The 57,671-nt window shown below is 70.1% G+C and carries 51 protein-coding genes (2 of these 51 cut by a window edge); 32 read left to right on the top strand and 19 right to left on the bottom strand.

The annotated features are described in order from the left end of the window. Both QBE02_RS00740 and QBE02_RS00735 read left to right on the top strand, forming a co-directional pair. Window positions 1–356 carry the 3' end of a glycosyltransferase family 4 protein gene (locus tag QBE02_RS00740; protein ID WP_279366724.1) on the top strand. The gene continues 721 nt to the left of window position 1, outside the view, so 356 of the gene's 1,077 nt are visible here — the last part of the coding sequence; its start codon lies off the left edge, out of view; the stop codon is at window positions 354–356. 13 nt (window positions 357–369) lie between these two features. Continuing rightward, entirely contained in the window at window positions 370–1,347 is a 978-nt protein-coding gene (locus QBE02_RS00735; protein WP_279366723.1) for a glycosyltransferase family 2 protein, read from the top strand. A 75-nt stretch (window positions 1,348–1,422) separates the two neighbouring features. On the opposite strand, the gene QBE02_RS00730 is transcribed toward QBE02_RS00735, so the two are convergent. Next, window positions 1,423–2,235 (bottom strand): CPBP family intramembrane glutamic endopeptidase, encoded by an 813-nt coding sequence (locus QBE02_RS00730; RefSeq protein WP_279366722.1) that lies wholly within the window; start codon window positions 2,233–2,235, stop codon window positions 1,423–1,425. An 82-nt stretch (window positions 2,236–2,317) separates the two neighbouring features. Between QBE02_RS00730 and QBE02_RS00725 the strand changes: the two genes are divergently transcribed. The 7 genes from QBE02_RS00725 to QBE02_RS00695 all read left to right on the top strand — a co-directional run bounded on the left by QBE02_RS00725 (window position 2,318) and on the right by QBE02_RS00695 (window position 9,467). Next, window positions 2,318–2,899 (top strand): low molecular weight phosphatase family protein, encoded by a 582-nt coding sequence (locus QBE02_RS00725; protein ID WP_279367835.1) that lies wholly within the window; start codon window positions 2,318–2,320, stop codon window positions 2,897–2,899. A gap of 184 nt (window positions 2,900–3,083) precedes the next feature. Beyond that, window positions 3,084–4,589, top strand: a complete 1,506-nt coding sequence (locus QBE02_RS00720; protein WP_279366721.1) for a polysaccharide biosynthesis tyrosine autokinase — start codon at window positions 3,084–3,086, stop codon at window positions 4,587–4,589. Window positions 4,590–4,644: 55 nt separating this feature from the next. Then, window positions 4,645–6,486, top strand: a complete 1,842-nt coding sequence (locus QBE02_RS00715; protein WP_279366720.1) for a DUF4012 domain-containing protein — start codon at window positions 4,645–4,647, stop codon at window positions 6,484–6,486. Window positions 6,487–6,704: 218 nt separating this feature from the next. Beyond that, window positions 6,705–7,226 (top strand): LPXTG cell wall anchor domain-containing protein, encoded by a 522-nt coding sequence (locus QBE02_RS00710; protein WP_279366719.1) that lies wholly within the window; start codon window positions 6,705–6,707, stop codon window positions 7,224–7,226. Window positions 7,227–7,370: 144 nt separating this feature from the next. Continuing rightward, window positions 7,371–7,859 carry a hypothetical protein gene (locus QBE02_RS00705; RefSeq protein ID WP_279366718.1) on the top strand — a complete coding sequence of 163 codons (489 nt, stop codon included), beginning with the start codon at window positions 7,371–7,373 and terminating at the stop codon, window positions 7,857–7,859. A gap of 49 nt (window positions 7,860–7,908) precedes the next feature. After that, window positions 7,909–8,829 (top strand): SMP-30/gluconolactonase/LRE family protein, encoded by a 921-nt coding sequence (locus tag QBE02_RS00700; protein WP_279366717.1) that lies wholly within the window; start codon window positions 7,909–7,911, stop codon window positions 8,827–8,829. Beyond that, the gene (locus QBE02_RS00695; RefSeq protein ID WP_279366716.1) at window positions 8,826–9,467 is read left to right on the top strand and encodes a formylglycine-generating enzyme family protein; all 642 of its coding nucleotides are present in this window, start codon (window positions 8,826–8,828) and stop codon (window positions 9,465–9,467) included. The genes QBE02_RS00700 and QBE02_RS00695 overlap by 4 nt, the downstream gene beginning before the upstream one ends. Window positions 9,468–9,495: 28 nt before the next feature. Here QBE02_RS00695 and QBE02_RS00690 read toward each other — a convergent pair whose 3' ends face one another. Then, window positions 9,496–9,864, bottom strand: coding sequence for a MarR family winged helix-turn-helix transcriptional regulator (locus QBE02_RS00690; RefSeq protein WP_279366715.1), 369 nt, complete (start codon window positions 9,862–9,864; stop codon window positions 9,496–9,498). 174 nt (window positions 9,865–10,038) lie between these two features. Between QBE02_RS00690 and idi the strand changes: the two genes are divergently transcribed. Genes idi through QBE02_RS00655 form a run of 7 tightly spaced genes read left to right on the top strand, consistent with a single transcriptional unit; the run spans window position 10,039 to window position 15,632 of the window. Beyond that, the gene (idi, locus tag QBE02_RS00685; RefSeq protein WP_141377314.1) at window positions 10,039–10,590 is read left to right on the top strand and encodes an isopentenyl-diphosphate Delta-isomerase; all 552 of its coding nucleotides are present in this window, start codon (window positions 10,039–10,041) and stop codon (window positions 10,588–10,590) included. Continuing rightward, on the top strand, window positions 10,587–11,654 hold the full coding sequence (locus tag QBE02_RS00680) for a polyprenyl synthetase family protein (protein ID WP_141377316.1): 1,068 nt from the start codon (window positions 10,587–10,589) through the stop codon (window positions 11,652–11,654). The genes idi and QBE02_RS00680 overlap by 4 nt, the downstream gene beginning before the upstream one ends. Then, window positions 11,651–12,520, top strand: coding sequence for a phytoene/squalene synthase family protein (locus QBE02_RS00675; RefSeq protein WP_074696957.1), 870 nt, complete (start codon window positions 11,651–11,653; stop codon window positions 12,518–12,520). The genes QBE02_RS00680 and QBE02_RS00675 overlap by 4 nt, the downstream gene beginning before the upstream one ends. Then, the gene (gene crtI, locus QBE02_RS00670) at window positions 12,517–14,073 is read left to right on the top strand and encodes a phytoene desaturase family protein (RefSeq protein WP_141377320.1); all 1,557 of its coding nucleotides are present in this window, start codon (window positions 12,517–12,519) and stop codon (window positions 14,071–14,073) included. The genes QBE02_RS00675 and crtI overlap by 4 nt, the downstream gene beginning before the upstream one ends. Window position 14,074: 1 nt before the next feature. After that, window positions 14,075–14,431 carry a lycopene cyclase domain-containing protein gene (locus QBE02_RS00665; RefSeq protein WP_141377322.1) on the top strand — a complete coding sequence of 119 codons (357 nt, stop codon included), beginning with the start codon at window positions 14,075–14,077 and terminating at the stop codon, window positions 14,429–14,431. Continuing rightward, on the top strand, window positions 14,428–14,742 hold the full coding sequence (locus tag QBE02_RS00660; protein ID WP_279366714.1) for a lycopene cyclase domain-containing protein: 315 nt from the start codon (window positions 14,428–14,430) through the stop codon (window positions 14,740–14,742). Before QBE02_RS00665 ends, QBE02_RS00660 begins: the two co-directional genes overlap by 4 nt. Next, complete coding sequence (locus QBE02_RS00655) at window positions 14,739–15,632, top strand: prenyltransferase (RefSeq protein ID WP_279366713.1); 894 nt, start codon at window positions 14,739–14,741, stop codon at window positions 15,630–15,632. The genes QBE02_RS00660 and QBE02_RS00655 overlap by 4 nt, the downstream gene beginning before the upstream one ends. A 285-nt stretch (window positions 15,633–15,917) precedes the next feature. Here the strand turns inward: QBE02_RS00655 and QBE02_RS00650 are convergent, their stop codons facing one another. Both QBE02_RS00650 and QBE02_RS00645 read right to left on the bottom strand, forming a co-directional pair. Beyond that, a complete protein-coding gene (locus QBE02_RS00650; protein WP_279366712.1) occupies window positions 15,918–18,863 on the bottom strand; it encodes a UPF0182 family membrane protein in 2,946 nt (981 codons plus the stop codon). 48 nt (window positions 18,864–18,911) lie between these two features. Further along, a complete protein-coding gene (locus tag QBE02_RS00645; RefSeq protein ID WP_279366711.1) occupies window positions 18,912–20,033 on the bottom strand; it encodes a YlbL family protein in 1,122 nt (373 codons plus the stop codon). A gap of 183 nt (window positions 20,034–20,216) precedes the next feature. On the opposite strand from QBE02_RS00645, the gene QBE02_RS00640 reads away from it, so the two are divergent. Continuing rightward, on the top strand, window positions 20,217–21,668 hold the full coding sequence (locus tag QBE02_RS00640; RefSeq protein WP_279367834.1) for a zinc-dependent metalloprotease: 1,452 nt from the start codon (window positions 20,217–20,219) through the stop codon (window positions 21,666–21,668). Window positions 21,669–22,520: 852 nt separating this feature from the next. On the opposite strand, the gene QBE02_RS00635 is transcribed toward QBE02_RS00640, so the two are convergent. Both QBE02_RS00635 and nudC read right to left on the bottom strand, forming a co-directional pair. Further along, complete coding sequence (locus tag QBE02_RS00635) at window positions 22,521–24,272, bottom strand: ATP-dependent helicase (RefSeq protein WP_279366710.1); 1,752 nt, start codon at window positions 24,270–24,272, stop codon at window positions 22,521–22,523. Then, complete coding sequence (nudC, locus tag QBE02_RS00630) at window positions 24,269–25,186, bottom strand: NAD(+) diphosphatase (protein WP_279366709.1); 918 nt, start codon at window positions 25,184–25,186, stop codon at window positions 24,269–24,271. The genes QBE02_RS00635 and nudC overlap by 4 nt, the downstream gene beginning before the upstream one ends. Window positions 25,187–25,293: 107 nt before the next feature. Here nudC and QBE02_RS00625 point away from each other — a divergent pair, with 107 nt between their 5' ends. Then, complete coding sequence (locus QBE02_RS00625; protein ID WP_279366708.1) at window positions 25,294–26,790, top strand: phosphotransferase; 1,497 nt, start codon at window positions 25,294–25,296, stop codon at window positions 26,788–26,790. A gap of 257 nt (window positions 26,791–27,047) precedes the next feature. Here the strand turns inward: QBE02_RS00625 and QBE02_RS00620 are convergent, their stop codons facing one another. Beyond that, window positions 27,048–30,335 (bottom strand): ATP-dependent DNA helicase, encoded by a 3,288-nt coding sequence (locus QBE02_RS00620; RefSeq protein ID WP_279366707.1) that lies wholly within the window; start codon window positions 30,333–30,335, stop codon window positions 27,048–27,050. A gap of 52 nt (window positions 30,336–30,387) precedes the next feature. Continuing rightward, window positions 30,388–33,534: an ATP-dependent helicase gene (locus tag QBE02_RS00615; protein WP_279366706.1), complete on the bottom strand. Its 3,147-nt coding sequence runs from the start codon at window positions 33,532–33,534 to the stop codon at window positions 30,388–30,390. A gap of 257 nt (window positions 33,535–33,791) precedes the next feature. Between QBE02_RS00615 and QBE02_RS00610 the strand changes: the two genes are divergently transcribed. Continuing rightward, complete coding sequence (locus tag QBE02_RS00610) at window positions 33,792–34,016, top strand: DUF3107 domain-containing protein (protein WP_056230491.1); 225 nt, start codon at window positions 33,792–33,794, stop codon at window positions 34,014–34,016. Window positions 34,017–34,026: 10 nt separating this feature from the next. Beyond that, the gene (locus QBE02_RS00605) at window positions 34,027–34,314 is read left to right on the top strand and encodes a hypothetical protein (protein WP_279366705.1); all 288 of its coding nucleotides are present in this window, start codon (window positions 34,027–34,029) and stop codon (window positions 34,312–34,314) included. A gap of 87 nt (window positions 34,315–34,401) precedes the next feature. Here the strand turns inward: QBE02_RS00605 and QBE02_RS00600 are convergent, their stop codons facing one another. After that, window positions 34,402–35,118 (bottom strand): ferritin-like fold-containing protein, encoded by a 717-nt coding sequence (locus tag QBE02_RS00600; RefSeq protein ID WP_279366704.1) that lies wholly within the window; start codon window positions 35,116–35,118, stop codon window positions 34,402–34,404. 149 nt (window positions 35,119–35,267) lie between these two features. On the opposite strand from QBE02_RS00600, the gene QBE02_RS00595 reads away from it, so the two are divergent. Continuing rightward, window positions 35,268–36,725, top strand: coding sequence for a DEAD/DEAH box helicase (locus QBE02_RS00595; RefSeq protein WP_279366703.1), 1,458 nt, complete (start codon window positions 35,268–35,270; stop codon window positions 36,723–36,725). A 329-nt stretch (window positions 36,726–37,054) separates the two neighbouring features. Here the strand turns inward: QBE02_RS00595 and QBE02_RS00590 are convergent, their stop codons facing one another. After that, complete coding sequence (locus tag QBE02_RS00590; protein WP_279366702.1) at window positions 37,055–37,915, bottom strand: PHP domain-containing protein; 861 nt, start codon at window positions 37,913–37,915, stop codon at window positions 37,055–37,057. An 86-nt stretch (window positions 37,916–38,001) separates the two neighbouring features. Between QBE02_RS00590 and QBE02_RS00585 the strand changes: the two genes are divergently transcribed. The 3 genes from QBE02_RS00585 (at window position 38,002) to QBE02_RS00575 (ending at window position 42,482) form a co-directional block, all read left to right on the top strand. After that, window positions 38,002–39,033, top strand: a complete 1,032-nt coding sequence (locus QBE02_RS00585; RefSeq protein WP_074696981.1) for an endonuclease/exonuclease/phosphatase family protein — start codon at window positions 38,002–38,004, stop codon at window positions 39,031–39,033. A gap of 123 nt (window positions 39,034–39,156) precedes the next feature. Next, window positions 39,157–40,590: an aminopeptidase P family protein gene (locus QBE02_RS00580; RefSeq protein WP_279366701.1), complete on the top strand. Its 1,434-nt coding sequence runs from the start codon at window positions 39,157–39,159 to the stop codon at window positions 40,588–40,590. Beyond that, window positions 40,587–42,482 carry a gamma-glutamyltransferase family protein gene (locus QBE02_RS00575; RefSeq protein ID WP_279366700.1) on the top strand — a complete coding sequence of 632 codons (1,896 nt, stop codon included), beginning with the start codon at window positions 40,587–40,589 and terminating at the stop codon, window positions 42,480–42,482. The genes QBE02_RS00580 and QBE02_RS00575 overlap by 4 nt, the downstream gene beginning before the upstream one ends. Window positions 42,483–43,020: 538 nt before the next feature. On the opposite strand, the gene QBE02_RS00570 is transcribed toward QBE02_RS00575, so the two are convergent. Both QBE02_RS00570 and QBE02_RS00565 read right to left on the bottom strand, forming a co-directional pair. Continuing rightward, window positions 43,021–43,689 carry an alpha/beta hydrolase family protein gene (locus QBE02_RS00570; RefSeq protein WP_279366699.1) on the bottom strand — a complete coding sequence of 223 codons (669 nt, stop codon included), beginning with the start codon at window positions 43,687–43,689 and terminating at the stop codon, window positions 43,021–43,023. Continuing rightward, window positions 43,686–44,432 carry a general stress protein gene (locus QBE02_RS00565; RefSeq protein ID WP_279366698.1) on the bottom strand — a complete coding sequence of 249 codons (747 nt, stop codon included), beginning with the start codon at window positions 44,430–44,432 and terminating at the stop codon, window positions 43,686–43,688. The genes QBE02_RS00570 and QBE02_RS00565 overlap by 4 nt, the downstream gene beginning before the upstream one ends. Before the next feature lie 71 nt (window positions 44,433–44,503). Between QBE02_RS00565 and QBE02_RS00560 the strand changes: the two genes are divergently transcribed. From QBE02_RS00560 to QBE02_RS00550, 3 genes are read left to right on the top strand one after another with little or no spacing between them, the layout of a single operon-like run. Next, entirely contained in the window at window positions 44,504–45,823 is a 1,320-nt protein-coding gene (locus QBE02_RS00560) for a magnesium transporter MgtE N-terminal domain-containing protein (RefSeq protein ID WP_056230475.1), read from the top strand. After that, the gene (locus QBE02_RS00555; protein WP_279366697.1) at window positions 45,823–46,419 is read left to right on the top strand and encodes a DUF1003 domain-containing protein; all 597 of its coding nucleotides are present in this window, start codon (window positions 45,823–45,825) and stop codon (window positions 46,417–46,419) included. The genes QBE02_RS00560 and QBE02_RS00555 overlap by 1 nt, the downstream gene beginning before the upstream one ends. Next, a complete protein-coding gene (locus tag QBE02_RS00550; protein ID WP_279366696.1) occupies window positions 46,416–47,564 on the top strand; it encodes an Mrp/NBP35 family ATP-binding protein in 1,149 nt (382 codons plus the stop codon). The genes QBE02_RS00555 and QBE02_RS00550 overlap by 4 nt, the downstream gene beginning before the upstream one ends. Window positions 47,565–47,607: 43 nt before the next feature. Here the strand turns inward: QBE02_RS00550 and QBE02_RS00545 are convergent, their stop codons facing one another. After that, window positions 47,608–47,979: a hypothetical protein gene (locus tag QBE02_RS00545; RefSeq protein ID WP_056230469.1), complete on the bottom strand. Its 372-nt coding sequence runs from the start codon at window positions 47,977–47,979 to the stop codon at window positions 47,608–47,610. A 72-nt stretch (window positions 47,980–48,051) separates the two neighbouring features. Between QBE02_RS00545 and QBE02_RS00540 the strand changes: the two genes are divergently transcribed. Further along, entirely contained in the window at window positions 48,052–48,690 is a 639-nt protein-coding gene (locus QBE02_RS00540; RefSeq protein ID WP_056230467.1) for an O-methyltransferase, read from the top strand. A gap of 76 nt (window positions 48,691–48,766) precedes the next feature. Here QBE02_RS00540 and QBE02_RS00535 read toward each other — a convergent pair whose 3' ends face one another. The 3 genes from QBE02_RS00535 to dapE all read right to left on the bottom strand — a co-directional run bounded on the left by QBE02_RS00535 (window position 48,767) and on the right by dapE (window position 51,327). Then, the gene (locus tag QBE02_RS00535) at window positions 48,767–48,937 is read right to left on the bottom strand and encodes a DUF3117 domain-containing protein (protein WP_074615842.1); all 171 of its coding nucleotides are present in this window, start codon (window positions 48,935–48,937) and stop codon (window positions 48,767–48,769) included. A gap of 93 nt (window positions 48,938–49,030) precedes the next feature. Further along, on the bottom strand, window positions 49,031–50,254 hold the full coding sequence (locus QBE02_RS00530; RefSeq protein ID WP_279366695.1) for a hypothetical protein: 1,224 nt from the start codon (window positions 50,252–50,254) through the stop codon (window positions 49,031–49,033). Continuing rightward, window positions 50,251–51,327, bottom strand: a complete 1,077-nt coding sequence (dapE, locus tag QBE02_RS00525) for a succinyl-diaminopimelate desuccinylase (RefSeq protein ID WP_279366694.1) — start codon at window positions 51,325–51,327, stop codon at window positions 50,251–50,253. Before dapE ends, QBE02_RS00530 begins: the two co-directional genes overlap by 4 nt. 42 nt (window positions 51,328–51,369) lie before the next feature. Here dapE and dapD point away from each other — a divergent pair, with 42 nt between their 5' ends. Continuing rightward, entirely contained in the window at window positions 51,370–52,290 is a 921-nt protein-coding gene (gene dapD / locus QBE02_RS00520) for a 2,3,4,5-tetrahydropyridine-2,6-dicarboxylate N-succinyltransferase (RefSeq protein WP_279366693.1), read from the top strand. 64 nt (window positions 52,291–52,354) lie between these two features. Here dapD and ddaH read toward each other — a convergent pair whose 3' ends face one another. From ddaH to QBE02_RS00505, 3 genes are all read right to left on the bottom strand, one after another. Next, on the bottom strand, window positions 52,355–53,116 hold the full coding sequence (gene ddaH, locus QBE02_RS00515; protein WP_279366692.1) for a dimethylargininase: 762 nt from the start codon (window positions 53,114–53,116) through the stop codon (window positions 52,355–52,357). Window positions 53,117–53,336: 220 nt separating this feature from the next. Then, window positions 53,337–54,677 (bottom strand): purine-cytosine permease family protein, encoded by a 1,341-nt coding sequence (locus tag QBE02_RS00510; RefSeq protein WP_279366691.1) that lies wholly within the window; start codon window positions 54,675–54,677, stop codon window positions 53,337–53,339. A gap of 200 nt (window positions 54,678–54,877) precedes the next feature. Further along, window positions 54,878–56,323 (bottom strand): PucR family transcriptional regulator, encoded by a 1,446-nt coding sequence (locus tag QBE02_RS00505; protein ID WP_279366690.1) that lies wholly within the window; start codon window positions 56,321–56,323, stop codon window positions 54,878–54,880. Between the two features lie 117 nt (window positions 56,324–56,440). Between QBE02_RS00505 and pxpA the strand changes: the two genes are divergently transcribed. The 3 genes in view from pxpA to QBE02_RS00490 are tightly spaced (at most 2 nt apart) and all read left to right on the top strand, a layout consistent with a single transcriptional unit that may run on beyond the window. Further along, window positions 56,441–57,202, top strand: a complete 762-nt coding sequence (pxpA, locus tag QBE02_RS00500; RefSeq protein WP_279366689.1) for a 5-oxoprolinase subunit PxpA — start codon at window positions 56,441–56,443, stop codon at window positions 57,200–57,202. After that, window positions 57,199–57,438 (top strand): acetyl-CoA carboxylase, encoded by a 240-nt coding sequence (locus tag QBE02_RS00495; protein WP_279366688.1) that lies wholly within the window; start codon window positions 57,199–57,201, stop codon window positions 57,436–57,438. The genes pxpA and QBE02_RS00495 overlap by 4 nt, the downstream gene beginning before the upstream one ends. A gap of 2 nt (window positions 57,439–57,440) precedes the next feature. Then, on the top strand, window positions 57,441–57,671 hold the 5' portion of the coding sequence (locus tag QBE02_RS00490) for an acetyl-CoA carboxylase biotin carboxylase subunit (protein ID WP_279366687.1). It continues 1,116 nt past the right edge of the window; 231 of the gene's 1,347 nt are visible here — the first part of the coding sequence; the start codon lies at window positions 57,441–57,443; its stop codon lies off the right edge, out of view.

The raw sequence follows: 57,671 nt of genomic DNA, 5'->3' as shown, positions 1-57,671 counted from the left end.
TAGGGCACGTTATATTCGCTGGACGAGTTTCGGATGGAGAACTCAGATGGCTCTACACCAACGCCAGTTGTCTGATATTCATGTCGCGCGATGAGGGTTATGGCTTGCCGCCCGCCGAGGCTCGTTTCTTCGGTACGCCGGTCGTGGTCTCCGACATACCCGTTATGCGGGAGCTTGTTCCAGATGCCCATGCGTTCGTCGATCCAGACGCACCGTCAGCCTTGGCCACCGTCCTCGCAAGCGTGCCGCAAAGGCGCGCCACCGCGGGCCCCGTCGACAGGTTGCGAGACGCCAAGTCCGATTGGGAAGACATCGCTTCTCGGATACGGTACGCATCCATGGCACCGCGAGAATGAAAGAGACGACAAGGTGATCGAAACGGATGAACCGGCCGCCCCCGTCCCGCTCGTGACAGTACTCATTGTCACGTACAACAGTCGGTCCACTATTCGAGCGGCGATCGATGGACTCGTGGGCAACTGCGAGATCGTCCTGGTCGACAACGCTTCGCTCGATGGCACCGCAGATTTTATCGAGAGTGCCTACGGCTCGCGAGTTATCTTGATCAGGTCAGGGGAGAACCTCGGCTTCGCGAAGGCAGTGAACCGCGCGGCGGAGAACGCCAGCGGAAAATTCCTGCTCCTCCTCAATCCCGACGCTTCGATGGACTACGAGAACATCGGTCTTCTGACTGTAGCTATGAGCGCTTACCCGGAAGTCGGCGTTGCAGCCCCAGACGTCATCGAGGGTGCTGGGGAATTCCGCACCATGGCTGCGGGGTACGAGCCCTCGGTTAGGCGCATGTTCCTGCATTCATCCGGCCTGTCGCGCCTGGGGAGGCACACAGCCCGACTGCGTGGGCACTATCTTCTGCGGGATCAAATCCGGCCGAATCGGCCGGAATTCTTGAAGTGGGTGTCCGGCGGCTGCATGCTCGTTGAACGGACCGTCTGGCAAAACTTGGGGGGACTCTCAGAGCGGTGGTTCATGTACGCCGAGGACGTGGAATTCTGTCTCCGCGCAAGTAGCGCAGGCTGGAAGGTAGCTGTCTTCCCTTGGGCCTTCGCGCACCACAGCGTCGGAGGTAGCAGTGACGATTCTTCCGGGCCGGTGAGGACTGTGTGGCTTGAGAACCTGTATGACCTCTTCGTTCTCCGTTATCACCCGAGCACTTTCCGCGCAGCATCGTGGCGAGGCGTCGTCGCTGTCGGCTTCGCCGCTCGCTCCAGTGTCTTCGCTCTACTCACATCGGTTCGTCCGGCTTATCGCAGCGATGCGAGGCGGTTTGCCGCCTACGCTCGCGCGGCATGGACCTTACCGTCGCCCAGGCCCGTGCCGAGCGCCTAGGAGACCGCCCGACGCTTGACTCGTCCATCCACGCGAGCGAGACCTCACCGCGGTGTGGAGATGAAGTTCGTCGCACTACGCACCCGCGGTACCGACCCCCACAAGTACGAGGTACATCGCGTTGTAGACGACATGCAGGATAACTGCAGACCAAGCCCGGCCCGTGAGCAGTACAAGCAGGGAACAGACGCCGCCGACCAGGAACAGTTGCAACCCACTTGAGAGGGAGAGCGGGGCATACGCCCCGTGCAGGCACACGAAAGCGCCGGCAGACACGAGTAGAGCAGTAGCACCCGCCGTGAATGCACCCAAAGACCTGCGCAGCATCTGGAAGATGACGACGATAAGAACGGAACGAAAAAAGATCTCTTCAACGAAAGGCCCGATAAGGGCGGCAGCCAGGGCGATCGCTGTCAGCGAGCTCGTCGCGAGATCAAGCGAGAGGGATGTGGCAGTAGGAAACGATGCGGCATTCGCATCACTAAAGCTCCCCTGCAGGAGGCGAAGCCCCACACCCAAACCGACTCCCCAAAGCACATCGAGGAGTCTCAGGCGGAACAGGCCCGCCGGGCGTCCCCGGAGCACTGCGTAGGCCACCGGCACAAACAGGCCAATCCACAACGCGGGTAGCGACAATGCGGCGACCCCGGCTGCGCTCGAATGGGCGAGGACAACGCTGGCGAGGATTCCGGCTCCTGCCCCGAGAAGCGCGCACACAAGGACCCTCAGGTCCCATTTGCTGACCTCTTGTCCGCCCATCCGCCAGTCGGTGCGCCTACGCCTCCGGATCCGAGACGAGTCGGAGATTGCGCGATGGGCGCCGGCGTCGAATTCGGCCGTTGTGCCGGCCCCGTTCGCAACGGCGGTCTGATTATGCTGATCACGCACGGGCTCAACCTACTCGGAGTTTGGACGTGCGGGCATCCCCAGATCGGCACCTCGAAGGAGCAGCTTGCTGAACATTCTCGCCGTGTGCACAGGCAATGTGTGCCGATCACCCCTGGCCGAACAGCTTCTCACCAATCTCGTGTCCGGGTTTGACGTGAGCGTCAGCAGCGCCGGCACGCGGGCACGAAGCGGGGTGCCGATGACGGCCGAGACTGCCCAGATTGCGGTCACCAACGGATGTGATCCCGTACGAGTCAATAGTCACCGAGCTAGATCCCTCAGCGCCGAGCACCTTCGTCCGGCACATCTTGCGCTTGCGATGGCTCGGGAACATCGCCGTGAGATCGTCGAGACGAGCCCGTCAGTTGTGCGCCGAACCTTCACTGTTCGGGAGCTCAGCCGCCTACTCGCTGACGTCAGCGACGATCAGCTGCGAGAAGAGTCCACACGAACATCAAGCCCCTTGACGCCTGAGAACAGGTTCTCTGCGATGCTGCTGTTCGCTGCGAATCGTCGAGGAGTCGTACTTCCCCCGACGGTGGCCGAGGACGACGACATTGTCGATCCATACCGTCGATCCGGGCGAACCTATGCATTGTCTACAGAACAACTCATGTCGGCGCTGCCCGTAGTCCCCCGCATGGTCCGTCTTGCTCACGATTGAGCCGCCACACTACCCAGGGTCGCGCCGCCGGGGTGATGACTGGCTCTGGAGTCAGCAGCCGCTGAGGGCCGACCCGGGCTATTTACGCCCTCGCTAAAACTAACCGGAAACAATCCATATGACAGACTGACGTCATTCCCCCCAGTGCCGCACGACGTGTGCCGGCGACACCTCGAGAGGCCTCATGGAGCTCAGCGACTACATCCGAATCCTTCGGAAGAATTGGCTCGTGATCGTGGTCCTCACGACCGTCGCGCTTGCTGCTGCCACCGTCTTCACGCTGACTCGCACACCAACGTACGAGTCTTCCAGCACGGTCTTCGTCTCGACGCAGGGAGGCGGCACGACGGCCGAGCTGCAGCAGGGGTCCAATTTCACCCAGGCAAGAATCAATACGTACGTGGGTTTGGCCGCCACACCCACGGTACTCGATCCCGTCATAAGTGACCTTGGGCTTGCAACCACGGCCGATATGCTCGCGAAAGACGTCAAAGCGTCTGCTGCGCTCAATTCCACACTCATCACCATTGCAGCCACAGATTCTGACCCGGCGACCGCCTCCGCGATCGCGAACGCCGTCGCGGGAAGCCTTTCGACCGTAGTACCGGCGCTTGAGCCGGCAGTGGACGGCGGTGCCAGCCCTGTTCGGCTCACTCGGGTCACAGACGCCCAACCAGCGTTGAACCCCACGTCGCCGAATGTCGCGCTCAACTTGGCTCTTGGCCTGCTCGCTGGGCTAGCGATCGGTATTGGAGTCGCGGTACTGCGCACTGCCTTGGACACCCGAGTGCGGACTCCTCGAGATGCAGAGCAGATTACGGACGCCCCCTCCATTGGTGCCATCGCCTACGACGCCAAGGCGAAGGAGCGGCCGCTCATTGTCCACGCGGATCCGCTGAGTCCGCGAGCGGAATCGTTCCGTGCGCTCCGCACGAACCTTCAGTTCCTCGACATGGGCGGGCGTTCGAGCTTTGTCGTGACCAGCTCGATCCCGAGTGAGGGCAAGTCGACGACAACTATCAACCTGGCGATCGCACTGGCGGACGCCGGCAAGCGGGTGGCACTGCTCGACACCGACCTGCGCAAGCCCAAGGTTGCGGAGTACCTCAGCATTGAGGGTGGCGCAGGCCTGACGGACGTTCTCATCGGGCGGGCCAAAGTCAACGAGGTCATGCTTCCCTGGGGCGGCCGCAGCCTTTACGTGCTACCTGCGGGAAAGATCCCGCCCAACCCCAGTGAGCTGTTGGGATCGCAGCAGATGACAGTCCTGCTCGAAATGCTCGAGCGCGATTTCGATGTCGTGCTGTGCGACGCTCCCCCATTGCTGCCCGTCACCGACGCCGCGATCCTCGCTCGGGCCACGAGCGGCGCACTCATGGTCGTTTCGGCGGGCAAGACCACCAAGCATCAGCTGACAGGTGCCACGGAGGCGCTCAACACTGTCGGGGCCAAGCTCGCCGGTTTCATCATGTCGATGGTGCCAACCCGAGGGCCGGACTCGTACTACGCCGCATACGGATACGGATACGGATACGGATACGGATATCGCGAGCTGCCTGCGAAGACCAGCCGTTTCTCGCGGAAAAAGGAGAAGAGCAGCGCCGACGCGGACGCCTCGGAAGAGGTTTCTTTGGACGAACTGGGTTTCTCGCCGCGCCGTACGTCGCGCGAATCGCAGCGCGAAGTCTGACCCACAGACTTATCTCGGGTCGGCGGGGGTCTCGCGCCAGCGAACGGAGACCGCCGTGACCACGAAACCGAAGGGCACCAGCGTGAGCTCCTCACCTCTCCCCCCGGCCATGCTCAGGGCCGGTCGCGTTGTGGCCTGGGCCGTCGGCGCATTCCTCGTTTTTGCCGTCGTCGTCGCCGCCTGGGTCGGTGTGCGGGGGTGGATGGCCTATCAGCATTTATCGCGCGTAGAGGCGGGCATTAGCGAGGCGTCCTCGGCACTCGCGTCTGACCCCGGCGCCGCGGGCGCAATCGTCGCCCGCTTGGCAACCGACGCCTCAGACGCGCACGACCTCACCTCCGACCCGGTGTGGCACCTCGCGGAGGGGGCTCCGTGGGTCGGTCCACAGCTGGAGGCCTTCGGCACGGTGGCGTCCGCGGGCGACGCTCTCCTTAGCGATGCACTTTTGCCCCTCGTCACGGCAGCCCAAGACACCTCTTTTGACGCATTGAAGCCGGTCAACGGCCGTATTGATACCACCGGCCTAGCTGTTCTCGCACAACCTGCCCAACTCGCGGCATCCGCCGCCGCAGGTGCATCCGATCAACTGCAGGGTCTGAATCGGACGCCCCTCGTGGGAGTCCTCGCGCGCGCAGTCGACAAGTCGTCCACGGTTTTCGAACAAGCCGCGACGAGTCTCGACGCGCTTTCGCGGGCGACACGCCTACTCCCCGACGTCCTGGGCCAGAACGGTGAACGCAACTACCTGCTGCTTGTTCAAAACAACGCCGAGTGGAGGTCGTTGGGCGGCATCGCCGGCACGGCAATTCTCCTCAAGACCAACCAGGGTGCGATCAGCCTCGCAAACACCGAATCCGGCACCTCGCTGTCGAGCGGCATCAAGAGTCCGGTCGTCGATTTACCCGCCGACGTGCAGAACATCTACGAGACCAGACCTGCACGCTTCTTCCAGAACCTGACGCAGGTTCCCGATTTCACCTTCGATGGCCCGCTCGCCCGAGAAATGTACAAGCAGCGAACGGGTGTGTCCGTAGACGGCGTCATCGCCCTGGATCCGGTGGTGCTGTCCTACCTTCTGCGCGCAACCGGACCGGTAGCACTGCCCGACGGCTCGACGCTGTCTGCCGAGAACGCCGTCAAAACGCTGCTCAGCGACGTCTATCAGCGATACCCCGATCCGTCAGCGCAGGATGCATTCTTCGCCGCCTCGACCGGAGCTGTTTTCAACGCCTTCCTCGAGGGACGCGGGTCGACGGTGAGCTTGCTGACAAATCTCGCGACTGCGGCCGACCAGCGACGCGTTCTCATGTGGAGTGCCGATCCCGACGAACAGGCCATTCTGGAGGGGTCGTCGGTTGCCGGTGAGCTGCCGCAAACGGACGACGACACGGCCCGGTTCGGGGTGTATCTCAACGACGGCGGCGGTTCGAAGATGAGCTACTACGTCAAGCCTGACGTGAGTCTGGCGTGGGACCAGTGCGCCCCCGACGGGCGGAACGGCCCGCGTCAGTTAACCCTGCGGATGAGGCTCACCAATACCGCGCCCACCGACGCCGAGACGTCGCTTCCGCGTTACGTCACTGCCAACGGCGCATTCGGTACGGCGCCGGGAACGGCGACGGTCGTGAACAACGTCTACCTGCCCGAGGGGTTCGAACTCGTGTCGGCCGAGACCGCGACGGGGACAGGTCCCTCGACCGGGACGTTCGAGGGACACCAGGTGCTGACCTTCGGGTTCCAACTTCTTCCCCAGGCGTCGGCCGACCTGACCGTGACCGTGCGCGCAACGACGACGGCGTCAAAAGCGGAGGCATTCGTGACCCCGACGGCCGACGCGGGAATCGACCCGACGGTCAAAGCAACCTGCGAAGCAACCGGAATCGCAACCCTGCAGTGAATAATGCGACTGCGTAAATGCGCCTCCGACTGCGCGTCAGCGTAAATTTACGTAGTCGAAACCTTGACAATTTGCAATCCAGGGAAAACCTAGGCAATACTCAGAAAGGGTCTAGCACCACCCACCGCTTCATTGTTGTCCTTCCCCTTGCAGCTCCATCGGGATAGCACGATGCGGACCACCACCTCCCGGTAGCCCGGATTCGAAAGCAGGCACTCATGAAGCTCAACCTCAAGAAGGCTGGCGTCACCGCGGCCCTCGCCGGCGCGCTGCTCTTCGCAGCTCCCGCCGTGGCTCAGGCGTACGTCCCCACCGCTCCCGGCACGCAGACCGTGACGATCACCAACAACGGCCCGGTCACGTTCAACGTGGCTCCCGGCGCCACCGTGAACTTCGTCCTCGTCGGCTACAACGCCAACCAGGCCGGCCTCGCCACGGCGAACCTGCCCGTCAGCTCCAAGTCGATTACGAAGGTCGCCGACGCCTCCGGCAACGCGACTGCGGTTGTCACGCTCCCCGCTGACGCCCGTGGCACCTACACGCTCTCGGCCACGCCCGCGGGCGGCACCGCTGGCGGCTCGAGCAACAACGCTGGCGGCTCCACCGGCCTCCCCGCGACCGGCTTCGACGCCAACTCGATGCTCGGTCTGTGGGTCGGCGGCGGCGCTCTCGCGCTCGCCGGTGGCACGATCGCCGTGGCCACCACGGTTCGTCGCAACCGCGCCCAGGGCAAAGCCTGACACACCACGCGTTCCTGAAGGGGCGCCGTCGACTTCGGTCGGCGGCGCCCCTTGCTCGTTCGTAGGCGACTGCACCGGCACGTGGCATCCATCCCCCTCCGTCAACCCTGCGCTCCCCCGGGCTCGGCGCGGTTGACTCGAGCCATGGACACGACCACCACCGCTCCCCTCGACAACGACGGGCGCGACGCCGACGCCCCGCCGACGCTGCCGTTCGTCCACATGTGGACCGGACTCGATGGCAAGAGCCGGCTCGACGAATCCGTCCTACGGGGATTCGGGATGCAGAGCGTCGGCGGCGGAGCCGACCCGCAGTGGATGCGGCCGTTCCCCGGCGAGGTGTCGGCCGTGCTCTTCGCGGCGTTGCCGGTCAGGTGGGTGGGGCAGTGGCATCCGTCCCCTCATCCTCAGTGGGTGATCCCGCTGCGGGGGCGCTGGTTCCTCGAGACGCAAGACGGCTCGCGCGTCGAGATGGGACCCGGCGACATCCACTTCGGGCAGGACACCGACACCACCGAGGTCGACGGCAAGGCCGGACACCTCTCGGGCACCGTCGGCGACGAGCCCTGCCTGCAGGTGCTCATCCAGTTCGCCACGTCGCCGGCCGGGCCCACCGCCCACCCGTTCGGCTGAGCGCGTCAACCCGCCCCACCCGGCGCCCCCCGCACGTTTGACTGGAGACATGCCCCGCATTCCCCTCGACGGTCAGATCCTGCAGAGCGCCCGCTCCCCCGAGGCGGTCGACGTCGCCCCTCCCCGCGTGTGGGACGAACGCCTGAGCGCCGTCCTGCCGCCCGCCTCGCGCCTGCTGTCGCTCTACGGTGACGCGACCTGGGCCGAGGGACCGGTCTGGTGGCCCGAAGAGCGCTCCCTCGTGTTCAGCGACGTGATCGGCCGGCGGACGCTGGCGTGGCGCGAAGACGGCTCGATCGTCACGGTGCGCGACCGCTCTAACTTCGCCAACGGAAACGCGATGGATGCCGAAGGCCGCCTCGTCCAAGCCGAACACGGGCGCCGCGGCGTCAGCCGCACCGACGAGAACGGCACCGAGCTACTCGTCGACGCCTTCGAGGGCGAGCCGCTGAACTCCCCGAACGACCTGGTCGTGGCCTCCGACGGCTGGATCTGGTTCACCGACCCCACGTACGGCATCTCGGATCCGCGCGAGGGATACCCCGCCGACCCCGCACTCCCCCACCAGAGCGTCTACCGCTGGCGCGACGGCGACGGGCTGCAGCGCATGATCGACCTCGACCAGCCCAACGGACTGGCCTTCAGCCGCGACGAGAGCACACTCTACGTCGCCGAGTCCAACGCCGAGCGGCTCCCCCGCGTCGTCGCGTGCAGCTGGGACGGCGAGACCCTCGGCGCCCCGCGCACCTTCGCGACGGTGGATGCCGGCATCCCCGACGGGTTCGTCGTCGACAGCCGCGACTGGCTCTGGATTTCGAGCGAAGCGGGCGTCGTCATCGTCGACGAGACCGGCGCCCGTCTGGGCGTCATCCCGACCCCGCACGTCGTCAGCAACTGCACCTTCGACGCCGACGAGAAGCGCCTGTTCATCACCGGCGACAGAGACCTCTGGATGGTGGAACTCGCGTGACCGACGTCGAGATGGCGCGCATCCCCGCCGGCCGCGTGCTGCGCGGAGACCTGCGGGGCGCCGAACGACGCGAGATCGTCGTCGACAGCTTCGAGATCGGTGTCTACGCCATCACCGAAGAACAGATCGCGGAGCTGCTCGGCATCCCGTCCCGCCATCCGCGACGCCCCGCGACGCAACTGAGTTGGCTGCGCGCGATTCGCCTGTGCAACGCGCTGAGCGAATGGGAAGGCCTCGACCCCGTCTACTCGTTCGACGGAGAGGTCGTCACGGGCGACCCCGACTCGGACGGCTTCCGCCTGCCCACCGAAGACGAGTGGGAGTACGCGTGCCGCGCGGGCTCGACGTCATCGGCCTACGGACCGGTCCGCGAGGTGGCCTGGACGGCCGCCGACGGCCTGACCGCCCCGGCGGAAGTCGGAGGACGGATGCCGAACCTCCACGGACTCTTCGACACTCTCGGCAACGTGTGGGAGTGGTGCGCCGACCTGTATGACCCCGATGGTGAAAGCGACGCGCGCGTGTTCCGCGGCGGCGGATGGTCGGACGCCCCCGCGCAGGTGCGGGCGACCGCGCGGCGGGGCGGGCGTCAGCGGGACGCGTTCGACGACGTGGGTGTGCGGGTCGCGCGGGGGTGACGCCCGGGGGGCCTCACGGCTTGGCCGGTCAATCTTCGGTGGTGATGGACTCCGTGAGCGAATCCATGAACGCCACGATCGTGTCGAGCTCGCCGTCGTCGAAGCGCTCGGCGACATCGCGCATGGCGCCCAGGTGCACGCCGAAGTGCTGGAAGAACTCGCGGCGCGACTTGTCGGTCAGCACGACCACGCGGGCCCGGCCGTCGGAGGGGTGCGGCAGACGCTCGAGGTGGCCCGAGGCGACGAGGCGGTCGATGAGCTTGGTGGTCGACGCGGTCGAGATGCGCAGATGGGTCGCCACGTCGTGCGGACTGACCATCTGACCGCGGTACTCGCGGATGGTGAGCATGCGCAGCGTCGCGAGGTCGCTGGCATTCATGTCCATCTCGCCCTTCATGCCCGAATGCATTCTGTCGAGGGCGTCGCTGAGGGTCTGGACGGCGCGTAGGGTATGGCCCACGGCTGGCCTCGTACCAGAGGCCGACACGGCTTTCGTCACGGTGGACACCCCCTTTCGGCGTCGGTATAGTCAAGGCTACATCGCTAGCTAAACTAGCAAACGGGAGGCACGATGAGCGAGACCGAATATGTCGTCCTCCTGGACGACTTCGGCAACGAGATCGGCACGGCGCCCAAGGCTACCGTGCACGACACAGAAACACCTCTGCACCTGGCATTCTCGTGCCACGTGGTCAACTCGGCGGGCGAAGTGCTCGTCACGCGTCGCGCCCTGCACAAAAAGACGTGGCCCGGCGTCTGGACGAACTCGTTCTGCGGCCACCCCGGTCCCTCCGAAGCCTCGCTCTCGGCGGTGCACCGCCGCGCCGAGCACGAGGTCGGCCTGGTCATCCGCGACCTCGAGCTGGCCCTGCCGAACTTCCGCTACCGCGCCGTCGACGCCAGCGGCATCGTCGAACACGAGATCTGCCCCGTGTACATCGCCCGCGCCGACGTCGACCCCGAGCCCAACCCCGACGAGGTCGCCGAGTACCGCTGGGTCGACCCGCTCGAGCTCGCCGCATCTCTCGAGTCGACGCCGTGGGCGTTCAGCCCCTGGCTCGTCCTGCAGGCGCAGCAGCTGCACCTCTTCCAGACCCCTCACACCGTGAGGCGCGCCTCATGATCAGTCTCGAATCCACCCCCGTCGCCCGTCAGGGCATCGACCGCGAGATCGACGGGGCGCTCTCGCGCCTTCAGCGGCGCGCCACCACCCTGGGCGACGGCGCCCGGTACCTGGCATCCGCCATCCGTCGGGCGACCGAAGGCGGAAAACGCTTCCGTCCCCTGCTCGTCGTCTCGGCATTCGAGACGCTCTACGGCGACGACGAACACCGCATCGGCGTGTACCAGGTCGCCGCGGCCTTCGAACTGCTGCACACGGCGTTCGTCATCCACGACGACGTGATCGACCACGACACCGAACGCCGCGGCGTGCCCAACATCGGCGGAGAGTTCCGCCAGCGGGGGCTCCTGAAGGGGGCGGATGCCGACGGCTCGGCCCTGCTCGGAGACGCTGCCGCGATCCTCGCCGGTGACCTGCTGCTGCACGAGGCCGGACGCATGATCGCCCTCGCGCAGCTCCCCGACCGCATGCGCCAGCCGCTGCTCGAGATGCTCGACGACGCCGTGCTCATCTCGGCGATGGGCGAGCTCTCGGACGTCGAGCACGCCGTCTCGTCGGGCGAGATCGACTCCGAGGCGGTGCTGCGCACCACGCGCGACAAGACCGCCGCCTACTCGTTCTCGGCACCGCTGCAGGCCGGAGCCCTCATCGCCGGAGCCCCGAGCCCCTCGATCTACGCGCTCGAGCGATTCGGACAGCGCCTCGGACTCGCCTACCAGCTGGTGGACGACCTCATCGGCGCCTTCGGTTCGTCGGCGGTGTCGGGCAAAGAAGAGGGCTGCGACCTGCGCGAGGCGAAGAAGACGCACCTCATCTCGCTCGCCCGCAAGACACCGAAGTGGCCCGAGGTCAGCGAAGCGCTCGCCCAGGCCCACACCGGTCCGATCGCCGTGCGCGCCGCCCAAGAGGCCCTCTCCGAGTCGGGCGCCCGCGCCGAACTCGAATGCCTCATCCTCGACACGCTCGAAGAGGCCCTCATCATCGTCGACTCCTCGACGGTGCCGGCCGCGTGCCAGGAGATGCTGCGCGACCTCGTGAAAGCCGTGCAGGAGCGCATTCCGTGAGTCATGCGCCCACGGGCCTCGAGCTGTACTCCCAGACCGCGGATGACGCCGCCGCCGCGGTGATCAACCGCTACTCCACTTCGTTCGGTATCGCCGCGCGCCTGCTCGGGCCCCGCCCGCGCCCGCACGTGCGCAATATCTACGCCCTCGTGCGGGTGGCCGACGAGATCGTCGACGGACCCGCCCACGACGCGGGGCTCAGTCCCGAGCGGGAACGCGCGGTGCTCGACGGCCTCGAGAACGAGGTTCGGGATGCCATCGCCACCGGCTTCAGCGCCAACCTCGTCGTCCACGCCTTCGCCCGGACGGCGCGCGAGTGCGGCATCACCGAAGAACTCATCGCCCCGTTCTTCGCGTCGATGCGCACCGACCTCGACACCGCCGAGCACGACGACCTCTCGCACGACGCCTATGTCTACGGCTCGGCCGAGGTCGTCGGGCTCATGTGCCTGCAGGTGTTCCTCAACGCCGGGATGTCGGCGCCCGCCCGACCCGCCGCCGACCTCGTCGACGGCGCACGGCGCCTGGGCGCGGCGTTCCAAGACGTGAACTTCCTGCGCGACCTCGCCGACGACGCCGACCGCCTCGGCCGCGACTACCTCGACGGCGCGGCCGACGACGAACGCCGAGTGGCCGTTCTCGACCGCATCGACGCCGACCTCGCCGCCGCGGCATCCGTCATCCCCCACCTGCCGCCCGACTGCCGCGCCGCCGTCACCACGGCGCACGACCTGTTCGCGGAACTCTCTCGCCGCCTCCGCTCCTCCCCCGCCGGCGCCCCGCGCGTCCGCGTTCCCGACGGTGTCAAAGCCACCCTCGCCGCCCGCGCCCTTCTGGGCCGCCCCCCGAAAGGTTCACGCTCATGAGCGCCCAGCGCATCGTCGTCGTCGGAGGCGGGATCGCCGGCCTTGGTACCGCAGCCCTGCTGGCCGACCGCGGACACGACGTCCACCTCTTCGAAGCGCGTGACGCCCTCGGTGGGCGCGCGGGATCGTGGGAGAAAGACGGCTTCCGCTTCGACACCGGCCCCAGCTGGTACCTCATGCCCGAGGTGTTCGATCACTTCTTCCGCCTGCTCGGCACGAGCGCCGCCGAACAGCTCGACCTCGTGCGTCTCGACCCCGCGTACCGCGTCTACGGCCCTCCCGGAAAGGGCGAGCCGATCGACATCGTGTCGGGTCGCGAGGCCGTTCGCGCGCTGTTCGAGAAGCACGAGCCCGGCTCGGGCGACAACATCGACGCCTACCTCGACTCCGCGAAAGACGCCTACGAGCTGTCGACGTCGAAGTTCCTCTACGACCCGTACTCGTCGACCAAGGGCCTGCGCGACCCCGCGCTCGTGAAGCGCCTGCCCACGCTCATCCCCCTGCTCACCCGCACGCTGTGGAAGCGCGTCACCACCGACTTCAAAAACACCCGCCTGCAGCAGATCCTCGCCTACCCCGCGGTGTTCCTCGGCGGATCGCCTTTCGAGGTGCCCAGCCTGTACCACCTGATGAGCCACCTCGACCTGGGCGACGGCGTGCTCTACCCCAAGGGCGGAATGACCGAGATCATCACCGCGATCGAGAAGCTCGCGCGCGAGCGCGGCGTCACGATCGAGACCTCGGCACCCGTCGAGGCGATCATCACCGAGTCGGGCACCGCGCGCGGCGTGCGACTCGCCGACGGCCGAATCTTCGCAGCGGATGCCGTGGTCTCGGGCGCCGACCTGCACCACACCGAGAACGAGCTGCTCGAAGAGAAGGATCGCCAGTACCCCGAGAAGTGGTGGAAGGACAAGGTGCCCAGCCCCGGTGCCCTGCTGCTTCTGCTCGGTGTGAAGGGCGAGCTGCCGCAGCTCACCCACCACACGCTGCTGTTCACCGACGACTGGCACACCAACTTCGACGCGATCTTCGGCGAGAACAAGAAGATCCCCGACCCCGCGTCGATCTACATCTGCCGCCCCAGCGCCTCAGACGACTCCGTCGCGCCCGAGGGACACGAGAACCTGTTCGTCCTCGTCCCCGTGCCCGCCGACCCCGACAGCGGCCGCGGAGGCGTCTCGGGCGCCGGCGACGAGCGGATCGAGAAGGCCGCGGATCGCGTCATCGCGCAGATCGGCGAGTGGACCGGCATCCCGGATCTGGCCGAGCGGATCGTCGTGCGCAAGACCATCGCGCCCGAGGACTTCAAAGAAGACCTGCACGCCTGGCACGGCAACTCACTGGGACTTGCGCACACGCTCAATCAGAGCGCGATCTTCCGCCCCAAGAACCGCTCGCGCAAGGTCGACAACCTCTACTACGCCGGCACCTCGGTGCTGCCGGGTATCGGCCTGCCCATGTGCCTCATCTCGGCCGAGCTCGTGGTCAAGCGCCTGACGGGCGACACCACCGCCGGGCCCCTGGCGGAACCCGCGCGCGCGGCGGTCTGAGGTGCCGGGGATCTACCTGGGCGCGATCCTCTTCTCGCTGATCGGCATGATGCTGATCGACGGGAAGTACTCGCTCGCGCTGCGGGTCGCTCCTCTCCGCACCACGATGGCGGTTCTGGGCGGGACGGTGTTCTTCCTCGCGTGGGACCTCGTCGGTATCGCCACGGGCGTGTTCGTGAAGGGCGAGAGCCCGCTGTTCGTGGGCGTGATGCTCGCCCCGCACCTGCCGCTCGAAGAGCTCTTCTTCCTGCTGTTCCTGAGCTACCTCGCCGTCGTGATGTTCGCCGTGTTCGAGCGGCGCGCCGCCGCCCGGGCTCGCCGCACCGACGCCCCGGCGGTCGAGAGGCGGTCCGCGTGACCTACCCGCTCATCGTGCTGCCGTTCGTCGTCGTCACCCTCCTCGTCACCCTCGCGACGCTCCGGAGGCCGCGGTTCCGTCAGCGGATGGCATCCTCTGCTCTCACCGCACTCGTGTTGGTCGGCCTGACGCTCGTGTTCGACAACCTCATGATCGCCGTCGACCTGTTCTCGTATCCTCAAGAGCACCTCAGCGGCCTGAAACTCGGGCTCGCCCCCATCGAAGACTTCGCCTACCCCCTGTGCGCGGCGTTCCTCGTGCCGGCGCTGTTCACCCTCTTCGCTCCCCTGCCCTCGAAGGACACCGCATGACCGCCCCCGCCGCCCTCACCCCCGGCCGCGTGCTGCGGGAGCTCTTCGTGTCGTCGCGACCGGTCAGTTGGATCAACACCGCCTTCCCCTTCGCTGCCGCCTACCTGCTGACCACGCGGACGATCGATGTGCCGCTGATCATCGGCATCCTGTTCTTCCTCGTTCCCTACAACCTCGCGATGTACGGCGTGAACGACGTGTTCGACTACGAGTCCGACCTGCGCAACCCCCGCAAGGGCGGCACGCACGGCGCCGTGCTCGCAAAGCGCATGCACCCCATCACTCTGTGGGCCTCGGCGCTGTCGTGCCTGCCGTTCGTCGTGTACCTCGTGATCATCGGGTCGCCGCTGTCGTGGCTCGTGCTCGCGCTCAGCCTGTTCTTCGTCGTGTTCTACTCCGCGCCGCCGCTGCGGCTCAAGGAGCGGCCGTTCGCCGACTCGATGACGAGCAGCATCCACTTCTTCTCGCCCGCCGTGTACGGGCTCGTGCTCGCGGGCGCCGTGTGGACGCCGCAACTCGTGTTCGTGCTGATCGCGTTCGCGCTCTGGGGCATCGCCTCGCACGCCTTCGGTGCCGTGCAGGACGTCGAAGCCGACCGCGCCGCCGACATCTCGTCGATCGCCACCGCCCGCGGAGCCCGATGGACCGTGCGCTTCGCCCTCGTCGCCTACGCCCTCGCGGGGGTGGCCATGCTGTTCACCGCCTGGCCCGGACCCCTGGCCGCCGTGCTCGTGGTGCCGTACCTCGTCGTGTGCTGGCCGTACCGGAACGTCACCGATGCCGAGAGCGACCGCGCCACCGCGGGCTGGAACCGCTTCTTGTGGCTGAACCAGATCGCCGGCTTCGGCACCACGATGTTGCTGATCTGGTGGTGGTTCCTCAGCGCGTGAGCGCGTGCGGCGCGGGGCGGGCGCTGCGGTGTGGGGCGGGCGTTGCGGTGTGGGGCGCTGTGGCGCGTGAGCGCGGGGGCGCCCGGGCCGGCGAGACTGCAACTCGCTGACGAGAGGGCGTCAGCCTGACGCAGGTTTGTCAGCGAGATGCAGTCTCGCGCGTCTGAGGGGTGCGCGAGCGCGCGGTGGACGCGGGGCGTGAGCGCGTCGTGGACGGCGGTGGGGCGGCGGGAACGACGACGCCGGCGCCCCGCGGGAAGCGGAACGCCGGCGTCGAGGGATCGATCAGCCCGCGGGCGTGGCCGAGGGAGCCGGGGTCGGCGTGGTGCTGGCCGTGCCGCCCTGGCCCTGCGACTCGAGGTCGAGCAGGCGCTGGACGGCCGCGGTGAGGCGGGCATCCTGCGTCGCGAAGCCCGCGAGGTCGCCGCTCGTGAGCGCCGCCTGACGTGCCGTGAGCGCGTCGCGCGCCTCTTGCAGGGCGGCCGCGTAGTCGCCCGTCGGAGCCGGGGTGCCCGACGATCCGCCCGAACCGCTGTTCTGGTCGGTCGGGGTGACGGTCTCGTCGCCCGTATTCGCGCCGGAATCACCGCCGAACAACGTATCGAGCGCCTCGCTGAGCGTGTTCTCGAACGCGATCTTGTTGCCGAAGGCGACCAGCACGCGTCTCAGCTGCGGGAGCTTCGTATCACCCGACGACTGCACGAACACCGGCTGCACATACAACAGACCGCCACCGACAGGGAGGGTCAGCAGGTTGCCGTTGAGCACCTGCGACTGCCCCTGTTTCAGAATGTTGATCTGCGACGAGACGTTCGTATCGGAGTCGAACGTGTTCTGCACCTGGCCGGGTCCGGGCACCGTGGTCGACGAATCGATCACGAGCATTCGGAGCTTGCCGTAGTCGTCGCGTTTCGTCCCCTGCTGATTACCCGCGTTGGAGTCGACGGCGAGATAGCCCGTGAGCACGTTTCTCGCCTGCCCGCCCTGAGACGCCGGGATGAAGCTCGTGAACATCGAGTACGACGGGTCGTCCTGGTTCGGCATCTTCATCGTCAGGTAGTACGGCGGCTGGAAGGTCGCCGGGTCCTGCGGGTCGTTCGGGGTCGTCCAGCGGTTGTCCTGCTGGAAGAACGAACGCGCGTCGTCGACGTGGTAGACGCCGAGCATCGAGCGCTGCACCTTCATCAGGTCGGTCGGGTAGCGCACGTGGCTCATGAGGTCGGAGGACATGTCGGTCCACGGCTTGATGGTCGCGGGGTAGATGTTCTGCCACGCCTTGAGCAGCGGGTCCTGGTCGTCCCACGCGTACAGGCTCACCGAGCCGTCGTAGGCGTCGACCGTGGCCTTGACTGAGTTGCGGATGTAGTTGATGTCATCCAGCGCGTAGGTCGGGGCCGGGTTGTTCGAGTCGGCGATCGCCCGCGAGAGCGACACGCCCGACGAGTACGGGTAGTTCGCGCTCGTGGTGTAGCCGTCGATGACCCACTTGATGCGTCCGTCGACGACCGTGGGGTAAGGATCGCTGTCGAGCGTCAGGTACGGCGCGAGCTTCTGCACGCGCTGCTTGGGGTTGCGGTCGTAGAGGATCTGCGAGTCGGAGTTGACGTAGTCCGAGAAGAGGATCTGCTCCGACTGGAACTTCAGCGCGTAGATGAGGCGGTTGAAAACGTTGCCGACGCTGGGGCCGCCGTTACCCGCGAAGGTCGTGCGCGTCTCGTTGCCGCCGTCGGCGCCGAGCGGGTAGTCGAGCTCGATGTTCTCGCCGCCCTCGGGTCCGCCGACGATCGAGTACGGGGGCGACTGCTCGCCGAAGTAGACCCGCGGCTCGTAGTTGAGGTCGGTCAGGAAGCCGGTGCCGGGGATGGCCTGCTCGAGGAAGACCGGGTCGCCGTCGGCGGTGCGCTCGTTACCGGCGGCCGCGACCATGCCGTAGCCGTGCGTGTAGACGAGGGTCGTGTTCTGCCACGAGGCCGCGTCGCCGAGCTGACCGATGTTCAGCTCGCGCAGCGACACCACGGTGTCCTGCGTCTGGCCGTTGATCGTGTAGCGGTCGACGTCGAGCGGGGTGTTGAACTGGTAGTACGCGCGGTACTGCTCGAGCTGACGGACGGTCGGGCCGATGATCGCGGGGTCCATGATGCGCAGCTGCGCGGTGGACTCGGCGTCGTTGCGCAGCTGACCCGCCTGGGCCGTCGTGGTGGCCTGGAAGTTCTCTTTCTCGATGTTGTCGAGGCCGTACGCGGCCTTCGTCCCGTCGAGGTTGCGCTGGTAGTACTGGCTCTCGAGAGCGAGCTCGTTCGGACGCACCTGGAACGTGGTCACCGCCCACGGGATGGCGGCGCCGACGACGATCGCCGAGACGACCAGCAGCGCGGTACCGATCAGCGGGTAGCGCCAGCGACCGAGGAACGCCGTGACGAAGAACGCGAGGGCCACGATGACGGCCGCGATCGCGAGGATCGTCTGTCCGGGGATGACGGCGTTCGTGCCGACGTAGCCGGGGCCGGTGATGCGCTCCGACGGCTCGACGAGCGTGCGGAAACGGTCGAGCCAAAGGCTCGCACCCTGCAGCAGCAGGTAGAGGCCGGCGAGGATCGCGAGCTGAATGCGCGCGGCCTTCGAGATGCGCAGCTCGCGCTGGCCGACGCGCACCGAGCCGTACAGGTACGAGACCACGCCCGTGAGCAGGAGGCACACCAGCACCACCGCGGACGCAAAGCCGAGGGCGGCGGCGTAGAACGGCATCCCGAACAGGTAGAAACCGGTGTCGAGACCGAACTGGGGGTCGGTGGTGGAGGTGGAGACGCCGTTGAACCACAGCCACGTGGTCTCCCACTGGGCGGAAGCGGCGAAGCCCGCGAAGAAGCCGAAGAAGATCGGGATGCCCCACATCGCCAGGCGACGGAGCGGCTCGACGACCTCCTGGTAGCGGTCGAGCTGCGAGCTCAGACGCGCGTACACCGGCCGCAGCCGGTAGGCGAGCTGGATGACGCCCCACACGGGCAGCGCCATCGCGACGAAACCGACGAGGAACATCACGCTGCGGCCGATCCACTGGGTGGTCAGCACGGTGGTGAAGCCCAGCTGCGAGAACCACAGCCAGTCGGAGTACAGGTTCGCGAAGACGAAGAACGCCACGACGAGCGCTGCGATCACCGCCAGAGTGATCGAGATGATCCGTCGAGAGCGGTTAGGAGGCGTGGCCTGATTCGGCGCCGAGGTCGTGGTCACCCGTCCATCCTAGGCGCGCCCCGCCTGGGGTTCGCCGTGAAAGGACGATCACGAAGTACACGTCGGCAGGGCGTCGAGATCGCCCCCGTCGCGGATGGTCTCGAGCACGGTGAGCGACTGCTTCAGCGTCGACGTCGAGAACACCCGGATGCCGTCGGGCACGTGCCCCACGACCTCGTTGCAGTTCGCCTCAGGGGCGAGGAACCAGGTGGCCCCGGCATCCCGAGCTCCGTAGAGCTTCTGACGGATGCCGCCGATCGGGCCCACATTGCCGTCGGCGTCGATCGTGCCGGTGCCGGCGATGTGCTGGCCACCGGTCAGGTCGCCGGGCGACATCTTGTCGATGATGCCGAGGGCGAACATCATGCCGGCGCTCGGGCCGCCCACGTCGTTCAGCTGGATCTTCACGTCGACGGGGAGGTCGAACGTCATCATCAGCCCGACGCCCAACAGGTACTGCGTCTGACCGTTCACATCGGTCTGCCGGGGCGTGACCTGGACGGTGGATGCCGTGCCATCGCGCTCGTACCCGACGGTGACCGGGGCTCCGGCGGCCTTCTGCACGGCGGCGCGAACGTCGTCGATGTTCGAAACCGCCGCCCCGTCGACGGAGGTGATGACGTCATCCTGCTGCAGCAGGCCCTTCGCGGCCCCGGAGTCGTCGATCGCGCCGACCGCGATCTGCTGCGGGACGTCGTACCCGAGCTGCCGGAGGGCCGCGGCGCTCGCCTCGAGCTGCGAGTCGGTCATGAGGGCGGCGTTCTCGGTGTTGCGCTGCTCGGTGCTCTGCCCCGCGGGGAAGATGCGGTCGATCGGGACGACGGCGCGCGAGCTGTCGAACCAGGCCGAGGCCAACTCGATCCACGACGGAGTGTGCTCGCGGTTGCCGCTCACCTGGACGGTCAGCAGGTCGAGCTGACCGGTACTCGTGGAGTCCTTCTCGTCGGGCACAGTGATCAGGGGCACCTGCTGGCCGTCGGCCGACGCGGTGGTCCCGAGCGTGTTGTAGACGGGGCCGGGCTGCTGGATGACGTACGCCGAGGGTAGGAACGTCATCACGAACAGCACGATCACGGCGATCGTGAGCGACCAGACGCCGACGACGGTGCCGCGCCTCCACCGCTGTCGAGGGGCGGGCACGACGGAGACGTTCTCATCGAACAGGGTCACGGTCTCAATCCTTTGCCGGGTCGTTCGCGCGCGGCGTAAGCGGCGAGAGGCCGGGCCGACAGATGCGGGGAAGCGTGCGACTAGCGTAGGACTCGTTCCCCCAGACCTGGCTGAAAGGCGGCTGAAGTGGCAGACGACAACCCCGGCGGCGACCGGAGCCCCGAGGACGAGTTCCAAGAACTCATGCGCCGTCTCATGTCAGGCGATGTCAGCGGAATCGACCCCGAACAGCTCTCGCGGCTGTCGGGCATGCAGATCGATCCCGCGATGCTGCAGGCGGTCATGGCGCAGTTGCAGGGCGCCTTCGCCGGCACCAACGAGGGCGTCGACTGGAGCCTGGCCGAGCGCCAGGCCCTGCACATCGCCAACCAGGACGGCCTGGGCGTGACCAGCGGTCAGCGCACCGACATCGACCAGGCGTTCACCCTCGCGGCACTGTGGCTGGGCGAGGCCACCTCGATCAGCGACCTCCCCCGTCCCCCGCGCGCCGTCACTCGCGGCGCCTGGGTGAGCGCGACCCTGCCCGTCTGGCAGGAGCTCGCCGAGCCCGTCGCGACCAGCATCGCCGACGCCCTCACCGCAGCCCTCGGACAGCAGGCCCCCGACGACATGCAGGACATGATCGCCGGAGCCGGTCGCCTCATGCGCACCGTCGGCGGGTCGCTCTTCGCCACCCAGCTCGGTCAAGTCGTCGGTCGCCTGTCGACCGAGGTCGTCGGCGGCGGAGACGTCGGCATCCCCGTCATGCCCGACGGCGAGGCCGCGATACTGCCGCAGAACTTCGCCGACTTCGGTCGCGACCTCGAGATCCCCGAGGATCAGTTGGCCCTCTACCTCGCGACCCGCGAACTCGCTCACGCGCGCCTGTTCCGTCACGCCCGGTGGCTGCGCCTGCACGTCATCTCGCAGGTGCGCGACTTCGCCCGCGGCATCCACGTCGACACCGCCGCCCTCGAAGACCTCGCCTCGCGCTTCGACCCGACGCAGCCCGAAGAACTGCGCGGCGCCCTCGAGAGCGGTGCCCTGCTGCCCGAGCGCTCCGAAGAGCAGACCGCGGCCCTCACGCGCCTCGAGAACCTGCTCGCCACGATCGAGGGCTGGGTCGACGTCGTCACCGAGGACGCCACCTCGCGGCTGCCCTCGGCCGGGCGCATCGCCGAGGCCGTGCGCCGCCGCCGCGCGGTGGGCGGTCCCGCCGAGCAGGCGCTCGGCGCCCTCGTCGGCCTCGAACTGCGCCCGCGCCGCATGCGCGAGGCCGCGGCCATGTGGCGCGCCGTCACCGACGCGGTCGGCGTCGAGGGTCGCGACGGGCTATGGGACTACCCCGACCTCATGCCGTCGTCGGAGGACATCGACGACCCCGCGGCGCTCATCGCGCGCCTGACGGCCGCCTCACGCGGCGAAGCGGCCCCCTCCGACGCGATGGACGACGCATTGGCGCAGCTGCTCGCCGAGGAAGCCGACGGCGGTCGACGCGACGCCGGGAGCAAGAGCCCGGATGCCGGGACGCCCGGCGTTGCAGCCCCGGATGCCGGGAGACCGGACGCCGGGAGCGCGGGCGACGCGGCGGGTGACGCCGGACGCGACGGCGGCGATGACGATGGAGCGGCTCCGGGAGACCAGCGCCCGGTGTGACGCGGGCCCGGGGCGCCGATGGCCGTTGTGCGCGGCGGACCCGTTGTGACGCGGACCCGGGCGCTGTTGTGAGCGCCGAGCCGGCTTCGAGCTGACGCCCGTGGGGAGGACGACGTTCCTCCCCACGGGCGTTTCGCCGTTTTCGCCCTGGGGACAACGGCATGCGGGATCTCGAGCGACGCGATGATCGGGCGATGATCAGACTCGATTCCGCCGCTCCCCCGCTCTGGCGCGCCGACGGGAGCATCCAGTTCGGCGCCCCCGCGGTGGCCGTCTCGCCGTTCACCGGCTCGTGGGTCGACGTCGTCGTCGCGGCCCTGGCCGAAGGGACGAGCCCGGCCGCTGTGCGGGGGCTCGCCCGCGTGCACGGGGCCGGGGACGGCGAGGCCGACGCCTTCCTCGCGGCGGTCGCGCCGGCGTTGGCGCGGAGGACGCGGCATCCACCCCTTGCCCTTCACGTCGACGACGACCTGCCGGCGCGGGCGACTCACGCCGTGCTGGCGGCATTGCCCGCCCGCACGCGGGTCGTTCCCTGGGCAGGACCGGCGACCGAAGACGTCGCCCCCGGAACGCGGGTCGTTCTGCTGGCCGCTCACCGGGTCGACCCGCGACGGGCGGGGCCGCTCGTCCGCGACGACGTGACCCATGTGCCCCTCGTCCTCGACGGGTCAGGCGCCCGCATCGGCCCCGTCGTGGCGCCGGGACGGACCGCGTGCCTGGCCTGCCTCGACGCCGATCAGCGCCGCCACGACCCGGGCTGGGCCACGGTGGCCGCCCAACTGATCGGCAGACCCCGACCCGACGTCGACGTGGCCCTCGCCGCCGAGGCCGGTCGGGCGGCGCGGTTCTTGCTCACCGCTCCGATCGGGCGGACGACGAGGTCGTTGCACCTGCGCGGCGACTCGTTCCGGCGGGCCTGGACGCTGCATCAGCCGAGCGCAGACTGCCACTGCCGATCTCCCGAAGGAATCGCGACGGAGACCGCTCACCCCGACCTCGGCCCCGCGCCCAGCTCACCGACAACGTCCGCGCGGCCCGCGTGACGCCCACGTACGCGAGGCGTCGCTCCTCGTCGACCGCCTCGAACGTCTTCGCGTACGAGATCGGCAGGAGCCCTTCGCTGACTCCCACGAGGTACACATGATCCCACTCCAGACCCTTCGCCGCGTGCAGCGTCGCCAGCGTCACCGTGCGAGTGGTCGGCTCGTGCTGATCGCGGGCGCGCGCCTGCAGGTCGTCGGTGAAAGCGCGCAGATCCGTACCCGCGGGGGCCTCCTCGGCCAGCCGCAGCAGAGCCGCCCGCGCCTCCCACGCCTCGCGCAGGGCACCGCCCGCCTCGGGTGGGTCGTCGGTGAGCCCGACGCTGCGCAGCACATCGCGCACCGTCGGAAGGAAGCCCGTCTCGAGCGGCGCCACGGACGCCGCCCGCAGAGCCATGAGCGCCTGACGCACCTCGGGCAGGTCGAAGAACTTGCGCCCGCCCAGCACCGACGCCGCCACGCCCACCTTCGCCAGAGCAGAGAGCAGCGCCGCCGACTGGGCGTGCGAGCGGTACAGCACGGCGATGTCGTGCGGATCGACGCCGCGCGAGAGCGAGTCGCGGATCGAGCGGGCCACGGCGGCGGCCTCGTCTTCGTCGTCGTCGAAGGCGCGGACCGTCGGGGTAGGCGTCTCGTCGTCGCTCGCGGCCTTCAGCTCGAGGGCGCCGGCCCGGCCCCGCATGAGGTCGTTCGCGACGGCGAGCACGGGAGCGGTGGAGCGGTAGTTGCGCTCGAGACGCACGACGCGCGCGTCGTCGTAGGTGCGCCCGAAATCGAGCAGGTACCGCGCATCGGCGCCGGTGAAGGAGTAGACCGTCTGACTCGCGTCGCCCACCACGCACAGGTCGCGACGATCCCCGAGCCACAGCTCGAGCAGTCGGTTCTGCAGCGGGGAGACGTCCTGGTACTCATCCACCGTGAAGTGCCGGTACTGCTCGCGCACCGCCGCGGCGACGCGCGGTTCGGCCTCGATCATGCCGGCGCACGTCAGCAGGACGTCCTCGAAGTCCATCTGACGACGCTCGTCCTTGAGCTTCTCGTACGCCCGCTGCAGCGCGACGACCTGATCCACACCGAGGCGGCCGACGCCGTCGGGGCGGTCTGCCGCGTACTGCTCGATCGACCGCAGGGTCACCTTGCGCCACTCGATCGCCGAGGCCACATCGCGAAGGGTCGCCGTGTCGGGAGCGAGTCCCACACCGTCGGCCGCGTGCGCGAGCATGCGGACCTTGTTGTCGATGATCGACGGAGCCTGGTCGCCGGCGAGCGTCGGCCAGAAGAAGTTGACCTGCGCCAGGGCCGCCGCGTGGAACGTGCGGGCCGACACCCCCGAGACGCCGAGAGCGCGCAGACGCCCGCGCATCTCTCCCGCGGCCTTGGCCGTGAAGGTCACCGCCATCACGCGCTGCGGCGAGTACGCGCCGGTGTCGACGCCGTGGGCGATGCGACGCGTGATCACGCGCGTCTTACCGGTACCCGCCCCCGCGAGCACGCACACCGGACCGCGCAGCGCGCGGGCGGCCTCGAGCTGGTACTCGTCGAGCCCCTCGAGCGGCGAGGTCACGCGACGCCTCGATACCAGTCGTCGATGAGCCGCCGGGCGATGGACGCCGGCCCCGGAAGCGTCGCCGAGCCCTCGCCCCGCAGCGCCGCCCCGATCTCGTCACGGTCGAACCAGCGCACCTCGACGATCTCGTCGCCGTCGGCCTGTGCCTCGGCGTCGTCCACGACCACCGCGCGGAAGCCGAGCATCAGCGACCGCGGATACGGCCACGCCTGCGAACCGCGGTATGCGATGTCGCGCAAGCGCACCCCGGCCTCCTCGCCCACCTCGCGGGACACGGCGTCTTCGAGCGATTCCCCCGCCTCGGCGAAGCCGGCGAAACACGAATACCGGTCCCCGCCCCAGGCGGAATTGGCACCGAGCAGGATGCGGTCGTCACTGGTGGCGGAGGTCACGAGCACGATGACTGCGGGGTCGGTGCGCGGAAAATGCTCGCGCCCGCACACGGGACAGTGGCGCGACCAGCCGGCGTGGCGCAGTTCGGTCGCCGAGCCGCACGCCGGGCAGAAAGCGGCATCGCGCAGCCACCCCGCCAGAGCGACGGCGGTGGTCAGCAGTTCGGCTTCGCCGGCGGGCAGGTCGCCACCGGCGGCGCGGAGCGGGGACCACTCGGCATCCGGAACGATCTCGTCGGGCGCGCCATCGCTCAACGCCGCCAGAACGACCGCGGTGCGGTCGGGAGTGTGTCCGAGGAATGCCCACTCGGTCACGACGTCGTCGTCCACCTCCGTGGTCGACACGAGTGCGAGGCGGCCGTCGCGGAGGGGCGCGGCGTCTCGACGGATCGCGAGCACACGCGTGCCCGGCTCCGCGCGGAGGCGGCCCAGCAAGGTTTCGTCGTCACGCTCACCACCCGCGCGATCCACGGTCAACGGGGGACGGACCTCGGACGACGAAGACGCGGGACGCGGCATCGAACACCTCTCTGACGGCGGGCGGCAAGCGGCGGTCGGACGACCGACCTCCTCGGTCAAGGGCGTGGCGCGGGCCGGTGAAGGAAGGCCCGACCTACCCTGGGGGCATGGCACGCTCGCCCCTCATTTTAGCCGCGTCGGCGACAACGGCCCTGCCCGGTGCAGCCTTCTCGAACGTCAGCACCCTGACCGAGAACGCCGCAGGTCGCTTCGATGCCGCTCTCGCGCGCACCGCCGACGGGCGCGAGGTCGTCATCCGCATGCCGGCCGGCGAAGAGGCGGCCCCCGACCTCGCCGCCGAATCGCGCGCCCTGCACGCGCTCACGGCGGGCGTCCGCGCCCTCCTCCCCTTCGCCGTGCCCGAGGTGATCGGAGAAAGCGGCTCCGGAACGCAGCGCGTGCTCATCGTCGACCGCATCGACGGCTACCGCATCGACCCCGCGCACCTGCCCAAGGGCCCCGGCTACGCACCCGCCATCGGCGGAGCCCTAGCCGCCGTGCACGCACTCCCCGTGTCGATCGTCCGCACCGACGGACTCCCCGTGCGCTCCCCCGAGCAGGTGCGCGACGACGTCAAGCGACTCCTCGACCGCGCCGATGCGACCGGACGCGTCAGCGACGACCTCATGCTGCGCTGGCGCCGCGCGCTCGACGTCGACAACCTGTGGCGCTTCGAATCGGCGGTCGTCCTGGGCGGAGCGACCAGCTCCTCCATCCTCCTCGCCGACGACGAGGACGAGATCCCCCACGTGGTCGGCATCCTCGACTGGGCCGGGCTCAGTGTCGGCGACCCGGCCGTGGACCTGCGCTGGTTGGCATCCGCTCCCCTGGCCGCCGACGACGTGCACGCCGGATACGCCGCCGCGGGCGACCGCTCCCCCGATCCCCTGCTGCGCGAGCGCGCCCGGCTGTACGCCGAGCTCGAGTTCGCCCGGTGGCTCGTGCACGGCCACGACGCCGGCGAGACCGACGTCGTCGCCGACGCCGTCGCCCTGCTCGACGCCCTGGCCGACGGCGTGCGCGGCGACCACATCGTGCCCGACTCGCGCAGCGACATCGACGACGCGATGGCCCTCGTCGAGAGCGTCCCCCCGGTCTCCGCCCCGGCCGCGGTCGACACCTCGATGCAGACCGACGCCTACGACCCCGAAGCCCTCTCGCTGTATCTGTCCGCTGAGCGCGACCGCGCCACGGCTGCCGAGGCCCTCGCCGAAGCCCTCGCGAACGCGAAGGAATCGGACGCCGACAGCGGAGCGCTCCACGTCGACCGGCTGCCCGTCCCCGACAGCGTCGAGCCCGGCGCGACCGAACCGCTCGACCTCGACGGGTGGGCGGAGGGCGACGCCCGGGAACCGAAGGACGACCGCACTCAGGGGCCCGCACTCAGCGGAGACACCGACGCGACCTCGCTCTGGTCGCGCGCCGCGGTGTCCGCCGACCCGGCCGGGCCCGCCGTCCGCGACGAGAACACGTTCGGCGGCGACGCATCCGAGGATCAGCATCCCGCCGAGGGTGACGCCGCGCACATCGACGACGAAGAAGACGCCGCTCGCGCGAGCCGCGCCGCACTGCGCCGCTGGGGCGTCTCCGGCGACGGGGCCTGACGGGGCCCTCCCCGCGGTTTGGGGCGGGTTCTGTCGTTTGGGGCGGTTTTCTCGCGCCCCAAACGACAAAACGCGCCCCAAACCCCGCCGCGACAGCTTCAGCACCCTGACCGGGGAACAAACCGTCGCATTGGGGCGCCCTCCGTGCACCGGGGCGGACGCTGACCACCCCAATGCACCTGAAGCGCCCCAAACCACCTCTCGGCGCCCGGGTCACGGCCGCGAGCGGACGGCCCCTCCCAGCTCAAGCCGTGGCGTCAGCCCCGCAGCACCAGTTCGTCGCCGACGTAGAACAGGGCCACATCGATCAGGTCGAGGTCGATGCCGTGTTTCGCGTGGTACGCCTCGCGATAGAGCTCGAGCTGCAGCATGCGCGAGCGACGCTCGGGCTCGCTGGTGGGCGGGCGACCCGTCTTCCAGTCGACGATCTCGTACCTGTCGCCGCGGCGGTACACGGCATCCAGCTTGCAGATGACGACGTGCTCGCGACCGTCGAGGCGGGTCGTGACGAAGTCGATCTCGGTTTCGACCTCGAGGGGCCGCAACCCCGCCCATTCCGAGCGCTCGAAGCAGGCGCGCAGTCGCTCGAGTTCCGCCGCATCCGCCGCAGACGCTCCGTGCTCGTCGTCGTCCCACAGGCCGTCGTCGTCGAGCCCGATCCCCGCACCGACCAGCCCGGAGCGCTGCTCGACCCAGGCGTGGAAAAGGGTACCCAGACGCGTCTGCCGGTACGGGCGTTCCGGCATGGGGCGGCGCAGCTCTTCGACCGCCCGACCGTAGTCGGCGACGAAATCCATGAACCGCGACGCCGGGATACGCGTCGGAGCCGGCGTGTGCACGGGTCGGAGGCGGTCGGCGCGTTCGGCGAGAAGCAGTTCGAGGTCGTCGTCGGGGTCGGCCGGAGGCGCCGCGCGCGCCGCGGTGACGGCGCTCACCGCGCCCGAGATCGCTGTGCGCCGCGCGCCGAGCGGGTCGAGCGGCCACTGCAGCAGGCGCCTCTCGCCGTCGTAGGGGTCCTCCCCCGCCTCGTCGACGGTCAGCTCAACGCCGAGCGCCTCGGCCGCCTCGTCGAGGAAGATGCTGGGTCTCCGCGGGCGCTTCGTGCCCGACCAGCTCGATCCCGACAGCATGAGATGATCCCTGGCGCGTGTGAATGCCACGTAGGCGAGACGCCGGTCCTCATCGAGCTGACGCGCCCGGTTGTCGGCGACGAACGCGTCGATCGCCGCTTTGAGGTCCTGCTGCGTCTCGGCCCCGCGCCACCCGAACACCGGGAGCCACGCGGAGTCGCCCCGGAACTCCGACGGCAGGATGCCGAATCCCAGCCACCCCTTCGTGTCACGGGGCAGCGAGGGCAGCTCGTCGGTCACGAGACGCACGACTGCCACGGCGTCCCATTCGAGGCCCTTCGAGCCGTGGATCGTAAGGAGCTGCACCACGTCGTCTTCGGGCGGCTCGGTGCGGGGCGCGAATTCGTCTGCCTGTTCGGCGTGGTCGAGCCAGGCGAGCAGGCTCGGCACCGATCCGGACTCGTCCGCGGCGAGGAACCCGCGAATCTCGTCGACGAAAGCGCGCAGCTGCGCCGAGGCGATGCGCGCCGGGCCGCGGGCTTCGTTGGCCGCGAGCTCGATGTCGAGACGGAGCTCGGCCTCGATCAGCCGGATGAGTTCGGGGATGGGAGCACCGACGCTGCGCCTCAGCGCGGCGAACACCGCTCCCGCCTCGCGGAGGCGCGCGCGTCCCTCTGGGGTGATGTCGGTGAGCCAGCCGTGACCGTCGGTCTGGCGCGTGACGAAGTCGAGGGCGTCGACGAGCGATGCCCGATCGGCTCCGGGGGTCGAGCGCAGACGGTCCACGGTCTCGGGCGCGAGCGGCTGCAGGGCGACGTCGTGGGTGGCCAGGCGGCGGGCGAGCTGCGCGAGAGCGCGGAGATCCGCGAGACCGACGGCCCAGCGGGGGCCGGACAGCAGGCGGATCAGGGCGGACCCCGCCTCGGGGTCGCTGATGACCCGCAGGACCGACACGACATCGACGACCTCGGGAGTGGTCAGCAGGCCGCCCAGCCCGAGGATGCGATGAGGGATGCCGCGCCGCCCGAGCGCATCGCCGAAGCGCACCATGTGCTTCTTGCTGCGGAACAGCACCGCTCCCGTGGTGCCGCGTCCCTCTGCGGCACGAGCCGCGCGGACGCCGACGAACCACGACGCGACACGGTCGGCCTCTGCGTCGAGGTCGTTCTCGAACGCGATCTCGACCACCCCGTCGGGAGCCCCCGGCCGCGAGCGGAGCTCTTCGACCGCGACGGCCGCCCGCGAGGCGAGGGGCGCCAGCACGGCGTTGGCGGCGTCGAGCACGCGCGCGCTGTTGCGCCAGCTCGTCAAGAGGGCGAATCGCTGACATCCGCCCGTCGAGGCGAAGGCGTCGGGGAAGCCGCCGAGGTTTCCGGCACTGGCGCCGCGCCAGGCGTAGATGGCCTGGTGCGGGTCGCCGACGGCCATGACGCCGGTCCCGCCGAACAGGGTCGCCAGCAGGTCGGTCTGAACGACCGAGGTGTCCTGGTACTCGTCGAGTAGCACGACGCGATAGCGCGCGCGCAGTTCTTCGACGACCGCGGGATGCTCCTGGGCGATGCGCAGCGCGCCGGCCACCTGATCGGCGAAGTCCATGACACCCAGCCGCGCTTTCTCGCGGTCGTAATCGGCCGCGAGCCGCGCGAGCAGCGACAACGCCGACACCCGGGTCGCGGCGTCGGCCACGTCTTTGTAGACGCCGACGCGGGCCGAGGTCGACGGGCGCTCGACGATGCGACCGAACTCGTCCGGGAAGGCGGCGAGCTTCTCGAGGTCGACGAGGTTGTCGACGCCGTCGCGGGCGATCCGCAGTGCCGCGTCGATCAGCGTGCGCGGGGATTCTTGGCGCTCCTCGAGGCGGGGGTCGTCGGAGGCGAAGACGACCCTTCGCATGAGCAACCATGCCGCCGATTCCGACATCACGGCCGCCTCGGAATCACGACCGATGCGCAGCCCGTGCTCGCGCACGATCGAGTCGGCGAAGCTGTTGTAGGTCGACACGGTGGGCCGGTGCAGGAGTTGGTCGCCCTCGTCGAGACCGGCGTCGGCCGCCCCGACCTCGGCGGCGAGAGCATCGAGGACGTCCCGCCGAGCCGCGTCGGCTTTCGCCCCCTCGAGTCGAGCGACGTCGGCGAACACCGACAGCCGGCCGGCCTCGTGAAGAGCGGGCAGCGCGGGCAGCAGCCCCCGTGTCTCGAACTCCGACAGACGCTGCAGACGGCGCTGGATGCGCTCGGCCAGCTCTCCGGCCGCCTTTCGCGTGAACGTCAGCCCGAGCACCTCGTCGCGCCGGACCAGTCCGTTCGCCACGAGCCAGACGACGCGCCCGGCCATGGTCTCGGTCTTGCCGCTGCCGGCGCCCGCGACGACGAGGGCGGGGGCGAGGGGGGCTTCGATGACGGCGGTCTGCTCGACGGTCGGCGGGAACTGCCCGAGGGCCGCGGCGATCGTCGCGGCAGAGAGCACAGCGCTCACAACGTCCTCCTCGAGCGTCGGCGGGCGCCCCTGAGAGCTGGGAGAACAGCGGTCATGACGCACTCACCGCCGAGACCGTGTGAATGCGGCACAGGCCGTACGAGAATTCGTCTCGGCAGTGGACTTCGTACGGGGCGGCGAAGCTCGTGCCGCGCATCACCTCGACCGCGCGCTGCACCCGCTCGACGAACTGCGCGCGCTGCGCGTCGTCGAACGGCTTCTGCGTCGGTTCGGCGTAGTCCTTCTTGGCCGCGGTCGGACGCAGTACGAGCAGCTTCGCCCCACCCGAGGGCAGCCCCGCGACCTGCTCGATCGCGCCCGACGAGAACGCCAGCTGGTACGCCGCGAGCTGGGGGTTGTCGGCGACCTTGGCGTCGGTCTGGGGCTCGCTCTTGCCGGTCTTGAGGTCGACGATCACGACCTCTCCCGCGGGTGTCACCTCGACCCGATCGATGTCGCCGCTCAGCACGGCGCCGTGCTCGCCGGCATCCGCGATGGGGATCGGCACCTCGAAGTGCCGCTCGGCGCCGATCAAGCGCCCGCCCGCGTCATCGAACCGACGCAGGTACGCGGCCAGACGACGAATCAGTTCGCGCGCACGGGTGCGTTCGGCCCGCTCGCGCCACACGGCGTCGAAGGCCAGCTCGCCCCAGCGCTCGTCGACCACGGCCCAGAGGTCGTCTTCGGACGACGACGCCGCCGTCTCGAGCGCCGCGTGGATGATCGTGCCGATGCCGGCCGTCGTCCCGCCCCGGTCACCGCCGAGGTCGGCGATGACCCAGTCGAGCTCGCATTCTTCGAGAGCGTGCAGGCGCGACGGCGAGACGCGGACGTCTTCGCGCGTCAGGTCGCGCAGGGGTGCCGACGAGGTGGGTGCGGCCACGCCGTACCACTGCTCAGGCGCCGCACCGGCGACCCCGGCTGTTGCGAGCAGCGCGAGCTGGCCCGCCGCGTGGGCACGTTCGGTCGCGGGAACCCGCGGCGCGGTCAGCGAACGCCGGTGCCGAGCGACGAGACCCCGCAACGACAGCGGATGTTCGGGAATGGATGCCGCCGGCTCGGGCGCCGGGAGCATCTCGAACAGCACGCTGGGCCCGGTGTCGTCGTCGTCGACGGCGGTGACGACGAGAAGCGAACCGGCCCGGCTCAGGGCGCGGACGAACAACCTGAGCTCGTCGTGCATGGCCGCGCGACGGCGGTCGAGCATGCCCGCGGCGGGGAGGTCGGGGTTCTGCACCGCGTCGGCCAGACGCCAGGTCTCGAGCAGGCCGCCGCGCAGGCGGGTGTTGGGCCACACCCCGTCTTGCACCCCCGCGATGATGACCGTGTCGAACGCGGTGCCGGCCGCAGCCGCGGGGGTGAGCACGCGGACCGTGTCGACGACGGCGGGCTGCTCGATGCGGTCTTCGGCGACGTCACTGTCGAGGACGGCCCGCAGGAAGACCGACGCCTCGCCGTCGGGTTCGCGTTCGGTGTAGCGCTTCGCCGCCTGGAAGAGCGCGACGACGGCGTCGAGGTCGCGGTCGGCCTGTTCGGCGATCGGCCCGTGCCCGCGGACGGCCTCGCGCCACGAACGGGAGAGTCCGCTGCGCTCCCACGCGGTCCACAGCAGTTCGTGGGGTGTCGCGCGCGAGAGGGCCTGCGCCCGAAGGGCGGCCAGGGTCTCACCCAGCCGCGCGGCACGACGCGCCTCGCGCGTGTCGACGGTCTCGAGTTCGAGAGGGAAGCGCACGCCGGAGACGAGCAGCTCGGTCGCCGTGCGTGCTCCCCCGGCGCCGAGCTCGTCGTGCCGGAGTGCCGTGCGCAGCCGACGGAGCTCGATGGGGTCGAGACCCCCGAACGTCCCGAGCAGAGCGTCGACCACCTCGTCGGGAGCCCAGTCGTCGGGGTCTTTCATGCCGAGCTCGACGAGACCCACGAGGTCGCGGACCGGTCGCTGGACACCGAGGGCGAGTCCGGGCCCGCTCGCCCGGGCGGGCACCTCTCGCGCGGCCAACTCGGCCTCGAGGGTCGCGACCTGCCGCGAGTCGTGCGCGATCACGGCGCACGAGCCCCAGGGCACACCGTCGAGGACGTGCCGTTCCCGCAGCAGACGGGCGATGGCATCGGCCTCTTCGGCCGGGGACCGGAGGAGGTACGTGCGCACGGACCCCTGCGGCGCCGCGCCCGAGGGTGCGCGTCGGTGAGCGACGACCCCGGCCGCACCGATTCGCGTCACGACGCGACGGACGAGGTCGATCTGTTCGGGCGTTCCCCGATGCGGCTCGCCGAGCGCAGCGGTCGTGCCGAGTTCGCGAGTGAGACGCGCGAAGTTCTCGGGAGTCGCGCCGCGGAACGCTCCCGACCCGACGTCGGGGTCGCCGAACGCGACCACGCCGATCCCCAGGCCGCGGCACGCGCGCAGCAGATCGATGCCGCCAGCTGTCAGCTCTTGCGCATCGTCGACGAGGATGCAGCGCAACGCGGAGAAGCGTCCGAGCAGACCGCGCTCGATGCGCGCCTCGTCGAGGACGGCGACGGCCTCGCGCGCGAGATCGGCCGCGTCGCGGTGCGCGCCGCGCATCTCGGAGCGCACCGCCCGGTACTCGTCGGCGAACGACGCCAGCGAGGCCCACACCGGCAGGTCGAACCGCTCGGCGAGACGGACGAGATCGTCTGAGACGACGCCCAGGTCGGTGCATTCCGCGAGGAACGCGCGGAGATCGCCGCGGAAACCGCGCGTGGCGCGAATCGCCGGCCCGAGCCACGCGGGCCACCGCGACGGCCCCTCGAGCTCGTCGAGCGCGTCGCCCTCGAGCAGATCGCGGATGATCTGGTCTTCGTCGCCGCCGGTGAGCAGCTGCGGCGGTTCGAGGCCACGACGCACTTCGGCCGCCCGCACGAGTTGGAAGGCGAACGACGCCACCGACCGCGCCAGAGCGCCGGACGTGGCTCGCCCCACCGCGAGGGCGAGGGGGTCGCGCAGCGCGGTCGCCGCGGGCCGCGTCGGCGTGAGCACGAGGACCTCGTCGGGATGAACCCCGGATGCCACGAGCTCGCGCACGCGCGCCAGAAGGGTGGTCGTCTTGCCCGAGCCCGGGGCCCCCACGACGACGCCGCTCGCGGCAGCGGGCCAGTCGACGACGACGCGCTGCTCGGTGTCGAGAGCACCTCCCCGGGCGGGAGATGCGTCAAGGGCGACGGCATCCGGGATCTGCATGTCTCCACGCTAATCGCGACCTCCGACATCGTCGTGTGCGACGCCGCGGCCGCACCGGTTCGCGCCCCGCCGACACCCCCGGGCCGGCGCCCCGCCCCACCCCCGGTCCACGCCTCGACCCGGCACGATCGCCCAGCGCAGGCGCGCGCGTTCGCCGTCCGCGAAGCGGCCCCTCCCGCGGGCTGCGGTGTCGGGAGCCTGCCCTAGAGTCGAATCACGCGCCGGGCCGACCGCGGCCCGCGGGGAAAGGACGCATCGTGGAGATCCGCATCGGAATCACCAACACCGGCCGCGAGCTGAACTTCGAGACGAACGAGAGTTCGGATGCCGTCAAGTCGGCCGTCGCCGCCGCCCTCGACAACTCCGCCAGCCACGTCACCTTCACCGACGTGAAGGGCAACTCCTACCTCGTTCCGACCGCCAACCTCGCGTTCGTCGAACTGGGCACCGAAGAGTCGCGTCGCGTCGGCTTCGTCGCCTGACACTCGAGCCGTGCAGATCCTGCTCGGACTGATCATCGGCGCGGTCATCGGCCTCGCCGTGCACTTCGCGCTTCCGCACCGTCACCTCCGCGGCGTCGTCCTCGCCCCTCTGGCGGGGGCCGCCGCGGCGGCGATCGTGTGGACGGCGCTGACGTGGATGGGCCTCGGCGTCGACTCGCCGATCCTCTGGATCGTCGCCGTCCTGGCCCCGGCCGTCACGACGTTCGCGCTCGTGTCGCTGCTCACGCGGTCACGCGTCGCCCGCGACGAAGCGGATCGCGCGCGCATGGGCGTCTGACGACAGCACCGGATGCCGGCTCCCCGGCGCCCGGCGAAGCCCGCGGCATCCGCGCGACGAGGTGCACGCCCCCGGCGATGACCGTCGTTAGGCGGCGAGCCCCATGGCATCCATTCGGCGTGCGTGCGCACCCATCAGTTCGCTGAACACGGGCTCGACCTTGGCCTCTTCGTCGCGATCGAGGTGACCGTGGCGGAGCGCGGCGCGCGCGACCAGCAGCGTGTCACCGACCAGTCGGCGGCCCCACAGCGCGAGCAGCCAGCGCCACTCCTCGTCGCTCTCGATCGTCGCGCCCAGGATGTCGACGATCGCCTGACGGTCGTCGTCGGCCTGCAGGATGTGCGCGACCCGGCGGCCGGTGTCGCCGTAACTCGACGACAGGGCCAGGTAGAAATCGTCGAGAAGACCGGCGGTGATGTGGACCGTGAGCATCGTCTCTTGCGGGCGGACGCCGTGCGTGTTGCGGCGGAAGGCATCGAGCGACTCACGGAACGGCAGCATGAGCTGCGTCGGATCGGCCCCGCGTTCGCGGATCAGGGCGACGAGCTCCTGGTGCTTGATGAGGGCCGCGCCCGCTGCGCGAGACAGCGACTCCTTCTCGGCCAGCTCGGGAGTCAGGGCGATGAGCTCGCTCAGCGTCTCGAAGAAACCGAGCTGCAGATAGGCGGCCTGACCCAGGAACGTCTCGACCTCGGGAGCGAGCTCCGCGAAGTCGACCCGCATGGCCTCGCCGAGGTCTCCGCGCGAACGCAACTGCAGCGTGCGGCCCACCGGGCGCTGACGACGACGGAACCACTCGAACACAGACCACAGCCTAGGCGTCGGGGGCCCGCGAGACACGCCGGGTAGAGTGGAACAGCCCCGGCGTCGGATCGGGGCCCCGCGCCTGTGGATGAGTGAGGCGTGGATACGACTCCCCCAGGCGGTCTCTCGCCGCCGGAACAGGCACGCTCATGACGACATTCGCCGAGCTCGGCATCGATCAGGACATCGTCGATGCCCTCGCATCGAAGGGCATCGTCGATGCCTTCCCCATCCAGGAGCAGACGATCCCCCTGGGCCTTCCCGGCCAGGACATCATCGGCCAGGCCAAGACGGGTACCGGAAAGACCTTCGGCTTCGGCATCCCCGTCGTCCAGCGTCTCGGCCTGAACCCCGAGCCGGGCGTCAAGGCGCTCATCGTCGTTCCCACGCGCGAGCTCGCGGTGCAGGTCTACGAAGACATGGACATGCTGACCTCGAACCGCCCCACCAGCGTCGTCGCCATCTACGGCGGCAAGGCGTACGAGGGCCAGATCGACCAGCTCAAGGCCGGCGCGCAGATCGTGGTCGGCACGCCCGGCCGCCTGATCGACCTCGCGAACCAGCGCCTGCTCGACCTGTCGCACGCGACCGAGGTCGTGCTCGACGAGGCCGACAAGATGCTCGACCTCGGCTTCCTCGCCGACATCGAGAAGATCTTCTCGAAGGTCCCGCCCGTGCGGCACACGCAGCTGTTCTCGGCGACCATGCCCGGTCCCATCGTCGCGCTCGCACGTCGCTTCATGTCGAACCCCATCCACATGCGCGCCAACGATCCCGACGAGGGCCTCACGCAGGCGAACATCAAGCACCTCGTCTACCGCGCGCACTCACTGGACAAGGACGAGGTCATCGCCCGCATCCTCCAGGCCGAAGGTCGCGAGAAGGCCGTCATCTTCACCCGCACCAAGCGCGCCGCCCAGAAGCTCGTCGACGAGCTCGGCGACCGCGGCTTCAACGCCGCCGCCGTCCACGGCGACATGAGCCAGGAGGCGCGCGAGCGCTCGATGGCCGCGTTCAAGGCCGGCAAGAAGGACGTCCTGATCGCCACCGACGTCGCCGCCCGCGGCATCGACGTCAACGACGTCACCCACGTCATCAACCACACGATCCCCGACGACGAGAAGACCTACCTGCACCGGGCAGGACGCACCGGCCGCGCCGGCAAGACCGGCATCGCGGTCACGTTCGTCGACTGGGACGACCTGCACAAGTGGGCGCTCATCAACCGCGCCCTCGAGTTCGGCCAGCCCGAGCCCACCGAGACCTACTCGTCGAGCCCCCACCTCTACACCGACCTCGACATCCCCGAGGGCACCAAGGGTCGTCTCGTGACGGCTCCGAAGGCCGTCGCGCCGAAGCAGGTCGAGAAGAAGAACGAGGGCCAGGATGCCGAGGGCACCCGCGGCCCGCGTCGTCGCCGTCGCGGTGGATCGTCGTCGGCCGAGGGCACCGCCCCCGCCGGTGACGCCGCTCCCCGCGAAGAGGGCGGCGCCGGCACGCACGACGGCGCCGGCAAGGAGCACCACGACGGCAACGCGGCCCCGCGCCGTCGCCGTCGTCGCCGCAGCGGCGGCAGCTCGGGAACCCCGTCGGCTCCCGTGGCCTGACACGCGAACGCCGACAACGGCGCCGATCCCCTCCGCGGGGGTCGGCGCCGTTTCGCATGGCGCCGGGGTGCCGGCATCCGGAATCCCCCGCCCGCCCCGTGGGCGCCCCGCGCACCCCCGCGCGATAAACGCTCCCCGCACCCAGAAACGCGGTCGCACAGCGTTTCTCGCCACACCGAGCGTTCATCGCGCCCTCACCGGCCCTCGCGCGAGCGTCACAGCCCGCCCGGCGACCGCGCAGCGTCACAGCCCGCCCGGCGACCGCGCAGCGTCACAGCCCGCCCGGCGACCGCGCAGCGTCACAGCCCGCCCCGCGGCCGCGCAGCGTCCTACGGGAAGACCGGCGCCGTCCCCCGGCCCCGGGCGAAGATCCGCGCAACCATGTCATCGGCCGTGGTGTTCTCGCCCGGCAGGTTGGGCTTGCCGAGACCGTGGTAATCGCTCGAACCGGTGACGATCAGGTCGCGCTCGGCGGCGAGGTCGGCGAGGAGGGCCGTGGGTTCGGGGAGGTTCTCGCGGTGAGCGAGCTCGAAGCCCGCCAGGCCCGCCTCGAGCATGGCCTGCAGCACCCCGTCCGGCAAGAGCGATCGCCCCGCGGGGTGGGCGATGATCGGCACGCCGCCCGCACCCACGACGAGCTCGACGGCCGTGACCGGATCGGGGGCGTACAGCGCCACGTAATAGTCGCCGGAGGGGTGCAGGATGCCGGCGAACGCCTCGGTGCGATCCGCCACGATGCCGCGCGCCACGAGCGCATCGGCGATGTGCGGGCGGCCCACGGTGGCGCCGTCGGTGGTCTGGGCGACGATGTCGTCCCAGGCGATGTCGTAATCGTGCGAGATGCGTTCGGCCATGATCTGCGCGCGATCCAGTCGCGACGACCGGATCCGGTCGGTCATCGCCCGCAGCGCCGCATCGTCGGGATCAACGAGGTACGCCAACAGGTGGACGCTGCGCCACCGGTGCCGCGCCGACAGTTCCATGCCGGGCACGAACGTCATCCCCAGCGAGGTCGCCGCCTCGGCGGCCTCGGCCCAGCCCGACGTGGTGTCGTGGTCGGTGAGGGCGGCGGTGTGCAGACCGTGGCGGTGGGCGGCGGCCATCACCTGAGCGGGAGGCTCGGTGCCGTCGGAGTGCGACGAGTGCAGGTGAAGGTCGCTCGGACCCTCGAATCGACGTTCACGCTGCACCCGTCGAGCGTAGCGCGCCGCTTCACAGGGGCAGCGCCCACCCGGCATCCGTGGATCTCCCAGACGGCTCCCCTAGGGTCGGGTGCGTGCGTCGTCTGGTCGGTCTTCTGGTCGCGCTCGCCTTCGCGGCGGGCGCCGCAGTACTGACGTGGCCCTCGGCGTTCGGGGTCGAGCGAACCTTCCCCCTGGCGCAGGTCATCTCGTTCCGGGCTCCCCTTGCGGCCGCCTTCGTCGGCGCGACACTGCTCATGCTGCTGTTCGCTCTGATCCGTCCCGTCCGCGCACTGGCCCTCGTCCTGGCGTTCGTGTTCGCCCTCGCGGGCGGCGTCAACGTCTCGATGCTCGCGCAGCGCGGACTCGGCTCCGAAGACATGCCGGCCAAGACCGCGTCGAGCCTGCGCATCATGACGTGGAACACCGCGGGCTCGGCCACCTCGGCCGAATCGATCGCGCAGTTCGCCGTGGGCATGCAGGCCGACGTCGTGACCCTCCCCGAGACCACGATCGAGACGGGGGCGCAGGTCGCCGAGCTCATGCGCGACATGGGCCAGCCGATGTGGGCGCACCACGCCGAGTACGGCGAGTACGGCATCACCGGATGGGATGCCACCTCCACGACCGTGCTCATCAAGCCCGAGCTGGGCGAGTACTCCGTCATCCAATCGTCACTCGACGGATCGAGCAACACCTCGACCGTGCCGAGCGCCGTCGCGATGCCCGTCTCCGGCGACGGCCCGATCATCGTCGCCGCGCACGCCGTCGCCCCGCGCGAGGAGTACATGACGCAGTGGCGAAGCGACCTGCAGTGGCTGGCCGATCAGTGCGCGACCGACAACGTCATCCTCGCGGGTGACTTCAACGCGACCCTCGACCACATGACCGGTATGGGAGTCGAGGGCGGCACCCTCGGCCGGTGCCACGATGCGGCGTCCGAGAGCGGCAACGGTGGCGTCGGCACGTGGCCGACCGATGCCCCGGCCCTGCTGGGCGCGCCGATCGACCACGTCATGGCCACCCCCGACTGGACGGTCTCGGCGTCCGTCGTCATGCGATCGCTGGACGGCTCGGGAAGCGACCACCGCCCCATCGTCGTGCAGCTCGAGCGCACCGGCGGCTGACGCTCCCCCTCCCGCGCGGGGAGGAGAGGCGCGAGATGCCGTTCCCCCGCGCCCCCTCGATGCCCGACGCACCGCCGTGCACGTCGTCGTGCGCGCGACGCCCGACGGTGCGAGACTGGAACGATGGACGCCCCCTCCACCAGCGACACGACCGCGACGACCGCCGAGCCCCAGGCCGAGACGACCGAACTCGACGCCCCCAGCAACAGGAAGGCCCCGTTCCCGCGCGGCTTCCTCGACACGATCTCGACCGGCTGGGCCGAGCACCCCGCAGCCCTCCCCGAGCCGCGTGAGCAGGCCGCCTGGGCCGCGCGTCGCCGCGCCCGCGTCTCGGAGGCCTTCCCCGGGCAGCGCGTCGTGGTCCCCGCCGGCGGGCTGAAGCAGCGCAGCAACGACACCGACTACCCGTTCCGCGCGCACTCCGCCTTCGCCCACCTCACCGGATGGGGCAGCGACGCCGAGCCCGACGCCGTCCTCGTCTTCGAGCCGCGCGACCAGGGTCACGAAGCCGTGCTGTACTTCCGCGAACGGGCCGACCGCACGACGGCGGAGTTCTACTCGGATGCCACCGTCGGCGAATTCTGGATCGGCCCCCGCCCCGCCCTCGACGGAGTGGCCGCCGACCTGGCCCTGGCCACGGCCCACCTCGCGGACTTCCAGGCCGGCGACGACGATCGCACCGTGGGCGAGGACGACGAGGTCACGCGTTTCGTCTCGGAGCTGCGCCTGGTCAAAGACGAGTACGAGCTCGCCGAACTGGCCCTCGCCGTGGAGGTCACGGGCCGCGGCTTCGACGACATCGTCGCCGAGCTGCCCCGCATCATCGAGCACCCCCGGGGCGAGCGGGTCGTGGAGGGCGTCTTCCACCAGCGCGCCCGCTCCGACGGCAACAGCGTCGGCTACGACACCATCGCCGCCTCGGGCCCCCACGCGTGCTACCTGCACTGGACCCGCAACGACGGTGCCGTGAAGCCGGGCGACCTCATCCTCGTCGACGCCGGCGTCGAGGTCGACAGCCTCTACACGGCCGACATCACGCGCACGCTGCCGGTGTCGGGCACGTTCACCGACATCCAGCGCCGCATCTACGAAACGGTCCGCGAGGCCGCCGACGCCTCGTTCGCCGCCGCGAAGGTCGGCGTTCCGTTCCGCCGTCTGCACGAGGCTGCGATGGAGGTCATCGCCGCGCGCGTCGCCGAGTGGGGCCTGCTCCCGGTGACCGCCGAAGAGGCGCTCCACGCCGACAACGGGGGTCAGCACCGCCGCTACATGGTGCACGGCACGAGCCACCACCTCGGCATCGACGTGCACGACTGCGCGCAGGCGCGTCGCGACATGTACTACGACGGTCTGCTCGAGCCCGGCATGGCCTTCACGATCGAGCCCGGCCTGTACTTCCAGATCGACGATCTGACCGTCCCCGAGGAGTACCGCGGCATCGGCGCGCGTATCGAGGACGACATCGTCATGACGGCCGACGGCCCGGTCAATCTGTCGGCAAGTATCCCCCGCACGGCGGACGAGGTCGAGGAGTGGATCGCCCGGCTGTCGCGATGACGTTCACGCCGGCGGCATCCTTCACCACCCGGCCGACCCTGCGGGGTACGTTCGGGATGTCGGCCTCGACGCACTGGACAGCGACCGCCACCGCGCAGTCCGTGCTCGAGCGCGGCGGCAACGCGTTCGACGCGGCGGTGGCGGCGGCGTTCGTGTTGCACGTCGTCGAGCCGCACTTGAACGGCCCCGGGGGCGACCTCGTCGCCCTCGTCCGACCCGCGGGGCGGGCGGAGCCCGTCGTCCTCATGGGCCAGGGCCCGGCGCCCGCGCGCGCGACGATCGAGCACTTCCGCGGCCGCGGGCTCGACCTCGTGCCCGGGGCGGGAGGCCTCGCCGCCGCCGTGCCGGGCGCCGTCGACGCCTGGCTGCTGCTGCTGCGCGATCACGGCACGTGGGAGCTCGGCGACGTGCTCGCCTACGCGATCGGTTACGCCCGCGACGGGCACCCGCTCGTGGCGGGGGCGGCCGCGACCATCGCCCGGGTCGCCGACCTGTTCCGCGACCACTGGCCGACTTCGGCAGAACGATGGATGCCGGAGGGCACGCCACCCGCCGTCGACACGCTCGTGAGCAACCCGGCGTATGCCGACGTGCTCGACGGACTCGTGGCGGCGGGAGCGGGGGTCGGCCCCGGGCAGGGTGCTCACGCGCGGGCGGACGACGTGCAGCGCCGCCAGGCGCAGGCGGACCACGCGCAACGCGACGACACGCAAGCGGGCCACGCGTCTCGCGACCGCGCGCCGCGCGACGACCGCGCCGCACGCATCGACGCCGCCCGCGAGCACTGGATGACCACGGTGCTGCCCGAGGCCGCCGCCTTCATCGCGCAGCCGCACCGGCACGCGGACGGTGCCGATCACCCCGGCATCCTGGATGCTCGAGACCTGGCGGACTGGCGCGCCTCGTTCGAGCCGGCCGTGTCGACGAGCTTCCGCGGGTGGGACGTGTTCAAGGCCGGCACGTGGACCCAGGGACCCGCTCTGCTGCACACGCTGCGGCTGATCGAGGACTTCGACGACCTCGACCCGTCGTCGGTCGAGGGAGCGCACCTGCTCCTCGAGGCGCAGAAGCTCTCGTACGCCGATCGCGACGGGTGGTTCGGCGACGCCGGCGGGGCCGTCGACCTCGACGCCCTGCTCGCCGACGACTACGTCGCCTCCCGGCGGGCGCTGGTCGGGCCCGAGGCCTCGAGTCAGTGGCATCCGGGATCACCCGAGGGCCGCGACCCGGTGCTGCCACCGTTGCGCACCGACCACGCGAGCACCGACGGCTCGACCGGCGAACCGACGGTCGACCGCTCGGGGCAGACCCGCGGCGACACGTGCCACCTCGACGTGATCGACCGCTGGGGCAACGTCGTCTCGGCGACCCCGTCGGGCGGCTGGCTGCAGTCGTCCCCGACCGTGCCGTCGCTGGGGTTCTGCCTGGGCACGCGCCTGCAGGCGACGTGGCTCGTGCCGGGGCACCCGGCGTCGCTCACCCCGGGCCGGCGACCGCGGACGACCCTGACCCCGACTCTGGTATCGCGTGGCGACGAGGTCATCGCGATCGGCTCCCCCGGGGGCGACCAGCAGGACCAGTGGCAGCTGACCGTGCTGCTGCGCATGCTCGTCGGCGGCTACAGCGCCCAGCAGGCGATCGACGCGCCGAACCTCAACATCACCGCGCTCATCGATTCGTTCTGGCCACGCACGTGGGTGCCCGCGGGCGTCGCCGTCGAAGACCGCATCGGCGACGACGTCATCGCCGCGCTCGAGCAACGCGGGCATCGCGTGCGCCGCGCGGGCGACTGGGCCCTCGGCCGCGTCACCGCCGTCGGGCGCGGAGCCGACGGCATGCTGTGGGCCGCGGCGAACCCCCGCGGAGCCCAGGGCTACGCCGCGGGGCGCTGACGCTCGGGTCCGCGCGTCGGGGCGTCGACGCGCCGGGCTACATGCGGCGGGGCGCCGGGCTGCGCGGGGGCGCAAACGCGAGGGGTCACGCGGCGGGGCGCCGACGCGGGCAGCCGCGACCGACGCGCCACCGCGCGGCGGGGCAGCACTACCCCGACACAACTCAGGAAATGTCGACGCACCCACGCCTCCCCGGCGCGGAACTGCAGGAGTTGTGCACCGCCCCCGCCGCCGAAACTCCTGCGTTGCGTTCGCCGCGGCAAACCCCGCGAAGCCCGGGGCCCGCGGCCAGGCCCCGACGCGGGCAGCCGCAACCCGGCACGCCACCGCGTCGCGCGGCAGCACCACCCGGACACAACTCCGGATATTTCGACGCACCCACGGCATCCACGCCTCCCCCGGCGCGGAACTGCAGGAGTTGTGCACCGCCCCGCCGCCGAAACTCCTGCGTTGCGTTCACCGCGCGAAACCGCGCGGAGCCCAGAGCTTCCCGGGAGGGCGCTGACAGTCATCGGAGCGCGACCCGCCGCCCAGGTCGTCAGAGCGAGCGCACGAACTCCGCGACCACCGGAGCCAGAGCCGCACCGATCTCGTCGGCCGGGCGCCGAGCGCCCTTCACCTCGAACGAGTGGTTGCCGCCGGCGATCCAGTGCACCCGCGCGTCCTTGCACGAGGCGACGACTTCGTCGAACTGGGCGCGCGGGGCGATGAAGGGGTCGTTCTCGCCCTCGACGAACAACTGCGGAACGCTGATCGCGGGCAGGTGCTCGCGGCGCGGCTTGTCGGGACGCCCCGGCGGGTGAAGCGGATACCCGAGGTACACGAGACCGGCCGGGGCGATCACCCCCTGGGCGGAGGCCATGGATGCCATGCGCCCGCCGTACGACTTCCCCACCGCCGCGTACGGGCCGGGGGCGGCCGAGGCGAGCCAGGCCTCGACGCCTGTCCAGGTGGCCACCGCGTGGGGCGCGGGTCCGGGCATGCGGCGTCCCGCCTCGACGTAGGGGAAGACGAAGCGCAGCACCGACACCCCTGAGGCCACGAGGGCGTCGGAGAGCCCGGAGAGGAACGGGTGCTCCATCGCTGCGCCCGCACCGTGCGCGAGAGCGACGGTCGTGGCAGCGGCCGGTACCGCGGACCACAGGCCCGACACCTCGGTGTCACCCGCCGGCAGCGCGACGGCGATGCGGACGGGCTCGGTGCTCACCGCTCGGTCGGGGTGGCGCGCTCGTCGGGGCGCGGAGTCTCGGCGGTACGGTCGTCGTTCTCCGTCGCCTCGGGCACGGGCGCCGACGGCGGGGCGATGCGCTCCCCGTACCGCGGGGGCTCGTCGTCGCGCGGGGCCGAGTTCGGGGTCGGTGCCGGGGGGCGGGGCGGGGCGATGGGAGCAGCGGAGCCCGGGGCGACCCGTTCGCCGTACTGCGGCGGCGCGGAGTCCGAGGGCGCCGGACGCGACACGACGGTGGGAGCGGCAGCGGAGACGGCCGGGCCCACGATCCCGCGGGCCTTGTGCACGCTGGGCGCCGCGACGCAGACGTCATAGTGGTCGGCGGCGACCTGCATCACCGACGCGAAATCGCGGCGGCGGCGCACGATCGAGTACGTCCCGATGCTCAAGATCATGCCGAGCGCCATTCCGACCAGCAGGACGCCGATGAAGGCGGAGATCTGCACGGTCGGCATCCCGAGCACGAAGATGAACGCGAAGAGCAGGCCGAGCATGAGGCCGTTCAGCGCACCCGAGCGGGCCGCCGTCGCGTAACCGAGCTTGCCGGTGATGCGCTCGATCGAGCGCAGACCCGAACCCACGATCGCGATGTCGCGCGCGGGCACCTCGCCGGCGATGAGGGACGAGACGGCCTTCTGCGCCTGCTCATACGTCGGGAACGAGGCGATCTTCTCGCCGACCTCGTCGCGACCGGCACCCGGACGCTGCGCGAACATACTCATTTCACCATCCTGTCACGCGCGCCTGACCGTTCCCGAGGTGTTGCAGAGGAGGCGCGGACTACGCTGTACCGGTGAGCACGCAAAGGGTTTTCGTCGCCCGCTTGGCGGGCTGCACGGTGTTCGACCCGGCGGGAGACCGTCTGGGTAAGGTGCGCGACGTCGTGGTGATATACCGCGCGTCTGCGGCGCCGCGCGTCGTGGGGCTCGTCGTCGAGATTCCCGGACGACGACATGTGTTCGTGTCCATCGGGCGCGTCACCTCCATACAGGCCGGTCAGGTCATCACGACCGGTCTCATCAACGTGCGCCGTTTCCAGCAGCGCGGCGGCGAAGTGCGCGTCATGGCCGAGATGCTCGGACGCCGCGTGAGCCTCGTCGACGGCTCGGGCACCGCGGTCATCGAAGACGTCGCGATCGAGCGCAATCGCCTCGGCGAATGGGACGTGGGGCAGCTGTTCCTGCGCCGCCCGCGCACGAGCGCCTCGCCCTTCGCCAAGGGCGCGACGACGTTCGCCGCGTGGGGCGAGGTGCGCGAGAACCAGACTCCCGGCGAGGCGCAGTCCGCTGAGCAGCTGGTCGCGACCTACTCCGAGCTCAAGCCCGCCGACCTCGCCAACACCCTCCTCGACCTGCCCGAGGAGCGCCTCATCGAGGTGGCCGAAGAGCTCAGCGACGACCGCCTGGCCGACGCCCTCGAAGAGATGCCCGAGGACGAGCAGGTCCACATCCTCGAGCAGCTCGGCGACGAGCGCGCCGCCGACATCCTGGATGCCATGGAGCCCGACGACGCGGCCGACCTCCTCGGTCAGCTCCCCGAGTCGCGCTCCGAGCAGCTGCTCGACCTGATGGAGCCGGAGGAGGCCGACGACGTCCGCGCCCTCCTGCAGTACGGCCCCGACACCGCGGGCGGTCTGATGACGCCCGAGCCGATCGTGCTGTCGGCCGATGCGACGGTGGCCGAGGCCTTGGCCCTCATCCGCCGGCACGAGCTGCACCCCGCCCTCGCGGCATCCGTCTTCATCACCCTTCCGCCGTACGAGACACCCACCGGGCGCCTGCTCGGCACCGTGCACTTCCAGCGCATGCTGCGCTACCCGCCGCACGAGCGCCTCGGCGCGATCATCGACGACACCCTCGAGCCGGTCACCGCCGACGCCACCGCCGCCGAGGTCGCGCGCCTGCTCGCGAGCTACAACCTCGTCTCGCTCCCCGTGGTCGACCAGGCGCACCGACTCGTGGGCTGCGTGAGCGTCGACGACGTGCTCGACTACCTGCTGCCCGATGACTGGCGCACGCACGACAGCGATGATCCGAGACCCAGGGCCACGATCAGACCCACGCATACGTCGAGCATCCCGACCCAGATCCCCCAGACCCCGAGGAGGCGCTGATGGCACGCAACAACCGCAAGCCGGCTCTCGACGCCCCGCGCGGCCGCACCGGCGTCCTCGCCCCTCGCGCCCCGCAGCCCTCGCGCGACCGCTTCGGTCGGTTCACCGAGTGGGTCGCGCGCGCGATGGGGACCCCGACGTTCCTGCTGTCCCTGACGCTGTTCTGCGTGGTGTGGATGGGCTGGAACTCGATCGCCCCCGACGAACTGCGCTTCGACTCCGCCGCGATCGGCTTCACCGCGCTGACCCTCGTGCTCTCTCTGCAGGCGTCCTACGCCGCGCCCCTCATCCTGTTGGCCCAGAACCGGCAAGATGACCGCGACCGCGTGCAGATCGAGCAGGATCGCCAGCGCGCCGAGCGCAACCTGGCCGACACCGAGTACCTCGCCCGCGAGATCGTGGCGCTGCGCATGGCCGTGCGCGACCTGACCGACGAGGTCATCACGAAGGACACGCTGCGCGCCGAACTCCGGGCGGCGCTGGAGCGTCTCGACGCCGACGACGACGCCCCGCGGACGGAGTCCGGACGCGCGGATGCCCCTCGCGGAGACCTGCGCCGCGGCACGCACTCCGAGCCCGTGCGGCCCGGCTCGTGAGCGTCGACCTCACCGAGAGGGTTCGTTCGGCCGTCGCCGCGGTCACCGATCCCGAGCTTCGTCGTCCCCTCGGCGAGCTCGACATGCTGCGAGAGATCTCGGTCGCGGGCACCACGGCCCAGGTGGCCATCGCCCTCACCATCGTGGGCTGCCCCGCCGCCGACCGCATCGAGCGGGAGGTCCGGGATGCCGCGGCCTCGGTCGCCGGGATCGACGCGGTCGACGTGCGGGTCGGGGTGATGTCGCCCGACGAGCGGAAGGCGTTGACCGACAAGCTCCGCGGCGGCCGCGCGAGACGCGAGATGCCCTTCGGCCCCGACTCGCTGACCCGCGTCATCGCGGTGACCAGCGGCAAGGGCGGCGTGGGCAAGTCGACCGTGACCGCGAACCTCGCGGTGGCGCTGGCGGCGAAGGGGCTGCGCGTCGGTCTGATCGACGCCGACGTCCACGGTTTCTCGATCCCGGGGCTGCTCGGGCTCGTCGACGCCGATGGTCTGCCTCCCGCGCCGACCAAGCTCGACGACCTCATCCTGCCGCCCGTCGCCTACGGGGTGAAGGTCATCTCGATCGGCATGTTCCTCCGACGGCCCGGAGAGGATGCCGCCGGCGCTGTCGCCTGGCGTGGACCGATGCTGCATCGCACCGTGCAGCAGTTCCTCACCGACGTGTTCTTCGGTGATCTCGACGTGCTGCTGCTCGACATGCCGCCCGGTACCGGCGACGTCGCCATCTCGGTCGGGCAGCTGCTCCCCCACGCCGACGTCCTGGTCGTCACGACTCCGCAAGCGGCGGCCGCCGAGGTCGCCGTGCGCTCCGGCCTCGTCGCGCGCCAGACCGGCCAACGCCCCATCGGCGTGATCGAGAACATGGCCGCGATGACCCTGGCCGACGGGACCGTCCTCGACCTCTTCGGCTCGGGCGGCGGAGAAGAGGTGGCCCGCGCCCTCTCGAGCGACGGCGTGGACGTGCCGCTGCTGGCATCCGTTCCTCTCAGCCCCGCCCTCCGCACCGGGGGCGACGACGGGCGCCCCGTCGTGCTGTCGCAGCCCGACGACCCGGCTGCGATCGCGATCGACGCGGCGGCCTCTGCCCTGGCGGTGCGCCCGCGCGGACTGTCCGGCAAGCCCCTGCGCCTGAACGTCTGACGCAGAGCGGGACGCCCCGCGGCTCAGCACGAGCGGCGAGCCGTCAGGTCGCCTCGTCGTCGAACGGCGGCAGCTCGCCCGCCACGAAGGGGGTGGATGCCGGCTTCTCGCGCGCCGCGAGAGCTGCGGCGCCCGCGGCCCGCATCGTCGCCGTCGGGGTGTCGTCGAGGAGCGCCTCGCGGATGATGCGCCGCGGGTCGTACTGGCGCGGGTCGAGCTTCTTCCAGTCGACGTCGTCGAACTCGGGCCCCATCTCGTCGCGCATGCGCGAACGGGCACCCTGCAGCGTCTCTTTCGCGCGCTTGGTGAACTTGGCCAACGCCTCCGCGTAGCGCGGCAGACGCTCGGGGCCGACGAGGACCGCTGCGATCACACCGATCAGCATCAGCTTCTCGATCGTGAGGCCGAAGAACATGCCTCCAGATTACCGGCCTCGCCTGGGGGTCCAGCGACCATCCGCCGTCTAGCCTGATCTGAGGAGGTCCACGTGAGCGGTCATGAGGCGAACGAACGGTTCGTGCAGGAGTCGACGGTCGAGCCCGAGCACATCGCTCGCGCCCGGGCGCACGCGCTCGAGCTCGGCGCGGCGCCCATCAGCCCCGCGGTCGGGGCCCAGGCCGCGGTGATCTCGGCGGCATCCCGTGCTCTGAACATCGTCGAGGTGGGCACCGGCGGCGGCGTGTCGGGCCTCTGGCTGCTGCACGGTTCGCCCCGCGCGACGATCACCACGATCGACAGCGAACCCGAGCACCTCGGGGCCGCGCGCTCCGCCTTCTCGGACGCCCGCGTCCCCGCCGCGCGTGCGCGATTCATCACCGGGCGGGCATCCGATGTTCTCCCGCGCATGAACGAGGCGTCGTACGACATCGTCTTCATCGACGCCGACCCCGAGGGCGTCATCGAGTACGTCGAGCACGGCCTGCGTCTGGTGCGCGCCGGGGGGACCGTCCTCATCCCCCGCGTCCTCGCGCACGGCGCGGTCGCCGACCCGGTGCGTCGCGACGCGGTGACCACGGCCTACCGCTCGCTGATTCAGGAGGTGCAGTCCTCCCCCGCCGTCATCGGCGCGCTGTCGACTACGGGCGAGGGCCTGCTGCAGCTCACGACCCGTCCGCCCGAGGCCTGAGCCTCTCCCCGCGAACCCCGCGTAAACGAAGAAGGCCGACCCCCGCGGGAGCCGGCCTTCTCTGCGTCGGTGGTCGTCAGGCGGTGACGACACCACCGAGCACGTCGTAGAGTTCCTTCGCCTCGGCGTCGTTCACCGAGACGACGAGTCGCCCGCCACCCTCGAGCGGCACGCGCACGATGATCAACCGGCCCTCCTTCACGGCCTCCATCGGTCCGTCGCCGGTACGCGGCTTCATGGCTGCCATCGCGGCCCCCTTTTCGTCGTTGGTCTGCCTGAGAAGTTTACCGGTATCCCGCGTGGCGGGTCGTACAGGCGGGTCGGCGGGGGCGGATATGGGTCAAGGAATCTGCCAATACGTGTTCGCGAGGGCGTACATGTTGTAAATCCACCACCACTGTCCGAGCAGCGCGAGAGCGAGCACGCCGAACCGCCACGCGCGTGATCTCGGCACCGCGAGGGCGCCCCATAGCGGCGAGATCGGCACCAGAAGGCGGAAGATGCTGGACTGCGGGAAGAACACCAGCAGCAGGTAGACGAGGTAGCTCGCCGACCACAGCCGCACCTCGATGCCCAGTCGCTTCACCTGCGGCGAGAACAGCAGCAGCGCGCCGATGGCCGCCACCATCAGCGCGAGGAACACGTAGCCCGTGACGGCGCCGAGCCCCCACCGGGTGAACCAGAACCCCGCGGCCTCGACGAACCCGTCGAAGGGGACGAAGCCCCGCCCCGAGTCCCCGAGCCAGTTGCGCCGCCACGCCAACTCGGTCGCCAGGTACGCGCCCGGGTCGCCCGTGACGATCCCGGCGATCACCTGCCACGCGAAGCCCACCACGACCGAAAGTCCGCCGAGGGCCACGAGATGCGCGATGTCGCGCGTCGGAAGCGGATCCTTCCGTCGGCGCACGAAGCGGTACACCCCGTAGAGCCCGAGGAACAGGGCGAAGGCGAGGATCCCGGGGCGCGTGAACCCCATCGCCGGGACCAGCAGATAGAGCCAGCCCCATCGACGTCGCTGCACGCACCGGAGGGCGAGGAAGAGGAAGAACAGGAACAGCGCCTCGGCGTAGCCCACCTGGAACAGGGCGGCGAGCGGACCGCACGCGAAGAAGACCACGGCCCACATCGCGGCGGAGTCGCCGATCCGATCCCGCAGCATCGAATGCAGCACGAGGCACGCCCCCAACCCCGCGGCCAACGAGATGGTGACGGCCCCGGCGCCCCACGAGCCGAGCAGGAATCCGAGTCCGGCCGAGAGGTACGAATACAGCGGCATGAACGCCCACGCGTTCTCGGCGACGTGACCGCCCGCGGCCAGGGGCAGATCGACGGGGTATCCCGACACCGCGGCGAGCCAGTACCACTGCGCATCCCACCCGAGCGCGAGCTTCTCGAGCGAGGGGGCCACACCGTAACGCGACCCGGGCCCCGACAGCGCGGAGGCCAGCAGGAAGAAGCCCGTCGTGACCACGCGCGCCGCACCGTAGACGATGGCGATGCGCGCCGGCACGGGCAGGCGCTCCCACCACCCGACCCGCGTGCGCGTCGTGGCCGCGGCGGTCACGACCCGCTCAACCAGGCACGAAGGCCGCGCTCGACGGCGTCGATCTGCGCGATCGGAACCCGCTCCTCGTCGTGATGAGCGAGGTGCGGGTCACCGGGACCGTAGTTGACGGCGGGAATGCCGAGCGCCGAGAACCGCGCCACGTCCGTCCATCCGTACTTCGGTTTGGGGGTGGCACCCACGGCATCCACGAAGTCCTTCGCCAGGGCCGCGTCGAGGCCGGGACGAGCCCCCTCGGCCACGTCGACGATCTCGACGTCGAAGCCCGTGAACACGTCGGTGACGACGCGGGTGGCGGCGGCGGCGTCACGACTCGGCGCGAAGCGGTAGTTGACCTCGACCGCGCACGCGTCGGGGATGACGTTGCCCGCGACCCCGCCCGAGATGCTGACCGCGTTCAAGCCCTCGCGGTAGACGAGGCCCTCGACCTCGATCTCGCGGGCGCGGTACTCGGCCAGGCGCGCGAGGATCGGCGCCGCCTTATGGATCGCGTTCTCGCCGATCCACGATCGCGCGCTGTGCGCACGGACTCCCTCGGTGCGCACGATGGCGCGGAGCGTGCCGTTGCAGCCGCCCTCGACCTCGCCGTTGCTCGGCTCGCCGAGGATCGCGAAGTCGCCCTCGAACAAGTCGGGGCGGTTGCGCGAGAGCCGACCGAGGCCGTTCAGCGCCGAATCGACCTCTTCGTGGTCGTACCACATCCAGGTGATGTCGACCGGGGGCGCGGTGAGCTCAGCGGCGAGCTTGAGCTGCACCGCGACGCCCGCCTTCATGTCGACCGTCCCGCGGCCCCAGATGACGTCCTCGCCGTCGACCGTGCGGTCCTCGACGGGGAGGTTGCGGTTGATCGGCACGGTGTCGATGTGCCCGGCGATGACGACCCGGCGGTCGCGCCCCAGGGCGGTACGGGCGACGATGGTGTCGCCATCGCGGATGACCTCGAGGTGAGGGTACGCGGAGACGGCAGCCTCGATGGCATCCGCGAGAGGGGTCTCGTCTCCCGAGACGCTGTCGATGTCGCAGACGGCTCGCGTCAGGGCGGCCGAGGACTGGGTGAGGTCGAGCGCGGGCATGCCCCGATCTTCCCACAGCCGGTGCCCCACTACCCTGGGACGGTGAGCAACGAACGACGCATCAGCGCTGCCGGCCTCTCGACGCGAACCACCGGGGGGACGGTGCTCGACGCCTGGTTCCCGAAGCCGGTCCTCGGTGCCCCCGGCGACCTGGATGCCGAGCAGGCGGCGCTCGAATCCGCCGCCGGCCCCGACGAGCGACGTGGTGTCGTCGTCGAGACGGTGTCGCTCACGATCGACGCCGACGCGGCTCCCGCCTCGACCGTCGACGCCTACCTGCGCCTGCACGCGCTGTCGCACCTGCTCGTCCGGCCCAACGAGATCAACCTCGACGGCATCTTCGGTCACCTCCCCAACGTCGCGTGGACGAACGCGGGTCCCGTGCACCCCGACGACGCGGAGCGCCTGCTGCCGCAGTTGAAGCGTCACGGCATCCAGCTCCAGGGTCTCGACAAGTTCCCGCGCCTGACCGACTACGTCCTGCCCGCGGGCGTGCGCATCGCCGACGCCTCGCGCGTGCGCCTGGGCGCGCACCTCTCCCCCGGCACGACCGTCATGCACGAGGGCTTCGTCAACTTCAACGCCGGCACGCTCGGCTCCTCGATGATCGAGGGCCGCGTCTCTCAGGGCGTCGTCATCGGCGACGGCACCGACATCGGCGGCGGCGCCTCGATCATGGGCACGCTCTCGGGCGGCGGGACGCACCGCGTCTCGATCGGAGCACGCACCCTGCTCGGCGCGAACGCCGGCATCGGCATTTCGCTCGGAGACGACTGCGTCGTCGAGGCCGGTCTCTACGTGACCGCCGGCACGAAAGTGCGCGTCGGCGACGAGACGGTCAAGGCGGGCGAGCTGTCGGGTCGCGACGGCATCCTGTTCCGCCGCAACTCCCTCACCGGCGCCGTCGAGGCCTCGGCCCGCGCCGGCGTCGGCGTCACGCTGAACGAGGCACTGCACGCCTGAACGGCAGGCGCCTGTGCCCTTTTTCCCGATAAACGCTCGCGTATCCGCCTCCGCGCCGGTCGCGTCAGTCGCGCACCCGCACCGACAGGCAGGTCACGCAGCCCTCGAGCTTCTCGAACTCGCTCACGTCGACGGTCACGACCTCGAGGCCGCGGAACCGGTGCTCCTCCGCCGTCGCCGGGGCGTCCGCCGACATCAGCACCGTGTCGTCGTCGAGCACGACCACGGCCGTGCCGTGCTCCTCGGGCACGCCCGCGAACACGGGGAACAGCGACGAATCGTCGACCAGCGGCTCGAACCCCACCACCGTTCCGTCGGGAAGAGCGGTCACCCCCGATTTCAGGTGCAGCACCTTCGTGACCGGGATCTCGCGCACCTCCCACCCATGCGGCTCGAGCAGAGCCCACAGCTGGGCGATGCCCTCGGCGTTCGTCCGCGACGACGCGCCCACGTAGACGGTCCGTCCGACCTTGAGCACGTCGCCCCCGTCGAGGGTTCCGGGTTCCACGATCTCGGCAAGATCGATTCCGGATGCCGTGACCCCCGCGCGCACGCTCTCCGCCTCACCGCGGCGCGAGACGGCGCCGGCCCGGCAGAGCACGGCGAGGTCGCCGAAGACGACGACCGCATCCTCGACGAACACCCCGTCGGGCTGGTCATCGGCCGGGTCGATCTCGACGATCTCCCACCCACGGGTGCGGAAGGCATCGACGTACCCCTGCCACTGCTGCAGGGCGAGAGAGGCGTCGACCGGCACGCGGTCGAGGTGCGTCAGCTCCCCTTCGGCGAGCGACGGGGAGGGGCGGCGGACGATCAGACGCGGCATGACCCGACCCTACTGGGTGGCCTCGTCGACCCCCGCGCGGGAGGTGCGGCATCCACTCCCCCGCCCCGCCACCCCACGTCCCCCTTCGCGCGGGGCATGTTCCGCTTCGTGCGACAACAGCCCCCTCGAGCAGCGGTATCCGCCCTCCCGCCACGACAGACGAAGGGCGGACAGTGAGCCGCCCCGCCCCTCGCGAGAGAGACGGGGCGGCAATCCTGTGTCAGCGCAGGTGCAGCTCGTCGAGCTCGAGCGACTCGGCGGCATCCGCCCCGCCCTCGTCGATGACGCGCGGCGGCCAGGCGCGGAATACGAGCACGGCACCCACCCCGGCGATCGCCACCGTAACGAGCGGAGCCAGCGAGGTGAGGACTCCCGCGTTCACCTCGGTGAGCACGATCCCCACCGCCGCGGCGACGATCCAGACGATCGCGCCCGGGGTGATGGCCGAGAGGCGATCGCGCCTCACCTCGGGGAGCGCCCCCGAAGCGCGGGTCAGCGCGATGGCGACGAGCGCGATGGTCACCCACGCGGTGACGAACACTCCCTGCCAGGCGAGCGCTTTCAACAGCCACGTGACGACGTTGGTGAGCATGAGCAGGTACGCGATGCCGCCGCTGACGATCACCCAGACCCAGCGCGGCAATGCCAGGCGGAACACGCGCGTCGCGAAGGCATCGAGGTTGGTCGAGGCCAGGTAGTAGTTGGCCGTGTTGATGCGCGTCTGCGACACGAAGATCACGAGCAGGCCGAAGAAGCCGAGCGTGCCGAGGAAGGCGTCGACGACTCCGGTCTCGCTCCCCTCGTGCCCCGTGGCCGCGATCACGTAGATCCCGATCAGTCCGTTGACCGCGAACGTGAAGAGGTAGAACACCCACCCGAAGGTGATCGTGCCGTGGAACTTCCGGTCGGCCGGGCGACCGAGACGGGCGTAATCGAAGGTGTACATCATCATGATCCAGACGCCCATGTAGATGAGGTACGAGGTGAGCCAGCCGGGCAGCGGCCCTGCCGCGGCGACGTCGAAGATCGCCGTCGGGGCGCCGTGCTGCACGGTCGCCGCGACGACGACGGCGACGAGGCCCACGACGTAGATGGGGAGCAGGATGCCGTTGAGCCGGTCCAGCCACCGTTGCACCGGGCCCACCGCGAGCGGGATCGCGTACACGACGACCAGGAGATACCAGAGATTGATCTGTCCGCCGAAAGACTTCTGCAGGGCGACGGCGATGATCGAGCCCTCGAAGACGGCGTAGTAGATCGCCGTCGCCGCGAAGATCAGGGTGGCCAGGGCCGAACCGAGGATGCCGAACAGGCTGCGGGAGAACAGCTCGACGGTGAGACCCGTCCGAGCGGCGTACCGCGACAGCACGAGGTTGACCACTCCGTAGGTCGCCACCGTCAGCGCCATGCCGATGAGCGTGTTGCCGAGGCCCACCGCGCCGGCGGAGGCGACGGCGACGTAGATCCAGAACATGGCCGAGAACAGGGCCCACCAGGCCATGGTGAGCGACCACCGCGGGACACGATCGGTGTCGCGGACGAGGTAGGACGAATACGACAAAGAGACCTCCAAGGGAGAGGGTCGGGTGAGCTCGCTCGGAAGGTCAGCGAGGCCGGTCGTACAGCGGAGGACGACCGAGGGGCGCTGGCGAGTTGTGGAGGAGTCTATGGACGCGGGTCGCGGCGGCCGCATGGGCTATTCGCCACAGTTCTCGCCTCGTCTTGTGCAGAACGCTCAACGCCGCCCGCACCGGATCGTCGTCACCCCGCGTGGCGCAGCCGGAACGCCAGGAGGAGGACGGCGCGAGCCTGCCCGTCTTCGAGGTCTACGCCCAGCAGCGTCTCGATGCGCCGCATGCGGTACGCCAGGGTGTTCCGGTGAATGAACAACCGCTCGCATACCGCCCTCGTCGAGCCGCTCGTCTCGAGATACACCTCGAGCGTCTCGAGCAGCACCGGCTCGGCGTCGGCGAGGGGTTCGAGGGCGCGACGCGCCAGTGTCGCCACGCCCGTTCGCGGCAAGCCCTCGACCAACGAGAGCAGATCGGCGACCGGTGCCGGCGCGACTCCCGACTGCATCGGTGCGCGCCGCGAGACCTGCAGGGCGATCGCGATCTCATCGAATGCGAGGTCCCGGTTGAAACGCACGTCGAGCCCCGTCTCGACGTCGGAGACCTCGGCGAGGACGTCCCCGAGAGGGCGGTCGTTGCGCGCACCCTGCGCGAGCAGCGTCGCCCGATCGGCTTCGTCGTAGAACCGGACGCGGGCGTACTCCCGCTCCAGGAGCACCCGCAGCCTCCAGGTCAGCAGGCGCAGCGTCGCCAGCGAGACCTCCTCGGGCCGCCGCACCGTCACCGCGTCCCACGGCGCCTCGGGGACGAACCCGGCGGAGACGGCCGCCGCGCGCTGATGCTCGAGGTCGGTGCGCGCGTCGAGCAACGTCTGGAAGAACACCCCGGCCGACTGCGAGTGCATCGGTGAGCGGGCCGTCAGGGTGTTCGACAACTGCATCGCCACGACGGCGAGCGCCGGTCCCAGAAGCGGCTGGAGCAGCATCGTCTCGTCGCGCGCTTCGACAGCCAGCTGGAAATGCTGGTGCTCACCGCCGGGCAGGCGGAGTCTCGCCCGCGTGGTGCGGCCGGGCTCGTTTCGCGACTCGCCCGCGGCACCGATCTCGAACCCCGCGGGATCGAGCAGCTGAACGCGTCCGCCGACCGTGTCGCTGAGCCGGCGCAGGAGTTGATTGAGGGGCGCCCCTTCGGTCGCCTCGTGGATGCAGTCGTCGGCGAGCTCCCACCCACGGCGGGCGATCTCGTAGCGCTCGGCGGCGAGCTCCTGCCAGACGTGGCGAGACAGCTTGATCAGCGGAAAGTCGGGGGCGAGCTCGATCAGGGGCAGGTTGTAGTGCGAACACGCGAGGGCGAGTCCCTCCGGGATCGAGGCGTGCACCGGGCCGAGTCCGAACCCCAGGGCGGTCGCTCCCGCGCTCACGATCCGCTCGACGTACGCGTCCCAGGTGCGCACGTCACGGACGTTCATCCCCATTCCGAGAGTGAGAACGAGCTCACCCCGGGCCAGGTACGGCGAGGGGTCCATCAGCTCGGACTGCGAGCAGCCCGTGACGTTGCGCTCGAGACGATCCGACGGCGGGTCGCCGACAAGACGGAGTCCGAGAATCTCGTCGCCGATGAGGTCCGCGAGTCGCATTCGCGCCGTCCTCCCCCGCCGTCGACCGGAACACGTTGTGCACCTTGAACAATCGAACAGTCGATGTTGAGCATACGGCCGAGAGGACCCGGCATCCCGTAAACGTACTCTGTGGGAATGTCCCAGCACTTCACGATCAACGCCGATATGGGCGAGGGCATCGGTCTGCACCGCTTCGGGTACGACGCGGACCTCATGCCTCTCGTCGACCTCATCAACGTCGCGTGCGGATTCCACGCCGGCGACCCCCAGGTCATGCGGACGACGGTCTCACTCGCCGCGGAGCACGGGGTACGCGTCGGCGCGCACCCCGGCCTTCCCGACCTCGTCGGCTTCGGGCGGCGACGCATGGCGCTGACCCCCGACGAGGTCGACGACCTCTTCACCTACCAGGTGGGAGCCCTCTGCGGCTTCCTCGAGCGCGCCGGGCAGCCGCTGTCGCACATCAAGCCCCACGGCGCCCTGTGGGGAATGCTCGCCGACGATCCCGAGCTCATGCGTGCCGCCGCTCGTGCCACTAAGGCTTTCGAGGTTCCGTTCCTCGGATTGGCGGGCACCGCCCACGAAAGCGTGTGCCGCGAAGAGGGCGTGGACTTCGTCGCCGAGATGTACGTCGACATGGACTACGACGCCCGCGCTCGACTCATCCTCACGCGGTCCGCGCACGAGACCGATCCGGCCGCGGCCGCCGAGCGCGTCTCTCGCGCCACTCGAGGCGAGACCGTCGCCGCCGCCGACGGCACCCCGTTGACCCTGAGCTTCCAGACCGTGTGCGTCCACTCCGACGCACCCTCCGCCGTCGTCGTGGCCCGCGCCGTTCGCGAGGTCCTCGACGATCACGACCGCTCCACCACGTCCCCTGAAGGAGACAACGCATGACCGACATCATCTCGCCGCTTCCCGGTGTGTTCTATCGCCGTCCGGGTCCGGGCAAGGACCCCTACATCGAGACGGGCGACACCGTCGAGGCCGGCCAGACGATCGGCGTCATCGAGATCATGAAGCAGTTCTCCGAGATCCCCGCGCCCGTTGCCGGGGTCGTGGGCGAGTTCCTCGTCGCCGACAACGGCGCGGTCAACCCGGGCGACGTGATCGTCACCATCTCCGAGACGTGAACATGAAGCGTCTGCTCATCGCCAACCGAGGGGAGATCGCCGTGCGCATCGCCCGCACCGCGCGCACCCTCGGCATCGAGACCGTCGCCGTGGTGTCGGAGGCGGACCGCGAGGCCCTCATCACCGAGGTCGTGGACGCGGTCGCCGTGATCGGCCCGGCCCCCGCCGCACAGTCCTACCTCTCGCAAGACGCCATCCTCGCCGCGGCCCGCACCCACGGCGCGGACGCGATC

Origin of the sequence: Microbacterium testaceum, from assembly GCF_029761935.1 — a bacterium.
GTDB lineage: Bacteria > Actinomycetota > Actinomycetes > Actinomycetales > Microbacteriaceae > Microbacterium > Microbacterium testaceum_A.
Note: the sequence above shows the minus strand (reverse complement) of the source record. Positions and strands in the feature narration are given on the sequence as shown.

Excerpts from the sequence above, each read along its gene's own strand:
- dapE (WP_279366694.1), bottom strand. The coding sequence starts at position 51,327 with ATGCCCGCGCTCGACCTCACCCAGTCCTCGGCCGCCCTGACGCGAGCC.
- QBE02_RS00545 (WP_056230469.1), bottom strand. The coding sequence starts at position 47,979 with ATGTTCTTCGGCCTCACGATCGAGAAGCTGATGCTGATCGGTGTGATC.
- QBE02_RS00710 (WP_279366719.1), top strand. The coding sequence starts at position 6,705 with ATGAAGCTCAACCTCAAGAAGGCTGGCGTCACCGCGGCCCTCGCCGGC.
- nudC (WP_279366709.1), bottom strand. The coding sequence starts at position 25,186 with ATGCCGCGTCCCGCGTCTTCGTCGTCCGAGGTCCGTCCCCCGTTGACC.
- QBE02_RS00640 (WP_279367834.1), top strand. The coding sequence starts at position 20,217 with ATGCGCCGTCTCATGTCAGGCGATGTCAGCGGAATCGACCCCGAACAG.
- crtI (WP_141377320.1), top strand. The coding sequence starts at position 12,517 with ATGAGCGCCCAGCGCATCGTCGTCGTCGGAGGCGGGATCGCCGGCCTT.
- QBE02_RS00580 (WP_279366701.1), top strand. The coding sequence starts at position 39,157 with ATGGACGCCCCCTCCACCAGCGACACGACCGCGACGACCGCCGAGCCC.
- QBE02_RS00495 (WP_279366688.1), top strand. The coding sequence starts at position 57,199 with ATGACCGACATCATCTCGCCGCTTCCCGGTGTGTTCTATCGCCGTCCG.
- QBE02_RS00575 (WP_279366700.1), top strand. The coding sequence starts at position 40,587 with ATGACGTTCACGCCGGCGGCATCCTTCACCACCCGGCCGACCCTGCGG.
- QBE02_RS00565 (WP_279366698.1), bottom strand. The coding sequence starts at position 44,432 with ATGAGTATGTTCGCGCAGCGTCCGGGTGCCGGTCGCGACGAGGTCGGC.
- QBE02_RS00655 (WP_279366713.1), top strand. The coding sequence starts at position 14,739 with ATGACCGCCCCCGCCGCCCTCACCCCCGGCCGCGTGCTGCGGGAGCTC.
- pxpA (WP_279366689.1), top strand. The coding sequence starts at position 56,441 with ATGTCCCAGCACTTCACGATCAACGCCGATATGGGCGAGGGCATCGGT.
- QBE02_RS00615 (WP_279366706.1), bottom strand. The coding sequence starts at position 33,534 with ATGCAGATCCCGGATGCCGTCGCCCTTGACGCATCTCCCGCCCGGGGA.
- QBE02_RS00720 (WP_279366721.1), top strand. The coding sequence starts at position 3,084 with ATGGAGCTCAGCGACTACATCCGAATCCTTCGGAAGAATTGGCTCGTG.
- QBE02_RS00535 (WP_074615842.1), bottom strand. The coding sequence starts at position 48,937 with ATGGCAGCCATGAAGCCGCGTACCGGCGACGGACCGATGGAGGCCGTG.
- QBE02_RS00625 (WP_279366708.1), top strand. The coding sequence starts at position 25,294 with ATGGCACGCTCGCCCCTCATTTTAGCCGCGTCGGCGACAACGGCCCTG.
- QBE02_RS00690 (WP_279366715.1), bottom strand. The coding sequence starts at position 9,864 with ATGAAGGGCGAGATGGACATGAATGCCAGCGACCTCGCGACGCTGCGC.
- QBE02_RS00555 (WP_279366697.1), top strand. The coding sequence starts at position 45,823 with ATGGCACGCAACAACCGCAAGCCGGCTCTCGACGCCCCGCGCGGCCGC.
- QBE02_RS00700 (WP_279366717.1), top strand. The coding sequence starts at position 7,909 with ATGCCCCGCATTCCCCTCGACGGTCAGATCCTGCAGAGCGCCCGCTCC.
- idi (WP_141377314.1), top strand. The coding sequence starts at position 10,039 with ATGAGCGAGACCGAATATGTCGTCCTCCTGGACGACTTCGGCAACGAG.
- QBE02_RS00505 (WP_279366690.1), bottom strand. The coding sequence starts at position 56,323 with ATGCGACTCGCGGACCTCATCGGCGACGAGATTCTCGGACTCCGTCTT.
- QBE02_RS00680 (WP_141377316.1), top strand. The coding sequence starts at position 10,587 with ATGATCAGTCTCGAATCCACCCCCGTCGCCCGTCAGGGCATCGACCGC.
- ddaH (WP_279366692.1), bottom strand. The coding sequence starts at position 53,116 with ATGCCGCGTCTGATCGTCCGCCGCCCCTCCCCGTCGCTCGCCGAAGGG.
- QBE02_RS00595 (WP_279366703.1), top strand. The coding sequence starts at position 35,268 with ATGACGACATTCGCCGAGCTCGGCATCGATCAGGACATCGTCGATGCC.
- QBE02_RS00705 (WP_279366718.1), top strand. The coding sequence starts at position 7,371 with ATGGACACGACCACCACCGCTCCCCTCGACAACGACGGGCGCGACGCC.